General features: G+C 53.3%; 54 protein-coding genes and 1 tRNA gene (2 of these 55 running past the window's edge). 27 read left to right on the plus strand and 28 right to left on the minus strand.

The genetic code is table 11. The annotated features are described in order from the left end of the window. The 9 genes from BLR09_RS23395 to BLR09_RS23435 form a co-directional block, all read left to right on the plus strand. Positions 1-271, plus strand: the 3' end of a protein-coding gene (locus tag BLR09_RS23395) for a thioredoxin family protein (RefSeq protein WP_093208408.1). It extends 341 nt beyond the left edge of the window; 271 of the gene's 612 nt are visible here — the last part of the coding sequence; its start codon lies beyond the left edge, outside the window; its stop codon occupies positions 269-271. Positions 272-448: 177 nt separating this feature from the next. Next, the gene (locus BLR09_RS23400; RefSeq protein ID WP_143011204.1) at positions 449-1,261 is read left to right on the plus strand and encodes a hypothetical protein; all 813 of its coding nucleotides are present in this window, start codon (positions 449-451) and stop codon (positions 1,259-1,261) included. A 57-nt stretch (positions 1,262-1,318) separates the two neighbouring features. Beyond that, entirely contained in the window at positions 1,319-2,194 is an 876-nt protein-coding gene (locus BLR09_RS23405; RefSeq protein WP_093208413.1) for an NAD kinase, read from the plus strand. A gap of 100 nt (positions 2,195-2,294) precedes the next feature. Next, positions 2,295-3,308 carry a hypothetical protein gene (locus BLR09_RS23410; protein ID WP_245690007.1) on the plus strand — a complete coding sequence of 338 codons (1,014 nt, stop codon included), beginning with the start codon at positions 2,295-2,297 and terminating at the stop codon, positions 3,306-3,308. A gap of 91 nt (positions 3,309-3,399) precedes the next feature. Further along, the gene (gene porG / locus BLR09_RS23415) at positions 3,400-4,050 is read left to right on the plus strand and encodes a type IX secretion system protein PorG (protein WP_245690008.1); all 651 of its coding nucleotides are present in this window, start codon (positions 3,400-3,402) and stop codon (positions 4,048-4,050) included. A 104-nt stretch (positions 4,051-4,154) separates the two neighbouring features. Beyond that, the gene (locus BLR09_RS23420) at positions 4,155-4,895 is read left to right on the plus strand and encodes an isoprenyl transferase (RefSeq protein WP_093208423.1); all 741 of its coding nucleotides are present in this window, start codon (positions 4,155-4,157) and stop codon (positions 4,893-4,895) included. Between the two features lie 76 nt (positions 4,896-4,971). Next, positions 4,972-7,584, plus strand: coding sequence for an outer membrane protein assembly factor BamA (gene bamA, locus BLR09_RS23425; protein WP_093208426.1), 2,613 nt, complete (start codon positions 4,972-4,974; stop codon positions 7,582-7,584). Between the two features lie 56 nt (positions 7,585-7,640). Then, a complete protein-coding gene (locus BLR09_RS23430; RefSeq protein WP_093208428.1) occupies positions 7,641-8,225 on the plus strand; it encodes an OmpH/Skp family outer membrane protein in 585 nt (194 codons plus the stop codon). A 4-nt stretch (positions 8,226-8,229) separates the two neighbouring features. Then, positions 8,230-8,847 carry an OmpH/Skp family outer membrane protein gene (locus tag BLR09_RS23435; RefSeq protein ID WP_093208431.1) on the plus strand — a complete coding sequence of 206 codons (618 nt, stop codon included), beginning with the start codon at positions 8,230-8,232 and terminating at the stop codon, positions 8,845-8,847. 373 nt (positions 8,848-9,220) lie between these two features. Here BLR09_RS23435 and BLR09_RS23440 read toward each other — a convergent pair whose 3' ends face one another. Continuing rightward, complete coding sequence (locus BLR09_RS23440; protein ID WP_093208433.1) at positions 9,221-9,886, minus strand: lipoprotein signal peptidase; 666 nt, start codon at positions 9,884-9,886, stop codon at positions 9,221-9,223. Positions 9,887-10,019: 133 nt separating this feature from the next. Further along, entirely contained in the window at positions 10,020-11,267 is a 1,248-nt protein-coding gene (locus BLR09_RS23445; protein ID WP_176785651.1) for a proline dehydrogenase family protein, read from the minus strand. 373 nt (positions 11,268-11,640) lie between these two features. Between BLR09_RS23445 and BLR09_RS23450 the strand changes: the two genes are divergently transcribed. Together BLR09_RS23450 and BLR09_RS23455 are read left to right on the plus strand one after the other, a co-directional pair. Then, positions 11,641-12,741: a chorismate mutase gene (locus tag BLR09_RS23450; RefSeq protein ID WP_093208435.1), complete on the plus strand. Its 1,101-nt coding sequence runs from the start codon at positions 11,641-11,643 to the stop codon at positions 12,739-12,741. 147 nt (positions 12,742-12,888) lie between these two features. Beyond that, entirely contained in the window at positions 12,889-14,130 is a 1,242-nt protein-coding gene (locus BLR09_RS23455) for an MFS transporter (RefSeq protein WP_093208438.1), read from the plus strand. 33 nt (positions 14,131-14,163) lie between these two features. Here BLR09_RS23455 and BLR09_RS25615 read toward each other — a convergent pair whose 3' ends face one another. The 10 genes from BLR09_RS25615 to BLR09_RS23500 all read right to left on the minus strand — a co-directional run bounded on the left by BLR09_RS25615 (position 14,164) and on the right by BLR09_RS23500 (position 24,059). Then, positions 14,164-14,301, minus strand: coding sequence for a hypothetical protein (locus BLR09_RS25615; RefSeq protein WP_176785652.1), 138 nt, complete (start codon positions 14,299-14,301; stop codon positions 14,164-14,166). A 67-nt stretch (positions 14,302-14,368) separates the two neighbouring features. Continuing rightward, positions 14,369-15,832 carry a hypothetical protein gene (locus BLR09_RS23460; RefSeq protein ID WP_093208440.1) on the minus strand — a complete coding sequence of 488 codons (1,464 nt, stop codon included), beginning with the start codon at positions 15,830-15,832 and terminating at the stop codon, positions 14,369-14,371. Beyond that, positions 15,829-16,911, minus strand: coding sequence for a M20 family metallo-hydrolase (locus tag BLR09_RS23465; RefSeq protein WP_093208443.1), 1,083 nt, complete (start codon positions 16,909-16,911; stop codon positions 15,829-15,831). Before BLR09_RS23465 ends, BLR09_RS23460 begins: the two co-directional genes overlap by 4 nt. A gap of 6 nt (positions 16,912-16,917) precedes the next feature. Beyond that, positions 16,918-17,898, minus strand: coding sequence for an ADP-ribosylglycohydrolase family protein (locus BLR09_RS23470; protein WP_093208445.1), 981 nt, complete (start codon positions 17,896-17,898; stop codon positions 16,918-16,920). Between the two features lie 44 nt (positions 17,899-17,942). After that, entirely contained in the window at positions 17,943-18,725 is a 783-nt protein-coding gene (gene argB, locus BLR09_RS23475) for an acetylglutamate kinase (RefSeq protein ID WP_093208448.1), read from the minus strand. An 89-nt stretch (positions 18,726-18,814) separates the two neighbouring features. Next, positions 18,815-19,765, minus strand: a complete 951-nt coding sequence (locus tag BLR09_RS23480; RefSeq protein ID WP_093208663.1) for an N-acetylornithine carbamoyltransferase — start codon at positions 19,763-19,765, stop codon at positions 18,815-18,817. A 103-nt stretch (positions 19,766-19,868) separates the two neighbouring features. After that, positions 19,869-20,999: an aspartate aminotransferase family protein gene (locus BLR09_RS23485; protein WP_394331417.1), complete on the minus strand. Its 1,131-nt coding sequence runs from the start codon at positions 20,997-20,999 to the stop codon at positions 19,869-19,871. Between the two features lie 12 nt (positions 21,000-21,011). Then, positions 21,012-21,968, minus strand: a complete 957-nt coding sequence (argC, locus tag BLR09_RS23490) for an N-acetyl-gamma-glutamyl-phosphate reductase (RefSeq protein WP_093208454.1) — start codon at positions 21,966-21,968, stop codon at positions 21,012-21,014. Between the two features lie 55 nt (positions 21,969-22,023). Next, positions 22,024-23,223: an argininosuccinate synthase gene (gene argG, locus BLR09_RS23495; RefSeq protein ID WP_093208456.1), complete on the minus strand. Its 1,200-nt coding sequence runs from the start codon at positions 23,221-23,223 to the stop codon at positions 22,024-22,026. 167 nt (positions 23,224-23,390) lie between these two features. Further along, positions 23,391-24,059 (minus strand): GNAT family N-acetyltransferase, encoded by a 669-nt coding sequence (locus BLR09_RS23500; RefSeq protein WP_093208459.1) that lies wholly within the window; start codon positions 24,057-24,059, stop codon positions 23,391-23,393. Positions 24,060-24,443: 384 nt separating this feature from the next. Between BLR09_RS23500 and aat the strand changes: the two genes are divergently transcribed. Further along, complete coding sequence (gene aat / locus BLR09_RS23505; protein ID WP_093208666.1) at positions 24,444-25,073, plus strand: leucyl/phenylalanyl-tRNA--protein transferase; 630 nt, start codon at positions 24,444-24,446, stop codon at positions 25,071-25,073. An 85-nt stretch (positions 25,074-25,158) separates the two neighbouring features. Here the strand turns inward: aat and BLR09_RS23510 are convergent, their stop codons facing one another. From BLR09_RS23510 to BLR09_RS23520, 3 genes are all read right to left on the minus strand, one after another. Continuing rightward, positions 25,159-25,848 (minus strand): head GIN domain-containing protein, encoded by a 690-nt coding sequence (locus BLR09_RS23510; protein ID WP_093208461.1) that lies wholly within the window; start codon positions 25,846-25,848, stop codon positions 25,159-25,161. Further along, the gene (locus BLR09_RS23515) at positions 25,848-28,001 is read right to left on the minus strand and encodes a M48 family metallopeptidase (protein ID WP_176785653.1); all 2,154 of its coding nucleotides are present in this window, start codon (positions 27,999-28,001) and stop codon (positions 25,848-25,850) included. Before BLR09_RS23515 ends, BLR09_RS23510 begins: the two co-directional genes overlap by 1 nt. Positions 28,002-28,105: 104 nt before the next feature. Further along, positions 28,106-28,738 carry an NAD(P)H-binding protein gene (locus BLR09_RS23520; RefSeq protein ID WP_093208466.1) on the minus strand — a complete coding sequence of 211 codons (633 nt, stop codon included), beginning with the start codon at positions 28,736-28,738 and terminating at the stop codon, positions 28,106-28,108. Between the two features lie 58 nt (positions 28,739-28,796). Here BLR09_RS23520 and BLR09_RS23525 point away from each other — a divergent pair, with 58 nt between their 5' ends. Next, positions 28,797-29,183, plus strand: a complete 387-nt coding sequence (locus BLR09_RS23525; protein ID WP_218126707.1) for a winged helix-turn-helix transcriptional regulator — start codon at positions 28,797-28,799, stop codon at positions 29,181-29,183. 46 nt (positions 29,184-29,229) lie between these two features. On the opposite strand, the gene BLR09_RS23530 is transcribed toward BLR09_RS23525, so the two are convergent. From BLR09_RS23530 to BLR09_RS23540, 3 genes are all read right to left on the minus strand, one after another. Next, a complete protein-coding gene (locus BLR09_RS23530) occupies positions 29,230-30,177 on the minus strand; it encodes a Hint domain-containing protein (RefSeq protein ID WP_093208471.1) in 948 nt (315 codons plus the stop codon). Positions 30,178-30,198: 21 nt separating this feature from the next. Continuing rightward, positions 30,199-31,752: a flavin monoamine oxidase family protein gene (locus tag BLR09_RS23535; RefSeq protein ID WP_093208474.1), complete on the minus strand. Its 1,554-nt coding sequence runs from the start codon at positions 31,750-31,752 to the stop codon at positions 30,199-30,201. A 93-nt stretch (positions 31,753-31,845) separates the two neighbouring features. Then, on the minus strand, positions 31,846-33,045 hold the full coding sequence (locus tag BLR09_RS23540; protein ID WP_093208478.1) for a pyridoxal phosphate-dependent aminotransferase: 1,200 nt from the start codon (positions 33,043-33,045) through the stop codon (positions 31,846-31,848). 342 nt (positions 33,046-33,387) lie between these two features. Between BLR09_RS23540 and proB the strand changes: the two genes are divergently transcribed. The 3 genes from proB (at position 33,388) to BLR09_RS23555 (ending at position 36,579) form a co-directional block, all read left to right on the plus strand. Beyond that, positions 33,388-34,419 (plus strand): glutamate 5-kinase, encoded by a 1,032-nt coding sequence (proB, locus tag BLR09_RS23545; protein WP_093208669.1) that lies wholly within the window; start codon positions 33,388-33,390, stop codon positions 34,417-34,419. A gap of 12 nt (positions 34,420-34,431) precedes the next feature. Further along, entirely contained in the window at positions 34,432-35,697 is a 1,266-nt protein-coding gene (locus BLR09_RS23550; RefSeq protein WP_093208481.1) for a glutamate-5-semialdehyde dehydrogenase, read from the plus strand. A 75-nt stretch (positions 35,698-35,772) separates the two neighbouring features. After that, entirely contained in the window at positions 35,773-36,579 is an 807-nt protein-coding gene (locus BLR09_RS23555; protein WP_093208483.1) for a ThuA domain-containing protein, read from the plus strand. A 1-nt stretch (position 36,580) separates the two neighbouring features. Here the strand turns inward: BLR09_RS23555 and BLR09_RS23560 are convergent, their stop codons facing one another. The 3 genes from BLR09_RS23560 to BLR09_RS23570 form a co-directional block, all read right to left on the minus strand. Beyond that, positions 36,581-37,033, minus strand: a complete 453-nt coding sequence (locus BLR09_RS23560) for a low affinity iron permease family protein (RefSeq protein WP_093208486.1) — start codon at positions 37,031-37,033, stop codon at positions 36,581-36,583. 78 nt (positions 37,034-37,111) lie between these two features. Further along, on the minus strand, positions 37,112-37,777 hold the full coding sequence (locus BLR09_RS23565) for a CBS domain-containing protein (RefSeq protein WP_093208488.1): 666 nt from the start codon (positions 37,775-37,777) through the stop codon (positions 37,112-37,114). A 79-nt stretch (positions 37,778-37,856) separates the two neighbouring features. Further along, positions 37,857-38,636 carry an alpha/beta fold hydrolase gene (locus tag BLR09_RS23570; protein ID WP_093208492.1) on the minus strand — a complete coding sequence of 260 codons (780 nt, stop codon included), beginning with the start codon at positions 38,634-38,636 and terminating at the stop codon, positions 37,857-37,859. A 179-nt stretch (positions 38,637-38,815) separates the two neighbouring features. Here BLR09_RS23570 and BLR09_RS23575 point away from each other — a divergent pair, with 179 nt between their 5' ends. The 8 genes from BLR09_RS23575 to BLR09_RS23610 all read left to right on the plus strand — a co-directional run bounded on the left by BLR09_RS23575 (position 38,816) and on the right by BLR09_RS23610 (position 45,148). Continuing rightward, positions 38,816-40,162 carry a methyltransferase RsmF C-terminal domain-like protein gene (locus BLR09_RS23575; RefSeq protein WP_093208495.1) on the plus strand — a complete coding sequence of 449 codons (1,347 nt, stop codon included), beginning with the start codon at positions 38,816-38,818 and terminating at the stop codon, positions 40,160-40,162. A gap of 108 nt (positions 40,163-40,270) precedes the next feature. Further along, positions 40,271-40,343: transfer RNA gene (locus tag BLR09_RS23580), tRNA-Gly, on the plus strand. 170 nt (positions 40,344-40,513) lie between these two features. Further along, positions 40,514-41,368 (plus strand): TraB/GumN family protein, encoded by an 855-nt coding sequence (locus BLR09_RS23585; RefSeq protein ID WP_093208497.1) that lies wholly within the window; start codon positions 40,514-40,516, stop codon positions 41,366-41,368. 12 nt (positions 41,369-41,380) lie between these two features. Beyond that, entirely contained in the window at positions 41,381-41,887 is a 507-nt protein-coding gene (locus tag BLR09_RS23590; RefSeq protein WP_093208500.1) for an RNA polymerase sigma factor, read from the plus strand. After that, complete coding sequence (locus tag BLR09_RS23595) at positions 41,874-42,506, plus strand: hypothetical protein (protein ID WP_093208503.1); 633 nt, start codon at positions 41,874-41,876, stop codon at positions 42,504-42,506. The genes BLR09_RS23590 and BLR09_RS23595 overlap by 14 nt, the downstream gene beginning before the upstream one ends. A 182-nt stretch (positions 42,507-42,688) precedes the next feature. Beyond that, on the plus strand, positions 42,689-43,756 hold the full coding sequence (locus BLR09_RS23600) for a caspase family protein (protein WP_093208506.1): 1,068 nt from the start codon (positions 42,689-42,691) through the stop codon (positions 43,754-43,756). 12 nt (positions 43,757-43,768) lie between these two features. Then, positions 43,769-44,626: a DUF4831 family protein gene (locus BLR09_RS23605; protein WP_093208508.1), complete on the plus strand. Its 858-nt coding sequence runs from the start codon at positions 43,769-43,771 to the stop codon at positions 44,624-44,626. A 24-nt stretch (positions 44,627-44,650) separates the two neighbouring features. Then, a complete protein-coding gene (locus BLR09_RS23610) occupies positions 44,651-45,148 on the plus strand; it encodes a DUF4831 family protein (protein ID WP_143011207.1) in 498 nt (165 codons plus the stop codon). A gap of 80 nt (positions 45,149-45,228) precedes the next feature. On the opposite strand, the gene BLR09_RS23615 is transcribed toward BLR09_RS23610, so the two are convergent. Together BLR09_RS23615 and queG are read right to left on the minus strand one after the other, a co-directional pair. After that, positions 45,229-45,876 carry a porin family protein gene (locus tag BLR09_RS23615; protein WP_093208673.1) on the minus strand — a complete coding sequence of 216 codons (648 nt, stop codon included), beginning with the start codon at positions 45,874-45,876 and terminating at the stop codon, positions 45,229-45,231. Between the two features lie 78 nt (positions 45,877-45,954). Beyond that, entirely contained in the window at positions 45,955-46,911 is a 957-nt protein-coding gene (gene queG, locus BLR09_RS23620; RefSeq protein WP_093208513.1) for a tRNA epoxyqueuosine(34) reductase QueG, read from the minus strand. A 104-nt stretch (positions 46,912-47,015) separates the two neighbouring features. Here queG and BLR09_RS23625 point away from each other — a divergent pair, with 104 nt between their 5' ends. Beyond that, positions 47,016-47,579 carry a nucleotide exchange factor GrpE gene (locus tag BLR09_RS23625; RefSeq protein ID WP_093208516.1) on the plus strand — a complete coding sequence of 188 codons (564 nt, stop codon included), beginning with the start codon at positions 47,016-47,018 and terminating at the stop codon, positions 47,577-47,579. Positions 47,580-47,647: 68 nt separating this feature from the next. Then, positions 47,648-48,793: a molecular chaperone DnaJ gene (gene dnaJ, locus BLR09_RS23630; RefSeq protein WP_093208519.1), complete on the plus strand. Its 1,146-nt coding sequence runs from the start codon at positions 47,648-47,650 to the stop codon at positions 48,791-48,793. 227 nt (positions 48,794-49,020) lie between these two features. Here the strand turns inward: dnaJ and BLR09_RS23635 are convergent, their stop codons facing one another. The 4 genes from BLR09_RS23635 to secA all read right to left on the minus strand — a co-directional run bounded on the left by BLR09_RS23635 (position 49,021) and on the right by secA (position 56,317). After that, positions 49,021-51,225, minus strand: a complete 2,205-nt coding sequence (locus BLR09_RS23635; RefSeq protein WP_093208522.1) for an alpha-galactosidase — start codon at positions 51,223-51,225, stop codon at positions 49,021-49,023. 75 nt (positions 51,226-51,300) lie between these two features. Further along, positions 51,301-51,747, minus strand: a complete 447-nt coding sequence (locus tag BLR09_RS23640) for a YciI family protein (protein ID WP_093208526.1) — start codon at positions 51,745-51,747, stop codon at positions 51,301-51,303. 15 nt (positions 51,748-51,762) lie between these two features. Next, positions 51,763-52,464 (minus strand): hypothetical protein, encoded by a 702-nt coding sequence (locus BLR09_RS23645; RefSeq protein ID WP_093208529.1) that lies wholly within the window; start codon positions 52,462-52,464, stop codon positions 51,763-51,765. 475 nt (positions 52,465-52,939) lie between these two features. Next, positions 52,940-56,317, minus strand: a complete 3,378-nt coding sequence (gene secA, locus BLR09_RS23650) for a preprotein translocase subunit SecA (protein ID WP_093208532.1) — start codon at positions 56,315-56,317, stop codon at positions 52,940-52,942. A gap of 355 nt (positions 56,318-56,672) precedes the next feature. Between secA and BLR09_RS23660 the strand changes: the two genes are divergently transcribed. Beyond that, a complete protein-coding gene (locus BLR09_RS23660) occupies positions 56,673-57,152 on the plus strand; it encodes a hypothetical protein (RefSeq protein WP_093208537.1) in 480 nt (159 codons plus the stop codon). Positions 57,153-57,231: 79 nt separating this feature from the next. Here the strand turns inward: BLR09_RS23660 and BLR09_RS23665 are convergent, their stop codons facing one another. After that, positions 57,232-57,671, minus strand: partial view of a 3-oxoacyl-ACP synthase III family protein gene (locus BLR09_RS23665; RefSeq protein WP_093208540.1) — the final stretch only. Its footprint extends 505 nt past the window's final position; the window shows 440 of its 945 coding nt (coding positions 506-945); the start codon falls outside the window, past its right edge; the stop codon is at positions 57,232-57,234.

Genomic DNA, 57,671 nt, shown 5'->3' on the forward strand with positions numbered 1-57,671 from the left:
TTTGCGGGACGAACACCCGGAATTCATGGACGCCCACTTGACAAAAGGCGGCCGGGCCATTCCGAAGCTGGTTGTTGCCGATGCCGAAACCTTACAGGAAGCGGCGGAATGGGGCCCCCGACCGGAACCCGCACAGGAGCTCTACTGGTCGCTGAAAGACGGGCAGGTTCCTTTCGACGAACTCACGACCCGGCTTCATACCTGGTATGCAAAGGATAAAACCCTGACGACGCAGGCGGAATTACTGGCATTGTTGCACCAGCTTCAATAACCTTCCAGCCCTCGCAAAACCATAGGCTTATAAGACACTGACTAACAGGCGTTCAGGTCGATTTTGCACTCCGGATGGGCGTGGACAATTCCCCTTTTCCTTATTGCTTATTGGCCTGAACTGCCTATTTTTGACGAAAACACGAGCCTGGCTGAATGGTTAGGTGCAGGGTCAGCTATGATACGTTGGAGTGGTAAGCGACTGATTGTCAATATATTTCTTCTTGGGATTTTTCTTCTCGTGGCTTACTACCTCTGGTTTCCTCCTATCTGGGCGTGCCAGACTGTGCGTTTTCGCGGTTATACCGAAATTGAGAATTCGGTTTATGTGAGTAACCATACCAGCCAGCCCCGCCGGGATTCGCTCGTCAACCTGATCGGTCAGGCGCGGGCACGCATCCGGAACTTCTGGGGCGACCAGCGGGGAAATGCAACCATCATTTTTTGTTCCAATCCGGAAGAATACCTTACTTTTTGCCTGCTGTATGAAGGCGCCGGCTGTAGTCTCGGTACGCCGACCGGTTCCTGGATTATATTGAACCCCGACGGACTCAACGTAGATGTCATCGCGCATGAAATGTGTCATGACGAACTGTTTGCACGCCTCGGCTGGATGAAGGCCAAGTCGGCCCTGCCGCAGTGGTTCGACGAAGGGTTGGCGCTGATGACCGACTACCGCTATTCCGACCCGGATACTGCCCGCCGTTATTCCGGATATGTGCAGGAATGGGACGTGCTGACGCGGCACGGCAAGCTGAGTCCGCGGTTACAGGAACTCGAAACGATAAGCGGCTTTTTCGGCGCACAGCGCGGGAAAGCCGATCCGTCGCGCACCGCCCGGTCGTATGTTACGGCAGGTATGGAAGTGGCCAGATGGACGGGTCTCGTTGGAAAACCCGGCCTCGAACGGCTCCTGCAGCAGGTCCGGGACGGATATGAGTTCAATGTGGCTTACAAGGAAATCGAACAATACCATCGCCCCAAATTATAGCGTTCAACAAACCCTGCGGAAGCGCTTTCAGAGCGTTTCTGTCTCCTGTCTGATTCTATGAAAATCGCGCTGAACGGCCGCCCGCTCACCGACCAGACCAAAGCTGCCATCCAGGCTCTCCTGGGTGAGCTGGCCCGACGAGGGGCCGAGGTCCAGATCAACGATGCTTACGGGCAAACGCTCCAGGAATGGGGCGTCATGCACCCGTTCACTTCTTTGTATACTTCCCGTGCGGATCTTTTCGATGCAGACTTCGTTTTCAGCATCGGAGGAGATGGTACGCTGCTTGAAACCGTAACCCACGTAGGGGAGCGCCGGCTTCCGATTGTCGGTGTTAATACCGGACGTCTTGGATTTTTGGCTACAATCAAGCCCGAAGAAATTGCACAGACACTCGACTGGCTGGAAAACGGCAACTATTCCCTGGATGAACGGGTACTGCTGCACGTCGAAAATGACCGGGATGTATTCGAAGGGACAAACTTTGGCCTGAATGATTTCGTAGTTACGAAAACAGATCGATCCTCCATGATCGTGGTTCATACCTGGCTGGACGGAGAATTCCTGAATTCGTACTGGGCAGACGGCCTGGTCATTTCCACCCCCACCGGTTCAACCGGCTATTGTCTCAGCGTGGGCGGCCCGGTGGTTCTGCCCCGAACCAATAACTTTATTATCGCTCCGATCAGCCCGCACAACCTGAATGTCAGGCCGATCGTCGTCAACGACAGCAGCAGAATCGAGGTACGTGTGGAAAGCCGGAGCAAAAACTGCCTGATTTCATTGGACTCCCGTTCGAAAGTCGTCGACGACTCCATCCGGTTTACCGTGCGAAAAGAGAAATTCGGCGCCCAACTGGTCAAGGTAAAGGGCGATACATTCCTGGAAACGTTGCGAAGCAAACTGAACTGGGGACTGGACATACGGAATTAGCCCGACAGAATTTAGGTCTTTGTTCATATACCAAAGCAAAGGAGGTTCGCGTTAACCGGTTACCTTTGAAGCGTTCAGGAGGATCTGAAACCTAGGCAACATGCGAAAAAGTATTTTACTGATTAGTAGTTTTTGCGTACTGGGCATCGGCGCAGCTCATGCTCAGTTGCGCCTCAGCAAAAATTCCGGAAAAGGAGGCTATAAGCCAAAGTTCGAGCCATACTCCAGCGTGGCGTTTGGCGTCGGGACGTCGAGCTACTACGGGGAACTGGCCCCTCTGAGCGATCCGATTCGGTCAACGTTTCAGTTGATGCGGTGGAATATCTCGGCCAATTATACCCGGCATTTTACCCCGCAGCTAAGCGGCCGCGTCGCACTGACGCTTGCCCGACTGACTGGAGACGACTATAAATTTGCGAATGGACAGCCTAAGTACGATTATAATTTCGTCCGGAACCTTCACTTCAGAAATGACGTCAAAGAACTCGCATTCACCGGTCATTATCAGTTTGTTCCTGAAGGAAGGGACTTTACACACCGGTCGCTTATTACGCCCTACGTTTTCCTGGGTATTGCCGTCATAGCACACAATCCCAAAGCACGAACTCCGGAGGATATGGGGAATAACTGGGTAAGCCTGCAACCCCTCGGAACCGAAGGCCAGGGACGCCCCGGCTATGCCAAACCCTACTCACGGATCACTGCCGCTATTCCGTTCGGATTTGGCCTCCGGTATAAAATTAACCGGCGCTGGGATATTTCGGCTGAGGCCGGATTTCGGTACACTTTTTCTGATTACATCGACGATGTAGGCGGTGTGTACGCAAATCCCGGAGATATGCTGGATAATCCGACAGCCATTGCAATGAGTAACCGAAGCCTGGAGCGGACTGCTGCCCGTAAAGGCGGTGACCGCACGGCTGGTGCCCGTCGATATATGGTTGAGAAGCTCGGTTATCCCGACAATACCAATTTTGACCCTTTTGCACAGCCAATCACCGGCTTTACCCAGGGGTTTGATCGTGGAGGCGGCCGCCCGGATATGTACCTATTGACCAATATTCACGTCAACTACATCCTGGCTCCCAAGGTAAAGTGCCCGCCGTTGCGGTAGTACCCTGTTTCCACACGATCTGACGAGAAGAAACCGGCTGGTTTCTGTGATACACCTGATTTTTCGAATGCACGTCCGGATATTATTCCTTTTGATCATTGCCTCAGGTCTCGCGCCGGCTGTCCGCGCCCAGAAGATCGAATTCGGCGGCGGCTTCGGCGGGATGAATTACAAAGGAGACATTTCTCCTGTATTTCAACCGAAATTCATGAAACCCGGCGGCCATCTCTTCTTCCGTTATAATGCCACGAAAGCGGTCTCCGGTCGATTTTCTCTGACCGGCGGCCGCATTTACGGGAGTGACATCAAAAGTTCAGATCCGTTCCAACAGAAAAGAGGCGTTATTTTTGGAACAAGGATCATCGAAGCCAGCGCAGACGTGCAATTCAATTTCCTGGATTTCAACTATGCGCGTCGCCGGCCGCGAAACTGGTCGCCTTACGTTTTCGCCGGTCTGGGTTTGTTTACGTTCAAACCCGATCAGGAAAAAGTGGAGCCGTATAAGACAACCGGTCTCGCGATTCCGTTTGGCGCAGGTATCAAGTGGCAGGTAAAGGGGCCTTGGAGTATCGGCGTGGAATTTGGCACGCGGAAGACCTTTACCGACTACCTGGATAACTACAATGCGCATGGCGCCGGTATCCCCAAAAATTACCAATCTGATCCCACCCGGAAGGATATGTACTATTATTCTTCCATCTCTGTCAGCTATACCATCCTGAAAATTGCGTGTCCGGATTAAGCGGATGGCCGACCAGGCTGAAAACTGCTGCGAAATCCTTACTTTTGCGCCATAGTTTCAGAACCTGTGAGGTTTGAGGCCTTACAGGTTTTTCGTATCAGAGGATGAAGGAAAGCATCGATCCTAACAATCTCCCCCGCCATGTCGCCGTTATCATGGACGGAAACGGGCGCTGGGCCAAACAAAAAGGCATGGTCAGCCGGATATTCGGCCACCGCCATGCGATTAAAGCGGTTGAAGAAGTCGTGGAAGGATGTGCCGAACTGGGCATCGGATTCCTGACCTTGTATACGTTTTCGACGGAAAACTGGGACCGTCCCCAGGAAGAAGTCGAGGCCCTGATGGAACTGCTCGTTCAGGCGATTGCGGATCAAACGCCCAAGCTCCTGAAAAATAACATTCGTCTGCTCACCATCGGCGACACCGAAAGTCTGCCGAGACGTTGCCGGGCAGATCTGAAAACCGCGATGGACAAGACCCGGAATAACACCGGCCTTTCCCTCATTCTGGCACTCAGTTACAGTGGAAAATGGGATATCGTGCAGGGGATTAAAAAGATTGCCAGAGCCGTTCAGCAAGGTGAACTTTCACCGGAAGCCCTTTCCGAACGTGATCTGGACGGGGCATTGGCGACTGCAGGTATCCCCGACGTGGATCTGATGATCCGCACCGGAGGAGATCGCCGGATCAGCAATTTTCTGCTGTGGCAACTTGCGTATGCGGAACTCCATTTTACCGACGTATTCTGGCCTGATTTCCGGCGGGAGCACCTGGATCAGGCCCTGCGCGATTTTCAGGGAAGAGAACGTCGGTTCGGAAAAACGAGTGAACAACTTAAAGCCTAATAATACACGTAATTTCCACCCGGTTGGAGAACCCGCCGGTAAGCGCACAGGCACCTGGAAATTGAACTATTAACCCATGAGAAAGGTTTTCCCCCTCATCCTATTTTTTTTACCGTTCCTTTCTTTCAGCCAGGCCCGTGTCGGACTGGGTGGACAGCCAGCTACGCCTCAGGCTCAGGCTCAACAGGGTGGTCTGGAATATACTCAGCCGAAAGAATATACCATCAAAGGACTGACCACCAGCGGAACCAAGTTTTATGACGCGGCTTCTCTGGTGTCTATTTCCGGGCTGCGTGTGGGCGACAAGGTTATGATTCCGGGGATCGCCATCTCCGGAGCCATCAAAAAACTGATGGATCAGGGTATCCTCGAGGACGTCGAAATCACGGCTACCAAAATCGAGGGGGAGAATATCTGGCTGGATATTTTCATGCGTGAACGTTCGCGTCTCTACAAAATCACGTTCAGCGGTATCCGGAAAGGACAGCAGGACGCGCTCAATGACAAGGTCAAGCTCATCAAGGGTAAGATCATCAACGAAGCGCTGATCAAGAATACCCAGGCCACCATTAAGAAGCACTTTGTAGAAAAAGGCTTCCTCAATGCGTCTGTCAAAGTAAAGCAGGCCGCTTCGGACTCTTCGCTGGGTAATAACGCCGCGCTGCTGGTGACGGTCGACAAAGGTCCCAAGATCAAAATCAACAACATTGCTTTTGAAGGCCGTGAGGAGATCAGCGAGGCGACGGTCCGCAACAAACTGAAAGGCACGAAACAAATGCGTTTCGGACGGGTTTTCACGCCATCGAAGTTTATTCCCAAGAAATTTGAGGAAGACAAAGGCAAACTCATCGAGTTCTACAACAAGAAAGGATTCCGTGACGCGCGGATCAACTACGATTCGGTCTACGCGCACAACCGGAAGACGGTCAATGTATTACTGAACCTGGAAGAAGGCAAAAAATACCACTACCGAAATATCTCCTGGGAAGGCAACTACCTCCACTCGGATTCAGTCCTGACGGAGATTCTCGGCGTCAAGAAAGGCGATGTGTACAACCCGGAAGACCTGCAGAAACGCCTGCAGGGAAGTCCCGGCTACGACGTTTCCTCGTTGTATATGGATGCGGGGTACCTGTATTTCCGGGCCGATCCGGAAGAGACTGCTATCGACGGCGATTCGATCGACATCAACTTCAACATTTTCGAAGGAAAGCAGTTTACGATCAACAAGATTATTCTGAACGGAAACACCAAGACGTCCGACCACGTCGTACTGCGGGAAATCCTGACCCTCCCTGGTCAGAAGTTTTCGAAGACGGCCGTTGTCAGTACGCAGCAGGAACTGGCCCGTCTGGGTTATTTCGATGCGGAAAAAATCGGCATCAACCCGATTCCCCGTAACGACTATACGGTAGATATTGAGTACACGGTTGAAGAAAAGGCATCGGATCAGATCGAGCTTTCCGGTGGCTGGGGCGGTTACATCGGCTTCGTCGGTACGCTCGGGGTTGTTTTCAATAACTTCTCGGCCCGTAACATCACGAATCCCCGCGCCTGGCGTCCGCTTCCGGCCGGTGACGGACAGAAGCTCTCCGTTCGTTTTCAGGCAAACGGTAAGCAGTTTCAGAACTATTCGTTCTCCTTCACTGAGCCCTGGCTTGGTGGAAAGAAGCCGAACTCGTTCTCCATCAGCGTAAACCGTCAGATCTACCGGATTTTCAGCGGTTCTTATGGCTACGGCGGATATGGTTACGGCGGCGGCTATGGTGGCGGGTATGGCGGGTATCCGACTTCGCTCGGAACCGAACAGGGTCACTTTAATACCACTGGTATTTCCATCAGCCTTGGGAAACGTCTCCGCCGTCCGGATAACCGCTTTGGCCTGAACGTAGCGCTCTCGTACATGCGCTACGATTTCAAGAACTACGGTATCCTGATCCGCGAATTCTCAACCGGAAACGCGAACAACATTTCCCTGATCACGACGCTGACACGTTACGATCTGGATAACCCGCAGTATACCCGGAAGGGATCGTCGCTGTCGCTTTCTGCTACGCTGACGCCGCCCTACTCCCTGTTCCGCAACCCGAACTGGAACCCGACGGACCTTCAGCGCAAATATGAGTTCCTCGAATACCACAAGTGGATGCTCGATATGGCCTGGTATGTACCGCTGACGGGTAAGCTGGTCTTCCACACCCGGGCGCACATGGGCTTCCTGGGTAACTATTCGAAGCGTCTCGGTATTATCCCGATGGAACGTTTTGTTCTCGGTGGATCGGGGCTTTCCGGTCAGGGCCAGTTTGCGATTGCCCAGGACATTATCGGTCTCCGCGGGTATGATGACCGCAACGTCCGGACCGACCCGACCCGTACCTATCAGGGGAACGGCGGGGTCGTCTACAACAAGTACGTAGCCGAGCTCCGGTATCCGATTTCGCTTAACCCGTCTGCAACAGTCTTCGTACTCGGGTTCCTTGAAGCGGGTAACAACTGGGACAGCTACAAGTACTTCAACCCCTTCGACCTGAAGCGTTCAGCCGGTATCGGCGCGCGGATTTTCATGCCGGCATTCGGGATGATCGGGATCGACTACGGGTATGGTTTCGACCGCAACGTCGGCCCGAACGGTATCCAGGCAGCAGGAAAAGGACAGTTCCACTTTACCATCGGGCAACAGATCCGGTAGTAGCGGCTTAAAATTTTCTAATTCCAACACCACCTGTTCATAACAACCTTTAACACGTGAGAACCAGTGTATTTTTTCTATTTTTGGCGTTCCTTTCCCAGGCAGGGCCTGCGATGGCGCAACGATTCGGGTATATCGACTCCGAATACATCGTCAGCCGCATGCCCGAGTTTCAGAAAGTGAACAGTGAAATGGAGCGCTGGACACAGGCCCGGACCAAAGAGATTGCCGACAAGTATGCGGAAATCGAACGACTGGAACGGGCTTTTAAAGCGGAAGAACCCCTGCTGACCGAGGCGATGAAACAGCAGCGCCGGCAGGAGATCGACCGGAAAATTGCGGAGAACAACGACCTGAACAACAAAATATTCGGCTTCAACGGCCAGTATAACCAGCGGAAGAAAGACGTTCTGAAGCCTGTGATGGACGAGCTTTACCGGGCGACTGAAAAAGTAGCCCGCCAGAAGCAGCTCCGGATGATTCTCGACAAGTCGACAGACGGCCTCGTGATGATTTACACAGACCCGCGGGACGACTACTCCGATTACGTACTGGAAGAACTGGGAATCGATCCGAAAGCAAACCCAACTCAAACAAACCCGACAAACGCACCAACGCAAAAAACAAAGACTAAGCAGTAAACAAATGAAAAAACAACTTTTTGCCGTTCTAGCCGTAGTTGCCCTGGCAATCCTGGGCGTAGATGCAAACGCCCAAACGGCATTGAAGGTCGGTTACACGGATATCGACGTGTTGCTGGCAGGTCACCCGAAAACGAAAACCGTAGAAGCGGAACTCAACACCCGCCGTACCCAATACCAGAACCAGATCCAAACGCTCCAGAAGGAAATTCAGGACAAGATCGGTGCTTATCAGAAGGCGGAAAACACGATGTCAGACGTTATCAAGGCTGACAAACAAAAGGAACTCCAGGGCCTCCAGGAGCGCTACCAGACGCTCGGACAAAGCGCTGAAACGGAACTCGCCCAAAAGCAACAGCAGCTCCTTCAGCCCATCCTGACGGAGATCGACAATGCCATCAAGGCCGTTGCGAAGGAAAATCAATACACGTTCATCCTTTCCAGCTCTATCAGCATGCAACTGAACCCTGTTGTTCTCTATGCTGACCCTGCTACGGAAGTGACGGACCTGGTCTTTAAGAAAATGGGCATCGATCCCGAAGCACTGAAGAAGGCTGCACAACAACCGGCTGCTACCACTCCGGCGACGAACCCAAAACCTGCAGCTCCGAAAAAGAACTAATCCCTTCTTTTCAGGAGACAAAAAAGAACGGCCGATATCGGTCGTTCTTTTTTTGTTGGGGCGGTAGGTGGTAAGCTATAGGCAGTAAGCTATAGGCAATAGGCAGTAGGCTGCTGTGTTTCGTCGGTTGCTTCTAATCATCTGCTTCCGTTAAAGCCGGGATCTGTTCTCATTTATGTCTTGCACCTACCCTGCAAAACAGCATCTCTGTACGGCCTTACAGGCTATAGCCTATAGCTTAGCGCCTACTGCCTATAGCTCACCGCCGGGTATATATTCTCCCCATCAAAAAGAGCGACCCGCCTTGCGAATCGCTCTTGTATCAGCTTACTGCCTGTTACCGAAGGCTTACTGCCTATCGCCACCTACCCTCTTAGGCTCCCTGCTCTCTCTCCTCTCCCTTTTCATCCGGGCTGACCGGTTCGTCGGAAAGCGGCTCCGTCGGAAGTTCCGGCGTGGTATCCGTCGGTTTCTCGTTGAAGAAACGGGACTGAAACAGCAGAATAAAAACAACCCCGAGGAAGATGGAAGAATCCGCCACGTTGAAAACCGGGTTGGCGTAATATTGCCCGCCCCAAACGGGCAGCCAGTCCGGAAAATACCCCTCCCACGGGTTGATCAGGATCATGTCTATCACCTGACCGTGGAACCAGGGAGACGGCGCGTCCGGCGGTGCATTGTCCAGCAAAACACCGTAGAAAGTCGAATCAATAACATTACCGATGGCTCCGGCGAGAATCGCAGCGATGCACCAGAGCAGGCCATCGGGCGCGCCCTTTTTCGCAAGACGAATCAGGTATACGGCAATCACTACCATGGCTACCAGGCGGAAGGTCGTCAGGATCAGCTTTCCATACTGGTGATCGAGCTGCATCCCAAACGCCATCCCGGGATTCAGGACATAATGGATACTGAGCCAATCGCCCAGCAGGGGGATATTCTCGCCGATATACATGTTCCGGTACACCAGCAGCTTCACCGTCTGATCCAGCAGAATGATAAACAGCGTAAGCAAAAAGAACTTAATGGGATTCTTCATCAACAAGTCTGAAACTATCCGGCCGGAAGGCCTCGTGATTTTCTCCGGACTACCCTTCCGGGCAACGGGCTTCCTGCAAAGGTAAGCAGCCAAACGCAAAAAGCCCCGCTCTTTACCGGAGCGGGGCCAGGAATCAGGCTGCCTTTTTCGGCGTACTCCGCCGCAGCGCGCGTTTGCGTCGCCGCATTTCTTTTTTGATGAGCATATACTCCCGGCTGGCCTGTCCGGCAACTGAAGTATTTTCCTCTGCGCGGCGGAAGAGATACGGCATGACGGCCTCGACCGGTCCGTAAGGCACGTATTTCGCAACATTATAACCGGCTTTGGCGAGGTTATAACTGATGTTGTCACTCATGCCGTACAACTGTGCAAACCAGAAGTGCGGATCTTTGTGGTCAATGCCCAGCTCGTGCATCTTTTCAGCGAGGAGCAGGCAGGAATATTCGTTGTGCGTACCGAGGCAAATCGAAAGGATATCCCGGTTTTCGAGACAATAGCCAATGGCTTTATTGTAATCGTGATCGGTCTCTTCCTTCGTAGCGTGAATCGGATCACAGTATTCCATTTCGTGGGACCGCTGGCGCTCTTTTTCGATGTAGGCGCCGCGGACAAGTTTGACACCCAGCGTATAGCCCTTTTCACGTGCCGTTTCGGTTGCCTGAACGAGGTTATCGTAACTTTCCAAACGATACATCTGATACGTATTCCAGACAATGCAGGCAGTCCGGTTATACTTCTCCATCATATCGTAAGTGAGGGCGTCGATGGTATCCTGAATCCAGGTTTCCTCGGCGTCGACAAAAATCCGGACGTTTCGATCGGCAGCAGCGCGGCAAAGGGTATCCAGACGCTCTTCTACCTTGTCAAATGCCTGTTGCTCTTCTTCGGAAAGCTCCTGCCCGGCCTGTACTTTTTCCAGCAATTCGGTGCTGGCTATGCCGGTGATTTTGAAGACGGAGAACGGAATGGACGTCATTTCTGCCGCCTTCTCGATGGTCAGCAGAATCTCGTGAACGGTGTCGTCGAAACTTTTTTCGCTGTCCTCTCCTTCTACCGAATAATCGAGAATCGTACCGATGCGGGACTTCTCCAGGTGGCGGATGGTGCTCTCACATCCGGCGATGGTTTCTCCTCCGCAGAAATGCTCAAAGATGGTGTCCCGAATGGCCCATTTAATTGGAAATTTGAGCATTAGGAACAATTTGATAAAAAACGTACCTATCTTTACAAGCCAATTTCGATTCATCGAAGCGAAAATGAAATAGGTCTTCTTGAGTTGCCAGTCGGATTGATGAGCGAAAGCTACCGAGGTGTCATCGAAGGAAATACTGATTTCGTGATGTTGTCGTTTCGGAGCTTTCAGAATATCCAGTTTGGACATGGGAAGTGAACCGTTAGTGGGAACAATGAAAGTTGCTGAAAAGCAGGCTCGTTGATTCGTTGGTGAATGTGTCGTTCGGCTGACCTCATCCTTTCCGTCGGCCCGGGTGATCCCGGAAGAAAAAAAGCGGCGGCGGGTTCCGGTCTTCTCGAAAAGTGGCAACAAAGTTAAGGGCAATCCCTTCTCAAATTTGCAAGCCGGGTGGTTTTTTTTTCCGGTTTTATGCTTTTCGCCTGAACCTAAGTTCCTGAACAGTAGTCATTTACGTTTTTTTGAAACATATAAGATTTGGTTTTACAGGTTCGCTTCATCATAAAAAACTGCTCCCCGGCTTTTTGAACAAATAAACGCTTACTAATTAACGATTTACAACATGAGTGCGACGCTGGATATTGTGCCTTTGCAGGATTGGATCAACACCAACGGCAAGCCTTTGATGATTGCGGGTCCCTGTAGTGCAGAAACAGAAGAACAGGTTTGGGAAACGGTGACCCAAATCGCCAAAGAAGGATATGCTCACGTGATCCGCGCGGGCGTATGGAAGCCCCGTACCCGCCCCGGAAGCTTTGAAGGCATGGGCGAAGCGGCTCTTCCGTGGCTGCAGGCGGTCAAGAAAGAAACCGGTCTTCCGGTGGCCGTCGAAGTAGCTACCCCCGAGCACATCGAACTGGCTCTCAAATACGGCGTCGACATTCTCTGGATCGGTGCCCGGACGACGGTAAACCCCTTTAACGTTCAGGAAATCGCTGACGCCCTCAAAGGGGTGGACGTGCCGGTTCTGGTGAAAAACCCGGTGAACCCCGACGTCGCGCTCTGGATCGGTGCATTTGAGCGTCTCCAGAACGCAGGTCTGAAGAAGCTGGCGGCTATCCACCGCGGGTTTTCCAACATGCAGGAAACCAAGTACCGGAACTCTCCGATGTGGCAGATTGCCCTCGAACTGAAGCGTCAGGTACCCAACCTGCCCCTCATCGGTGACCCCAGCCACATGGCCGGCAAGCGCGCCTACCTGGCTGAGCTGACCCAGCGATTCCTCGACCTCGATTACGACGGTCTCATCATCGAAACCCACCGCGACCCGGATAAGGCATGGTCAGATGCTTCCCAGCAGCTGACGCCGGCAGCCCTCGGCGAAATGCTTCGCCAGCTGCAGGTCCGCGAACCGGATTCCGCAGATACCCTTTACCACAGCCACATGGACGAGCTCCGCGCGAAGATCGATAACATCGACCGCGAACTCCTCGAAGTACTGGCTGCCCGGATGGCGATCGTGGAAAAAATGGGTGAATACAAGCGCGACAACAGCGTGACGATCTTCCAGATCGACCGCTGGAAGCAGGTTCACGCTTCCCGCGCCGAAATGGCGAAGAAACTCGGTCTCTACTCCGATCTCGTAGAAGACCTGTACCGCCTGATCCACGAGGCATCGATCCGGAAGCAAACGGAAGTGATGAACTCGGTTTCCCAGGCATAATCCGGTACCCCCGATCAATGAGGTCGTTCAGCAGAACGGCCTCATTTTTTATATCCCTGGTTTCGTCGTTGTTTTCCGGCGCCCGGTCGGGACAAACGCGCAGGTACCTCCCCTATTTGCTTCCTTTGCGTTCTCATTCTTCCGGTCATGTCTCAACACGATCCCTTTGCAGCCCTCCGCTACCGCGAATTCACTTTTTTCGGCCTTGGCAGCTTTCTGCTGACAACCGCGCTCCTCATCCAGGAAGTAGTTCTGGGTTATGAGATCTACCGGATCACGCATGACCCGCTGGCGCTGGGCCTCGTAGGCCTTGCAGAAGCGATTCCGTACATGTCGCTGGCGCTGTTTGGCGGGCACTATGCCGACCGGTACGATAAAAAACGGATCATGCAGATCAGCCTCGTCGTGATTCTGGCCGGATCGGGGGTACTGCTTTGGGCGACGCTGCCGGAAACGCGCCGGATCCACGACGATCGTTTCCTGCTTGGGATTATCTATTCCGTCGTCGCGCTCATCGGGTTTGCCCGGGGCTTTTTCAGCCCGGCTTCTTCTTCGATGAAGGCCTTTCTGACACCCAGGGAAGTATATGCCAATGCCGCAACCTGGTACAGTTCATTCTGGCAGGCCGGGGCGATTCTCGGACCCGGCCTCGCCGGTTTTCTTTATGCCTGGATGGGGATGTCGGGTACGCTCTGGCTGGTAATTGCGCTGATGGTATGCGTCCTGCTGCTGATCTCCCTGATCGCACGAAAACCGATTCCGATGGCCAGTCACGAAACGGGAAGTGTCTGGGCCAGTATCCGCGAGGGTATCGGGTTCGTTTTCGGAAATAAATTGCTGCTGTATTCGATTTCACTGGATCTCGTAGCAGTACTCTTCGGCGGAGTGGTCGCCATACTGCCGGTATTTGCGCAGGATGTACTGCACGTAGGGGCAGAAGGCCTCGGAGTACTCCGCGCTGCACCGTCTATCGGCGCCGTACTGACATTACTGGGTACCGCGGTGTGGTCTCCCGTGCGGAAGGCGTGGCTCAATATGTTGATCGCAGTAGCTGGTTTCGGCCTTGCAACGCTGGTTTTCGCGGTATCTACGCACTTCTGGCTATCGGTGGCGATGCTGTTTCTGACGGGGGCGTTTGACAGTATCAGCGTCGTCATCCGGCAGGCTATCCTGCAATTGGTACCACCCGATGAGATCCGGGGACGGGTTATCTCGGTCAACAGTATCTTCGTCAGCGCCTCCAACGAAATCGGGGCGTTTGAATCGGGACTGCTGGCGAAAGTATTCGGAGCGGTACCGTCGGTACTGCTTGGCGGTGGACTGACGCTGCTGATCGTCGGTTTTGTCTGGGTGCGCTCCCGGGAGCTTATTCATGTCAGACTGATCTGATAAAGAAGAAGGCGCCCTCTGGCGCCTTCTTCTTTATTCAAAAATCTTAAAGCCGAAGTAGCCTACGGCCAGCCAGATCAATCCTTTTATCAGGAAAAAGAAAAAGCCGGCCCAACCCAACCGCTTGATCCATGCCTTCCATTTCGGCACGCCGGGTTCCTGCGTTTCCATGTTTGTGTCGTTCTACTTAGTCTAATTCCAATTGAATTTCAAAAAAAGGAATCCTTCGGGAAAGAACCTACTTTTTTATGTCCGGAGGCAGCAGATACCGGGCAAAAAAGCTCTCCGAACGCCCCATGTATTGATTGGCCAGGACGCGGTCGCCTGTGGCATTATACCGGGCGAGGTCCGGCCAGCGGCTTCCGATTTCGGATAAGCGGGAAGAAGGAAGTACACTTACCCGCTGGTATTGCCCTCCCGGGACCAGCAGCAGGATCTTGGCTGCGTATTGCGTGGAAAGTAGCAATACTATCCACATCACGGTTCTTCCCTTCTTTCCGAAGAAAGCAAACTCCCAACTCCCCAGCCAGACGACCCAAAGCGTCGCCAACGCAAACCGATTGCCAAAATCATTGACATTGCTGATGTATATACTGCCACCGGTAATCAGGCAAAGTGCCGTCCATCCGGCGAACGGAAAGGTATAGAAGGTAAGCATTGTCTGCTTTCGAACGAAAACATAATAAATACCCCAGGTCAGCAGCAGAAAGATCAGCGCCTTTTCAGCGGATACCCCGGCGTAAAAGAAGCCGGACTGATTCAGCGGCATATGGCCCTGAAAATACGCGCCGAGAATCAGCAATGCCGGTAAACAGGCCAGTGCTGTGATCGTTTCGGTCTTCTGTACTTTCGGATTTTTCAGGAAAAGGAACAGCAGCCAGGGCAGAAAACCGATACTTGCGACGGTCGACCAGAACGGCAATGCCAGTCCGGCCGGTATTACCCATTTCCGGGAAATCTGACCCGTCCATGCCGCTCCCCAGATCCCCATCGCCACCCAGATACCCAGTTGGTGCTGGGGAATCCAGAGCAGTCCTGCCGCTGCCGAATCGAAGGTCAGCGGAACCGAACCGGCAGGTACCAGCGCATTCAGGAAATGGCCGTTGCCTCGCCAGGCATTCGCCAGTCCCTGACCGTTGAATAATGCCAGCAGTCCCTGCGGCGCCTTAACCAGCCAAAGCAGGTTTCCGGAAAGCATAAAACACACCGGCAGCCAGGCATTTCTCCGACCCAGTATGTACAACCAGGCAAAACTCAGCCACAAGCCGAGGGTTGTCCAGCCGAAACACACAAGCAATGCCGCGCGGATACCGGCCAGTTTTCCCGCCAGCGCAGGCACCAGATAAAATGCGATGTAGTAGCAGAGATAGAATCCGTCGCCTTCTGCGTAGCGAACCGGCCAGGGGCGTACAATCAGATCGTGGAGTACGAGGTTATGCTTTTCCCAGTCGCCGACCTGTAACACCCACTCTCCCGCGCCGGATAGTGCCGCCCAGCCGACTGCCGGAATAAGCAGCCACCACAGCGGCGCCGGCGGCAATTGGCCTTCGGGCTGCAACCGGCGATAACCCATTGCAACAGAAGCGATTGTCGACAAAAGTGCTGCAAAGGACACTGCCGGCTGCAACCATCCACCGAAAAACAACCCCAGGGGAAGCAGCAGGTATAACAGGCTCAGAGCCAGCAGCGTCCGGATTTTCAAGGCAGGATTACGCGTTTGAGCATTTCCGTATACAGACGGATGCCCTCTTCGATTTCATGAAGGTAAATGAACTCGTCGGCCTGGTGCGAGCGCGCCGAATCGCCGGGTCCCATTTTCAGCGACGCACAGCCAATGACGGCCTGGTCGGACGTCGTCGGCGAACCATACGTATTCCGACCCATCGCCACGCCGGCCTGTACGATGGGATGCTCCATCGGGATGCTCGACGGGCGCAGCCGTACGGAACGGGCCTGCACCTCCGACTTCATATTGGCCTGGATGATTTCACAGGCTTCTTCGAGGGTATACTGATCGGTCACACGGACGTCGATCGTGAACTGGCAACTGGCCGGTACGACATTGTGCTGCCGGTTTTCGGTGCTGATGACCGTCGCCGACATTTTCATTTTCCCGAGCGTCGGCGAAACTTTCGGAAATTCGTAGGAACGGATCCAGGCAATATCGTCAAGAGCCTTGTACAAGGCATTTTCCCCTTCTTCGCGCGCGGCATGGCCGGCTTTGCCCTGGGCCAGGCAATCGAGTACCAGCAGGCCTTTTTCGGCTACGGCAAGGTGCATCTGGGTCGGCTCGCCAACAATAGCGAACTCAATTTCTCCCAGCTCTCCGGAACTCCAGAGTAGCTCCATACCGTCTTTGCCCGATACTTCCTCTTCAGAAGAGGCAGCGAATACTACGTTGTATGTCAGGTCAGTACGGCCGTAAAAGTAGCAGAACGCAGCCAGAAGGGATACCAGGCATCCGCCGGCGTCATTGGAACCGAGTCCGTATAATTTTCCGTCTTCGACGAGCGCCTTGAACGGGTCCATCGTCCACTTCGGATTGGGCTTGACGGTATCATGGTGGGAATTCAGAAGCACCGTCGGCAGAGCCGGATTAAAATGCTGGTTCCGTGCCCACAGGTTATTCTTCAACCGGCGGAAGGGCATTGCCCTTTCGCGGAAAAATTCTTCAATCAGGTAAGCCGTATTTTCTTCTTCCCGACTGAAGGAAGGGGTCTCTATCAGGCGTTTAAGCAGGGTGATGGCATCCGCGGTGAGCGCGTCAAGCAATTGCGTCATGGCAAATCAGTTAAAAGGAGCCCCATTGGCGGGGGGAAGGAGGCTGGCGGTAAACCGGTCGGACAGCTGTCGAATATCTTCCTTACGGGCCAGGGGAGCCAGCCATTCGGCAGGGATTCCGTCTGTTCCGTAATACAGGCCGGCCAGGCCGCCCGTTACAGAACCGGTGGTATCGGCATCTCCAGCCAGGTTAACTCCGCGCAGCAGCGCCTCCTGAAAAGATGAAGTAGTCAAAAGACTCCACAAACTCGCTTCGAGGGAATGGAGAACATATCCCGAAGAGTAAATATCGCTCTCCGGAAACGATGCCAGGTCTTCGGCCAGAATGCGGTGAAAAAGCTCCAGTTCGTCGGCCGGAGCCTGGGTTTCCAGAAAAGCAGGTAACCCGGACTGAATACCGGCAAAGGCAGCTTCTTTGGAAAGACCGTCGAGCAACAGACCCGCAAATTCGACAAGAATGAAACAGGCAATAGCAGAGCGGATATGCCCGTGTGTAATCGAGGATACATTCCGGACAAGCTGGAAACGTTCGGCTTGTGAGAAGCCGGCGCCGTGAACGCTGCGGAAGAAAAAGGCCAGGGGCAGAATCCGCATGAGCGAGCCGTTTCCGTTGCACAACTCGTGGGTTTCGCCGGCAAGAATGGGTTCTACTCCCTGTTCAAGCCTGTCCAGCGCGTTCCGGGTGGCAATTCCGACATCGAAAACGGTGCCGTTGGCCGTCCAGTGGGCATACAGGTACCAATTGAGAAATCGCTGAGCGAGTCCGGCATAATCGATTTGACCGCCAATCAGGCTTTCTGTCGTCTGGTAGGTCAAGGCACTGTCGTCCGACCAGGTACCCGGCGGCTGGTGATGCGTGCCGTAGCCCCGCATACCGGACACAGGCTTCTCCTTTAGAAACTTGCGGGTCGTGAACTCAACGGGAACCCCCATTGCGTCTCCGACCGCAGTACCCAGTAAAAAACCCTGTATCTGAGTTGGAGTCATACGGTGTTGCAAATTTTGGACGTCTGCAAATTACGAAAACTTCGTCACAGGCGTATACGCGTACCGGCCGTTCCGGTCGCGACCGCGCCGCGGATATCTTCGGCATGACAGATCGTGACCTGGCGGACGCCGTCCGACAACGCCTTGAAGGCATTGTCCAGCTTCGGAATCATCCCGGCCGAAATCACGCCGGAGACTTTGTGCTCAGCGAAGAGCGAAGGCGTCAGTTCCGGGATTACCGTCGAATCGTCGTCCGGATCCACGAGTACGCCTTTTTTCTCGAAGCAATACACCAGGTTTATGTCAAACAGCTGGCTAAGCGCAACGGCAATAGCCTGTGCCTGGGTATCCGCGTTGGTATTGAGCATCGACGCGAGGGTCGCATCGAACGTCAGCGGGGCAAAAACCGGCACAAAACCGGCCTCCAGCAAGCGGGCAATCTGCCCGGCATCTACTGCTTCAATGTCTCCGACAAAACCATAGTCGACCGACCAGCCCGTCCGTTTCTTCGAGCGGATGACTGCGCCGTCGGCACCCGTCAGCCCGAACGCATTGCAGCCGTTTGCCTGCAGCCAGGCGACGAGCTGTTTGTTAACCAGACCGCCATAAACCATGGTCACGACGTCAAGCATGGCGGCGTCCGTTACCCGGCGACCTTCCACCATCACAGTCTCAACTCCCAGTTTTACCGCTACCTGCGTGGCAATCTTGCCGCCGCCGTGAACGAGAATCTTCGGTCCTTCCAACGCCGCGAAGTCCTGCAGAAACTGCTGCCGCAACCCGGGGTTATCGACGACGTTTCCGCCTATTTTGATGACTGATAACATGTGAAATCGTTTTCGGTTTTCGGTTTTCTGTTTTCAGTCATCCGTGTCAGGCAACAGAAAACTGAAAACAGAAAACCGAAAACGATTAATCAACGGATAGCCGTCAACATTTGCTTGATCACCGCCTGCGCCGCCCAAACCCGGTTACCGGCTTCGTGGATGACAATGGAGTTGGGAGAATCGAGGACGGCGTCGTCGACGACCACATTGCGGCGCACCGGCAGGCAGTGCATGAATTTGGCGTCGTTTGTCAGCGCCATTTTCTCCGTTGTCACGCGCCATGCCGGATCGCTGTTGATGATTTTTCCATATTCCCGGTAGGAAGACCAGTTTTTGGCGTAGATGAAATCGGCGCCTTCAAAGGCTTCGTTCTGATTATAGGTCACTTTTGCATTACCGGAAAACTGGGGGGCCAGTTCGTAACCTTCGGGGTGGGTAATGACAAAGTCCACGTCCGCCACGTTCATCCACTCCGCAAAGGAGTTGGGCACTGCCTGCGGAAGGGCCTTCACGTGCGGCGCCCAAGTCAGGACTACTTTCGGACGGGGTTTTGTTTTGTATTCTTCGATGGTGACGAGGTCGGTCAGCGATTGCAGCGGGTGTCGGGTAGACGATTCCAGGCTGAGAATCGGCCGGCCGGCGTACTTCACAAACTGGTTGACAACTTCTTCGCTATAGTCTTTTTCGCGGTCGTTCAATGTCGGGAAGCTGCGTACACCGATAATGTCACAATACTGCCCGATGACGGCGGCGGCTTCCTTCACATGCTCCGCCTTGTTCCCGTTCATAATGGCGCCGTCTTCGAACTCCAGTCCCCAGGAATCTGCGGTGACGTTCATCACCATGACCTTCATGCCCAGGTTTTCGGCTGCTTTCTGCGTACTCAGCCGTGTCCGCAGACTGGAATTAAAAAACAGGAGGCCAATGGTTTTATGGTGGCCCAGGTGCTCGTCCCCAAACGGGTTCTGCTTCTGACGGAGCGCTTCCTGAACCAATCCCGAGAGGTCCGGGACATCATGAACGGAAAGAAATTGTTTCATCGAGGATATCAGTTGGGGGTTTTCAGTTTTCGGTTTACCGTTTTCAGTTGACATACTCCCCACCGAAAACCGTAAACCGAAAACCGAAAACTGAAAATTTTACTTATACACTCACCGCCAGCACCTGCTCCAGCGCTTCGAGGAACTGATCGCTTTCGGCCTGGCCGATGGCCAGACTCGGCAGCAGACGCAGGGTATGTTTGCCGGCGTATCCGCAGAAGATTTTGTGTTCAAACAGGAGGCTGTCGCGGATTTTATCGACAGGCTGTTCGAATTCAATACCAATCATCAGTCCGCGGCCGCGCAGTTCCTTGATACCGTTGATACCCTTCAGCTGCTCCATCAGGTACGCGCCCTGCTTTTCTGCGTTGGCGATGAGGCTCTCGTTTTTCATGATATCGAGTACCGCAACCGCCGCCGCACAAGCCAGGTGGTTACCGCCGAAAGTCGTTCCGAGCATGCCGAATTTGGCCTGGAACTTCGGGGAGATCAGTACGCCGCCGATCGGAAATCCGTTGCCCATACCTTTGGCAGTCGTGATCACATCCGGATCAATACCTGCAAACTGGTGGGAGAAGAACTTACCGGTACGTCCATAGCCGCACTGAACCGAATCGAGAATCAGCACGGAGCCGAACTGGTCACAGAGGCGACGGGCTTCCTGCAAAAATTCGGTGGAGGTTACCTGAATCCCGCCTACTCCCTGGATCCCTTCCACAATCACTGCACAAATCTCTTCGCTCATCTCCGCCTTCAAAGCTTCGATGTCGTTGAAGGGGATAAATGTCACGTGAGAACGGTCATTGATCGGAGCCGCAATGGCGGGGTTGTCGGTAACCGCTACTGCGCCGGCCGTCCGGCCGTGAAACGAGTTTTTGAACGCGATGACTTTCTTGCGGCCGTTGTAAAACGATGCCAGTTTCAACGCGTTTTCATTCGCCTCTGCGCCGGAGTTCACCAGAAACAACGAATAGTCAGGGTAGCCGGACAATTCGCCAAGCTTCTGCCCCAATTCCTTCTGAATCGGAATCTGCACCGAGTTGGAGTAGAATCCGATCTGGGAAAGCTGCCGGGTCAATGCCTCGACGTAATACGGGTGGGTATGGCCGACAGAAATGACGGCGTGACCGCCGTAAAGGTCCAGGTAGCGGTCCCCGTTCTTATCCCAGAGGTAGCTTCCCTGCGCCTTTACCGGCTCGATGTCGTATAGCGGATATACATTGAATGGCTGCATGATCTTCAGAAATTAGAACCCGACAGATTTCAGCTTCAGCCCGGTGGTTTCGTCCAGGCCGAAAAGCAAATTCATGTTTTGGACAGCTTGCCCGGAAGCACCTTTGGTAAGGTTATCGATGATACTGGTAATCAATAATTTACCTTCGTGTACTTCGAGGTGGAGCAGTCCTTTATTGGTATTGACGACCTGCTTGAGGTCAATGCCCGCTTCGCTGACATGCGTAAACGGATGCGCGGTGTAGTAATCGGAGTACAGACGTTTAGCGTCTTCCTGAGTACCATCAAAAGCCGTGTAGACGTTTGCCATGATTCCCCGGGTGAAATTGCCCCGGTAAGGAATGAAGTTAACCTCCCGGGTAAAGTCCGGCTGCCCTTTCCGTAGTACCATGCCGATTTCCGTCAGGTGCTGGTGGGAAAATGCCTTGTAGATACTCAGGTTGTTGTTCCGCCAGCTGAAATGACTGGTAGCGCTGAGAGATTGCCCGGCGCCGGTGCTTCCGGTCACGGCCGAAACATGTACCTCATCACGCAGCAGACCTGCCTGCGCCAGGGGAAGCAGCGCCAGCTCAATACTGGTCGCAAAACAACCGGGGTTCGCAATTTTCTGCGCGCCGCGGATCGTATCCCGCTGCAGTTCCGGCAAACCGTACACGAAGCCATTGGATTCGTCCCGGAAATCCGTGCTCAGGTCAATGATTCGTACCTGTTCGAATTCCGGCTGCGCGGCCAGAAATTTCTTTGATTCACCGTGTCCGGAGCAGAGGAAAACCACGTCGACGTCGGTATGGAATTCTTCCGAAAAACGAAGATCCGTATCGCCGAAGAGATCGGTATGCGTCGAAGCCACCGGCTTACCGGCCTGGCTTTTCGAATGTGCATACGCGATGGTAGCCTCCGGGTGATGTATGAGAATGCGGAGCAATTCACCGCCGGTATAGCCGGCCGCTCCGATGATGCCTACTTTCATAACATGTGGCGTGGGGCATGGGGCACAGGGGATAAGCTCCTTTGCTCCAGGCTGCCTACGCGTTGAGTTCCGTAATCTTGCGGTGAATCATCGTCTGGTTGGACGCTACTTTAGAGAACCCGCGGACGTCGTCTCCGGTCCAGGCGTTGTTCATTTCTCCGTAGCTGCCGAAGACGTTGCTCATCAGGTCGTAAGGTGATTCGATACCCGTCACCACGAAGCGGTACGGCTGTAGTAACACGTTGACTTTTCCGGTCACATGTTCCTGAGTACTTTGAAGGAATGTCTCTACGTCACGCATAGCCGGTTCGAGGAACTGGCCTTTGTGCAGCAGCGTACCGTAGTTTCCGGAGAGCAGTTCCTTGAAATAAATCTGCTGTTCGGTGAGGACGTGCTTTTCAAGTGCGTGGTGCGACTTGATGATGATCAGGGGAGCCGCCGCTTCGAAACCGACCCGGCCTTTGATGCCGATAATCGTGTCACCGACGTGAATGTCACGACCTACGGCAAAAGGCGCTGCGATAGACTGAAGCTTGCGGATCGCGTCTACCGGGTTTTCGAAGGTTTCGCCGTTAACGCCCTTGAGTTCGCCTTGTACAAATTCGAGGGTTACTTTTTCCGTATCCTGGCGTTCGAGTTGCGTCGGCCAGGCTTCTTCCGGCAGGTAGCCATCGGAAGTCAGGGTTTCTTTTCCGCCGACAGACGTCCCCCAGAGTCCTTTGTTGATCGAGTAAGCCGACTTGGTCCAGTCGCGCTGTACACCTTTTTCCGTGAGGTATTCGATTTCCGCTTCGCGGCTGAGGCGCAGGTCACGGATCGGAGTGATGATTTCCACGTCGGGAACGACGATCCGGAATACCATATCGAAACGAACCTGGTCGTTGCCTGCGCCGGTACTGCCGTGCGCAACAGCCTTCGCACCGATCTGCTTGGCGTATTCTGCCACAGCCAATGCCTGGAATACCCGTTCCGCACTGACGGAAAGAGGATAGGTATTGTTTTTCAGGACGTTTCCGAATACCAGGTACTTCAGACAGTTGTCGTAATAATCGTTGACGACATCGAGGGTCGCGTGGCTGGCTACGCCCAGTTCGTAGGCGTTCCGTTCAACAGTCTGGAGTTCGGCCAGCGTAAAGCCGCCGGTATCTACCAGGACGGAGTGTACTTCGTAGCCCCGGTCTTCTGCCAGGTACTTGACACAGAAAGAGGTATCGAGACCGCCACTATACGCCAGCACAACTTTCGGTTTACTCATTGATCTAGGGATTTTAGGGATGCCGGGCTTGAAAGCCGGTGCAAAAGTACGTCCGGACGAGCCTGAAAACGAATCTGCGGACGGCGGTTATACAAAAAAACGGGCGGGGGACATCCCCTACCCGTCTGGATTCAACACGATACAGGTCAGCCATACCGGCCGACACATCAAAGGACGGGTTCTTCGATTTCCTCGTTTTCGTCATGCCTGAGCAGCAGGCGTTGCTTGATCCTGTTCCAGCGTTCGTAAATCTTCGCATTCTTGAGGAAGTTCCAGGAAGGTTTACGCTCCTTTTCCTTTTCCCACGAAGGATCAAACATCATACCGGTGCAGAGGCAGTGCTTCCGCCCCGTCCGGGTCAGGACGTCAAAGTTTACGCAGGACGAGCAGCCTTTCCAGAAGGCTTCGTCTACGGGAAGTTCGCTGAAGGTAGTCGGCTTATATCCCAGGTCCGAGTTGATCTTCATCACGGCGAGGCTGGTCGTGATGCCAATAATACGGGCATTCGGGTATTTCGTCCGGGAAAGCTGAAATGCTTTCTCCTTGATCATTTTCGCGATACCGCTCTTGCGGTGATCGGGGTGGACGATCAGGCCCGAGTTGGCCACAAACTTGCCGTGGTCCCAGGTTTCGATGTAACAAAAGCCTACCCATTGCCCGCTGACGGTCATGGCTACAATGGCCTTCCCTTCCTCCATCTTGCGACGGATGTACTCGGGCGAACGTTTGGCAATACCGGTCCCGCGTTGCTTGGCACTTTCTTCCATGTGCCAGCAAATCTCCTCGGCAAGGTACAGATGCTCTTTCGAGGCTATCTGGACTTTATATTCGTTCATTGTATTACTAACGGAAAAAAAACGGCGTTGAATGAAAGGTTACAGTTGACTGCTTGTCAGACAGCCTTGCTTAACGACCCATTACAACCAGAAAAGGAAGAGAAAAGTGTGCCGGACGGCGAAAAAATCACAGACGTACCGGCCTCCGTCGCTCAGGCCTGAAGAAAGGCTGCCTCGGAAGCTTGGTATTGAAGAAAGGCTCGATGATGCCCCGTGATTTCATTTTTCCTTTGAGAAAGATGTTGTTCCTTAAAACGACGCAAAGTTTAAAAAAATCGCGTTACTTCACACAAGCAACCCAAGATTTTTTTGTCTATCTTAGACTGACGGTTGGATGACAGGACGGCCGGCAGGTTTAATGGACCGCCGCATCCCGGGACGATTATGACGAATAAACTCACTTCGGAAGACCTTATCTACGGCTATATGAACGGAATTTTTCCGATGGCCGATTCGGACGGCACGTTGTACTGGTATTCTCCCGATCCCCGCGCTGTTATCCCCATTGAAACATACAAACCGGCCAAATCGCTCCGGCCGGTTCTCAATCGCAAAACATTTGATATACGTGTCAACACCGATTTCGAAGGTGTCATGCGGGGCTGCGCCCGTACCCGCTCCGACGGCGAAGGCACCTGGATTTCGGAAGAAATCATCGAGGCCTATACCGACCTCCACCGCTACGGTTTCGCCCATTCGGTGGAAGCGTACCTCGACGATGAGCTCGTCGGCGGTCTGTACGGCGTAGCCATCGGCGGGGCCTTTTTCGGAGAATCGATGTTCTATTCTGTCCCCAACGCTTCCAAAGTAGCTTTTCACCACCTCATCGAACGCCTGAAAGACCGGCATTACTCCCTGCTGGATACCCAGTTTATCAACGACAATGTCCGCCGCTACGGCGCTGTCGAAATCGCCCGGGCCGAATACATGTTCCGCCTCCGTATCGCCCTCGACCTCCGCTGCCAGTTTGCGGACGGGGTGCCGGAGTATGCGATTGTGTTTCAGGAAAAATGAGCAGGTTTTCGGTTTTTGGTTTTCAGTTGGCTGGGCTGAGATTTCCGCTCACCCCAACTGAAAACCAAAAACTATAAACTGAAAACTAATTTCTCTTATGCACATCACTCCCCCCCGACTTATGCACCTGCACGTTGCGGGCTTTGCCGGAGTAATAGACGTCGCTGCCGCCGGAGGCGTCAATAATGGCTTCTTCGTTGGCGTGGATGTAGGCGTCTGAACCGCCGGAGGCGTCCACCGCGACGCGGTCCGCTTCGAGGTCACTGGCCTTCAGGTCGGAGCCGCCGCTGCATTTCGCGTCAAACCGGGCTACTTTTCCGGAAAGAATCAGATCGGAACCGCCGGTAGCGGAGGCAGTAAGCCGGTCTGCTGTCAGGGCGAGTTTGGCGTCAGAACCACCACCCAGATCCAGTACCAGTTCTTTGAAGTTCAGCGTACCTTCGGAGAAAACGTCTGAACCGCCGCCGGCACGAAGCTTGTTGAAGCTCTTGAATGTCAGATAGGCTTTGACGGAGTTATTCCGCTTCCAGCCGACGCCGTCACGGTCAATACGCAGAATCAGGGTGCCGTCTTTCACTTCCGAAATCACTTCCTTTTCCTCCAGTCCTTTTACCTCGAACGTGAGCGATTCCGTGTTTCCCTGTTTCAGGTAAATATCAATTCCATGGCTGACCTGAATACCGGAAAAACCGGATACGGACCGTGATTTTTTCCATTCCTGGGCGTGCGCCTGCGCGGCGACCAGCATAGCGGTAAGGGCGAGTAGTTTTTTCATCAGGGATGTTGGTTTTGGGAAAGAGATGCGGAAGATGGGGGAAACGTTGCAGCCGTTCCGAAAGAAACCAGTGCGGCCTGCCTTTCAAGTGATGTTTTCTGGGCCTTTCCTTCAAGAAAGCGCAGGCGTTGGTAGACATCAAACCGCAGCTTGACGATTTCCGAAACGGTGCGAAAGTCGACATGCCATTGGTCATCAAGGTACTTCGGAGCAGTCTCCACATAAGCACGGACCTGCCCGATCAATTCTCCGTCCGTGTCGTTTTCCCTCTCTTTTTGAAGCAATGGAAGAATCTCGCCAAAAGCACACCTGACATCGTTTTCCTTTTCTTCCAACGCCTGAATCTCCCGAATCCATTGGTTTTGCGTGGCCGATTCCGGTTCCTCCACCATTGCGTTGAGACGGGTACCTATTTCTTCCGTTTCAGTTACAAAACGCTGGCGGGCAGCTGTACAAGCAAACAGTTCGCGGTAGGCGTTTGTCAGTTCCTGATTTGGCCCGTCCTTACTTTTGGCAAACAGGTAAATCGCCCGGTCTGCTTCTTTCCGGGTTGTTTTAAGCTCCTCAATTTCCTTTTCCAGTTCCCGTTGAAGGGTGAAAGCACCTTCCGCTCTATAGCGTCTGCCATCAAAATCAAACGTCCGGATTTCCTTTGCGTTGGTTTGAATAAAGCCAAGTAGGTTGTAATCCTCTTCATCACTGCTGATCCAGTCTGAAAGTCCCTGTACCTCATCGGAAAAAACGGATACCCAGTCTTCCCCGGCTATCCCCCCCTCCAGGTCGAACGACTCGATCACGCGGTTGTTGTAATACGTTCCAAACAGCCTGGGGAAACCGTATTTCTCTTCGTCTTCTTCAACCAGTTTTACGTAGCCGGCATGATCCAGGACTACAGGCGTTTCTTCAAATTTTACAGGGGCGTAGAGAAGATCGGTCATTGCGTGCTGAAACTTCTCCGGTTGTGTGAACAAAACCCATGCCGGTTCGGTATAACTCTCTGAAGGAATACTGAGTTTTCTCAGGTATTTTTCCCGCTCTTCACGTGCGGGGTGAGAGGCCCATTGATTCTTGAAATTAACCCGACCGGTAATAAGTCGGGCAAGGTCTTCGTCTTCCACCCGAACCATCCCGTTCGCAAAGGCAATTCCTTTTTCACGGGCAATATTCTCCATTACCCAGCTTTGGTTCCGGTAGGCATTAGCTGACCTGTATTTCAGTCCGATGAGGGCGTTTAACTGCTGGATCATCGCATCATAAGCAGCGGATGCTACCTCTATTTTCCGCAGCGCCTGAATCTGCTGTTCGCTCCCGGCCACGCTTGCTCCTACTGCATCGGCATCGAATTCCATTTCACGGGAAAGGCCCATGTTCGTTTTTGCAAGCAGGTTATGAACGGACCGGAGAACGCGAATGCACTGGGTAACAAACCAGCGGGTCAAACCTGCGAAAATGGCGAAAACAGAATGCCACTCACCCCAGGTATGAAGCAGATTCAACCAGCCGTCGTTTTCATACAGAAGGTTATAAATGATCTTGTTCGTTTGGTATACATAAGAGCCCAGGCGCGTGCTCTTTTGCGAAAAATGCCCGAATTCATGCCCGACAACTGCCTTCAATTCACTGATTGTCAAAGCATTTACCAGACCAAGGCCGATAATCAGGTTTTTTCGGACGGGAAGAAACATACTCCAGAAAGTGGAGTCATAAAACACCGCAGCATTGACTTCCGGAGAAAGGAATATCTTCCTGGGCAGCGGCGCATGCGCTTCCCGGGCAGTTCGGTATACAAACTCAAACAGGAGCGGCTCGTCGGCTTCCCGAATCTCAATCATACCTGACACGTCGGTTTTTTGCCAGGTAAACAGAAATTTAATCAGGAAAAACAGGGTCATTCCACCGAACCCGAGCAATCCCACCCAGGCGAATAGAAGAAGACTGATACGGGAATTCTCGGTGAGAAATACAAGCAGCCACCAAAGCGCAGCGAATAGCACAATTGCAGCCACAAGCACCAGAAAGTACGTCAGTATAAAAAGTAGAATCCCGCCAATAACCTTTCTGACGTGCTTCTTGTACTCAGGAGACGGTTGATTTAAGTCGGCAGGAATAGAAGAGGGCGCAGGCGGATAAAGTCCGTTGAGTTGATCAGGCATACGATGGGTTAATTTTCCGCAAAAAACGAAAGGCTCCGGATATTTCCGAAGCCCGTTCATTTTCCTTTTTTAAATTATTTCTACGGGTATACCTGCGCCGTCGCCTACTTCCCCGACAACGCCGGATACCGGTATAATGCCGTCGGTTTTTCCGCCTGCCGGATCAAAAAATCCGCCACATCCGCCCGGCTGACCGCGCCAATACCCATGCCTTTGTATAGCTCCGTTTCAACGCGGTAGTGGCCGGTAAAGGGGCCGTCTGTCAGTCGCCCGGGACGGACAATTACCCACTTCATCGCCGAGTTGGCGACGACGGATTCCATCCGGGTCTTGTCTGCATATACGTCGCCAAGTATTAGCCGGAACAGCAACCGCATCGGCAGGGAATTGAAGGCAGCACTATCCCCCGCTCCGAATCCGGTCAGTACCACCACCGGTATCTGAAAATTCAATTCATTCTTCACTTCGATGAGCAGACAGGCGAAATCGGAATACAGCGTCGTAGCCCCGGTATTGCGGCCTGTGCCGAGGGTAACAATTACCGCGTCGGCGCCGGCTATTACATCCATAAGATCGATTTTCTCAAGCGCGCTGCCTTTCCGGTCAGTGAGGTCCGGATGGGCAGGCAGTCCCGTTCCGGAGCGCGACAGGGCCGTTACCCGGTGTCCCCGGTCCAACGCCTGCCTGACCGTTTCCTGCCCCACGCCGGCAGACGCCCCGATGATGGTCAGATTCATATTATTCCCGTTTTTTCTTTTCCCAAAGCTAAAACGGGGCGTCCGGCGACTGTTAATTTTGGCGGCAGAAACAACTACCTTTCAGGATACCACCGTCGTGAAAAACAAACACAAGCAGGGACAGCTCCGGGACGTGCAGGACGTCATTGACATCATCGGCGGGCGCTGGCGGGGCGCCATTCTCGCCAGTCTGTGCGACCGCGAAAAACGCTTCAACGACCTTCGGCGCGACGTTGGCGAGATTACCCCGCGTATCCTTATCAAGGAGCTGAAGTACCTCGAACTGAACAAACTCATCGGCCGGAACGAAGAAGCGCCGACGAAAGTCTCCTACTACATGACGCCGCACGGGAAATCCCTCGAACCGCTGATCGGCGCGATTGTGGCCTGGGGACGAAAACACCGCGAGGTTATTCTCTCTGAACCGCTCGAAGTTACCCCATAAAAAAAGTCCCGGAGGTATCCCCGGGACCTGCCTGTTTGCGTTCAGGTTACTTGGTCATGACTACTGTTCCGTTGACGACATAGGTACCCTTGTCTGTCACCAGGTTGTATACGGTTTCTGTCGACCGGCTATGGCTCTGTGTCAGAAATACTTCATAGTTTTTCAGGGTACCGTTTTCGGCTACATACAGGGTATCCCCTACCCGTACCTCTTCCATACGCATCGCGCCGCGGGCAGTCAGTACCGGGTGATTGGCCGTAGCTTCCAGGCGGGTAGTCGCCCAGCCGGTCGCAGCAGATGCCGTTACCCGCGCCGCGGGATCGATCAGCGTCAACTGTGTCAGGGAGAAAGACCGGCCGGTATGTACGTCTGTTCCGAGAACCGTCGCGGTTTCAGACAGCTTCGTCTGCGCATGGATACTCAGGATTTTTTCACCTTTCTGAATTGTTGAAATTGCCTGCTGCGAGCCATCTGCCAGCGTTACCAGCGCGTCAGCAGGGAAGCAGTACTCGATCTTTTCGCCTTCCTTCGCGGCTGCCGGTGTGCCGCCTGCGCCCGACTTCGTCAACGCGAAGGCGATGCAGGACGCCATGCCTTTCATCGCTTCTTCACCATACTTGAGGTCGTCGATGTACTTGCCCCATACCTCGCCCGGCGCATCCGGACTCGGCATCGGGAAGGCGCGGAACTTGCCGTCTTTGGGCGTCGTATAGATCACGTACATGCCCAGTTCGGCCATTTTCTCCGTTTCGAAGAGCTTGAAGAGGTATACACGGCGTTCGGTCCCGTCGGAAAACTTGAACACGAAGGGATCGCCGCTGCGGTCGAGGATAAAGCTTCCGGCCTTGACGTAGGTATCCTTTTCCAGGTTTTTGACCGTGATCTTTTTCGCGGCTTCGTATTCAGCTGCCGTGATGGGGCGCTTTTCACCGTCCTGGGCAACAGCCTGCAGCATCAGTGAGCAGGCAAGAAGAGTAAAGAATGTTTTTTTCATAACGAGATAAGAAAGAGTGATTTATCCGGCAGAAACGCGCTTGTGAAGCATGTCAACGGCATAGCGGGCCGATTCGAAGGCCCCTGCCATCCACGCCGGGAGGTTGCTGGCGTGCTCGCCGGCAAAGTAGATTTCATCGTCGTTGCGGGTCATGACCGGGTACAGACGCTGCCGGGCCGAATCGGAGTATACGCCCCAGCCGCCCTTCGAATACGGGATTTTGTGCCACGCCAGGGAAAAGGCATTTTCAAACTCCTGCGCGTATTGCGGGTGAATTCTGGCCCCTTGCTCCAGCGCGAGCTTCTGCCGTTCGGCGAGGGAGAGCGCGCCGACTTTCTTCGCCGTTCCGTGGAAATTGTACATACCCTTCAGGACCCCTTTCGGGCCGAGCATGCCGTGTACGGGGTAGAAGATCTGGGTAATGTCCATGTTGGTTTTGGAGATTCCCCCGAAAATACCGTCGTCTTCTTCCCAGAAACGCCGCTTGAACTGAATACCAATTTTGCAGGTCTCCATGTACGGCACGAAATCGGCCGCGCGCTGTACTTCACCGGATAGGTCGGAAGCGATGCCCTTCAGCATGGGTAGCGGCAGGGTGCAGATGCAGTAGTCTCCTTTCATTTCCTGCTTCTGCCCGGTTTTTTTGTCGAGATAGACGATCCGGACGCCCGGTTGTGTCTTCCGGATTTCGAGGATTTCACAGGAAAGCCGGATTTTGTCCCCAAGCAGTTTCGTAAACGCCCGGGGGATCATGTCCATCCCGCCGACCGGCTGGAGGAGTATCGGCTGCTGATTGAAGGTATACTCCCCGACGTTTGCAAAGGCCGGATGTGTCAGCCCCGATTCCACAATGTCCTTCAGCGCATACGGCTCGGCGATTTTACCGGCCTGAAGGCCCGCTGCCGCCGGTGTCGCGTAGCCGTGGCGTTCGGAGCCTTTGTATTTTTTGTTGAGATCGAGATCGCCTTCTTCCCGGAGCCAGGCGACGTACCGTTCAACGTCCTCGGCGCTCATCGGCAGGTCGAGCGCTTTCTGATCTACCGCCTTGGCAACCAGTTCAGTGAGGTAGCCGCGCATGTCGGCGTGTACTTCCCGGGCGCGAACGCGCTTGTTAGCCAGTGCTCCCCGGGTACTTTCGGAGAAATAATAGCCGGCTTCGTTGAGGTTGCCGAATATTTCGACCGGCACCTTGAGCTCGCGGCAATACTGAACCGTCAGGTGGTGGTGATGCGGAATCCGGGCGGCGCCGGCGTTGAGGTAGTACCCTTCGTCGAACTGACAGACTTGTTTTTCGCCGCCGATTTCGGTTTCGGAAGTACCCTTCCGGACAGTCCAGATACGTCCGCCGGTGCGGTCGCGGGCTTCGAGAAGCGTGCAATCGTATCCCAGCTTGCCGAGTTCATATGCGGCTGACATGCCTGCCAGACCGGCGCCGAGGATGACGATTTTCTTGCCGTTGGGTTTTTCGTTTCGGGGGAGATGAAAAGGCTTTGCGGGTGCTTCCGGAAGAAAACCCAACGCCGCCATCGCCAGGTAGCTGTTACCCGACTTTTCGATAAATTCTCTTCTCGTCATAATGGGAAAGGAAAGGACGAAGACCGCCCGGCTGCCGAGCCGGGAAACCACAGACCAGTGCGACTCCCGCCGGGCAGTCTTCGTTCGGAAAAATCAGGAAGCGACTTTGGTGAACGCCTCCGTAAAGGCCTTCATTTCATCCATGGTACCGATCGAAACCCGGCACCAGTGCTGGCCGTCGAAAAACCAGTTCCGGACCATGACGCCTTCGTTCATCAGCTTGGCATTCAGTTCGGAACCTTTCATATTGACCGGAAACAGCATGAAATTGGCATACGACGGTATGACCTTGTACCCCGCTTTGGTGAGGAAGTCCATGGCATATTTCTTGGACTCGGCGGTCTTTGTCAATACCATCTTCTGGTTGTCGGCATCGGCAAAGGCGGCGATTGCGCCGCGGATCGTCGGGAGGGACAGCCCGAAGCCGTTCATCGTGTATTTGGAAATATCCTGGAGCAGCTCGGGCTTGCCGAGGGCATAGCCCAGGCGCATGCCCGCGAAGGCATACAGCTTGGAAAGCGTGCGAAGTACGATAACATTCTTGCCTTCCTTCACCTTGTCGACCATGCAATCCGTTTTCGGGTCCGTGGCGTAGTCGATGTAGGCTTCGTCAACCAGCACGGGTACCTTCGGCGATACCTCGTCGATAAACTTCCGCAGCTTATCGGGCGGAAGCATATTACCGGTCGGGTTATTCGGATTGCAGATATAGATGAGGCTGTGTTTGGCCGGATCGGCTTTAGCCGCCATCGCGTCGAGGTCGTACTGGTAATCGGCAGTCAGTTTGACTTTGTCGATCGGGAATTTCTCGTCGTTACCCGAGATGTAGCACGGATCGCCGACCATGATCGTCCCTTTCGTAGCAAAGTGCATCAGGCTGGCGTTGAGCAGTTCGGTCGAACCGCAGCCAAGCTTGATGAAGCTTTTCGACGGGCCGCCCCATCCGCCGGCAGCTGCCTGGGGCATGGGAACGCCGTCTTTTTCGGAGATGGCCTTGTAGAGATCCATCGTAGCCCGCATGGCGTAGCGGTTCGCTTCCAGGAGCGAGTCGCCGACGGCCTGCTTCGTTTTGGCGGAAAGTCCCCACGGATTTTCATTCGCCCCAAGCCGGGCCTTTACGGCCGCCGGAGGCAGTGCGTCGGCTGCCAGGGCCGCGCGGAACTCATGAGAAAGGTCCAGGTACAACTCCTGTCTTGCCACAGGATCCGCATAGGCCTTTTGCAGCAACGAAGGCAGCGCGGTTGCACCTACAGTCAAAGCAGCTGAATTCTTAAGCCATAGACGACGGTTCATCTTTTGTAAAGGTTTTGATAGTGAAGTGTGCGTGCGGCCTAAATGGGACTATGAGAAGACGGAGTAGAAAATTTTCTAAAATATACCAAATTCTGAAAATTTATTTCCCGTTCTGAGGTTAAAAATAGGGTTTCATTTGGGAGATTCCAAGCAACCCCAAACACTCATTTTTCTAATTTTTACAATTTATGTCTCCATTTGTCGTCATTTCGTAACTTAAAAAATGATCATTCGACAAAATTTTCATCCAAATCGTCTTTTTTAAAACCTATTTTCAGACAATCCGACAAAAGTGCCTTGCAGACCGGTTTTCGGGTCCGGATTCCTACCTTTGCCGGGCGTATGAAACCCATTCTCGTCATCAAGTTCGGCACGGCGAGCCTGACCAGATCAAACGGCGAAATTGACGAAGCCGTCATCCTGGAAATAGCCCGCCAGGTCGCCCGTTTGCACCAGCACTACCACGTCGTCATCGTGTCATCCGGAGCCGTCGGCGCCGGAAAAGCATACCTCCGCGATTACCGCGGAGAACTGTCCCAACGGAAAGCCGCAGCCGCAATCGGAAACCCGCTGTTGCTCGGTCTCTACGCCAAGTACTTCGGAGCGTTTGGTATTCCGGTGGCACAAAGCCTTTGCGAACGCGGGCATTTTGCCAACCGGCCGCAGTTTCTCCAGTTGAAACAGACCTATGAAACGCTTTGGGAAAGCGGCGTCATTCCGATCGCGAACGAAAACGACGTAGTCTCCGATCTGGAGCTCAAGTTTTCGGATAACGATGAACTGGCTACATTGCTCGCCGCCGGCCTCGGCGCCGATACGCTGCTGTTCAGTACGTCTGTCGGCGGACTGCTCGACAAACAGGGCCAAATCGTTCCCCGCGTCGAAAAAATTGATGAAAACATCCTCGGCATGGCCGATACCTCGAAAACGGCCGTCGGCCTCGGCGGTATGGTCTCCAAGCTGAGCTTTGCCAAGCGGGCCGTCCGCATGGGTATCCGGGCTGTTATTTTCGGCATACACACGCCGGAAGGCATCCTGAAAGCCCTGGAGGAAACAACCGGAACCGTTTTCGTCCCTGAAAACGTTACGATGAACGCCCGGCAAAAGTGGCTTGGCACCGGCGGTTTAGTGGCCGGGCAGGTGGCGGTGGACGACGGAGCTGTGAAGGCGCTGCTCTCCCGACGGAGCCTTCTGGCCGTCGGTATCACGCAGGTTCATTCCGATTTTGACAAAGGCGAAGTCATTGAAATTACCGACCCGGCGGGGCAGATTATTGCGGTGGCGAAAGCCCGCGAGTCGTCGTCGACGGTCATTTCCAACCTGAAAACCCAGAATTTTGAAGTAGCTCACGCAGACGATATCGTACTGCTTTAACCGAAAGGCCCCATGACCTCTCAGGAAACCGAAACCATCCTTCCTCTGCTCGAAGCCACCCATGCTGCCGCTCCTGCCGTTCGCCGGCTGAGCGGTGAGCAAAAAGCCGCGATTTTGCTCCGGCTGGCTGATGTCATCCTCGAAAATACGTCCGCTATCATGGCCGAAAACCGGCTGGACCTCGACCGGATGCCGCAGACGGACCCAAAATGGGACCGGCTTCTCCTGAATGAAAAGCGTATTGAGGGTCTGGCACAAAGCCTCCGCGACGTGGCCGCGCTCCCCGACCCTACCGGCCAGGTATTGCTCGAACGTACCCTGCCCAACGGCCTTCGCCTCAGCAAGATCGCGGTATCGCTGGGTGTTGTCGGCGTAATCTATGAATCCCGGCCGAACGTAACCGTCGATGTAACAGCACTATGCCTGCGCTCCGGGAATGCCGTAGTACTGCGCGGCGGTTCGGATGCCTGGCACTCGAATGTGTACCTGGTCAGCCTGGTACATCAGGTTCTCCGGGAGTTCAACGTACCCCAAGCAGCGATCACGCTCCTGCCCACCGACCGGGAACTGATGAAAGAGCTACTCACTGCCACGCGGTATGTAGATATCATCATTCCCCGGGGGTCAGACAAGCTCATTCAATATGTGCGGCAGCATTCCCTGGTACCGACGATCGAAACGGGCGCCGGCGTCGTCCATACCTATGTGCACGAAGAAGCCGATCTCGCAAAAGCGAAGGATATCGTCGTGAATGCCCGGGTTTCCCGGCCATCGGTTTGTAATTCATTGGACTCCCTGCTGGTCGACCAAGCCATAGCCGAAGCGTTCTTACCCCGGCTGACAGAAGATTTCCTGAAATGGAATGTTGAAGTATATGCCGATGAAGCCGCTTACCGCGTGCTCCACCAGGCCGGATACCCCCTGCTTTTCCATGCGCAACCGGAAGATTTCGGCAAGGAATGGCTGGACTACAAGATCAGTATCAAGACGGTCAACGATGCCGATGAGGCGCTGGAACATATCCGGGTCAACTCATCCCGCCACTCAGAGGCCATTTTGACAGAGAATAAGGAAGTAGGTCGTCGTTTTCTGGAAGAAGTAGATGCCGCGGCGGTTTACGTCAACGCTTCTACCCGCTTTACCGACGGCGGAGAGTTCGGTCTCGGCGCCGAAATCGGCATCAGTACCCAGAAACTTCACGCCCGCGGGCCGTTTGCCCTCGAAAAACTCGTCACCGAAAAATGGGTGATCGAAGGCGACGGACAGGTACGCTGGTAGTTCCGGGACCTTACCCACCACAAAAAGCTGCTCCAACGGGCGGCTTTTTGTATTTTCAGGGAATCTTCTGAACCGATGCGAAAAACGTTTCTTTTTCTTCTTTTGCTGGTCATTGCCGGGAAGAGCTATGCCCAGCATTTCCGGGTACTCGCTTTTTTTACCGGAAAAAATGACCGGGCGCATGTCAGTTTTGTGCAGGAAGCGAACCGGTGGTTTCCGGAAATGGGCCGGAAATACGGGTTTTCGTATGACACGACGAGCGACTGGTCCCGCATGACCACCGAAACCCTTTCCCGGTACCAGGTAATCCTTTTTCTGGATACCCGGCCGGAACTACCTGTCCAACGCGCTGCTTTTGAGACGTATATGAAGAACGGAGGCGCCTGGATGGGCTTTCACTTCGCAGCGTTCGCGCTGACGCCGTCCAAATACCCGCAAGATTGGGATTGGTACCATACTACCTTCCTCGGTTCGGGGGAATACAAGGGGAATACGTGGCGGCCGACGTCTGCCCGGCTAAAAATCGAGAATCACAACCATCCTGCTACTCAGGGCCTTCCCGGCATCGTCGTCACGACGCCCAACGAATGGTATAGCTGGAAAAACAACCTCCGGCAAAACCCGAATATCGACGTATTGCTGTCGGTCGACCCGTCGAGCTTTCCGCTCGGAACCGGCCCCAAACCGCATGAAATCTGGCATGAGGGCGACTACCCCGTCGTCTGGACGAACCGCAAATTCCGCATGCTGTACCTCAACATGGGGCATAACGACATTGACTACGAGCACGGAACGAATAAGGAGCTTTCGTTTACGTTCGCATCAGAAGACCAGAATAAACTGATAATCAATGGCCTACTGTGGCTGGGACGAACGAAATGAATCAGCTTGCCTCCCGCTTCAGTTTTGCCTCGGTATCCTTATATGCCTCTTCGATTGAGTGCGATTTCCGTAAGTCACTTGCTTTCCGGGTCAGCTCGGCGAGGGTTTCGTAGTGTTTGCTGAGAATATCCAGTTCTTCTTCGTTGAGCGATTCAACGGCGACGAGGCGGTTGCTCGCGCCGTTGGTAGCGGCGATGAGTTCATTGAGTTTCAGCTGGATAGATATCGAGTCCCGGTTCTGGGCTTTCTGAATCACAAAGACCATGAGGAATGTGACGATCGTCGTACCGGTATTGATAACCAGCTGCCAGGTTTCGGAATAGTCAAAAAGCGGACCCGTAACGGCCCAGGCAAGCACCGTAGCCAGCGCGGTGAAGAAAGCCGCCGGACTGCCCGTAGCCCGGGTAATGATCGAAGAAAAGCGTTCAAAAAACGAGAGGTGATTTTTTTTCATGACGGAGAAGATTTGATTTCCTTCAGAAAAAAGTAATTCCACCCCAATAAAAAACCCGCCGTACAGGGCGGGTTTCGATCAGATATTCAGGTATTTGAGAAGCATTTCCAATCGCTCGCGATCGGTATTGTCGAGTGGCTCGGTGGTAAAGACCGAGTCTATGTTGTAGCTGTACCGTTCAAAGGTAGCGACGACGGTCCGGATATCCCGACGGTTGAGCTTAAGGGTCAGTTTACCCGGCTCACCGGAGTCATAATCACCGGATTTGAAGTAGCTGCTGATAATCTTGACATCATTGGATTCGACGAGGCGGCTTACTTCCGCCATCGAATAATCCCGGTCTTCCATTTTCAGGACGATCACGGCGCCCTCCTCCTGTGTTCCCATGTCTTCCGAGAACTTCCGGAGCAGATCGTTGACCGAGATACTACCCGAAAAATGTTGTTCTTCGTCGACAACCGGCAGTACTTCGAGCTGGTATACCTGCGACGTCCGCAGCAGGTCAAACAAATGCTGATAGGGCTGGACAGATACTTCGGCGTGTTCGGGCTGTATTTCCGACAACGCTACATCCTCGTCGGCATTCATCAGGCGTTCCTCGGATAAGAGTCCTGCATAATGCTCGCCGTCCGCCAGTACCAGCTGGGGAATACGGAATTCCTGCATCCAGTCAAGCGCCTTGCCGACGGTGTCAGTCGGGCGAAGCGTAGGCAACAGGGGGTCTATTAAGTCTTCAGCGAGCATGATGAATCATTCTTTCTAAATAACCGATCAGGATTTGCGGGTTAGACGGGTTTACAGGCCAAACGATTTATCCGGACGATCAGTTCTCGACGAGGGCGACGTCTTTCGTCCGCTGAAGGAATCCGGCCAGTATCTGGTTGAATTCCACGGGGTGTTCCATCATCGGGGCATGGCAGCATTTGTCGATAAAATGCAGCTCCGAGTTCGGAATCAGGCGGTTGAATTCGTGCGCCACGGTCGGCGGCGTGATCGTGTCGTTCAGGCCCCAGATCAGCAGCGTCGGTACCTGAATGCCCGGCAGGTCTTTGCCGACATTGTTTCGTTGGGCCGACTTGGCAATCTGAACGATACTCATACATTTCGGAATGCTGTTCGTGATTTCGAAGCATTCTTCGATGAGCTCCGGCGTGGCGACGTTCGGATCGTAAAAGGTATAGGAGACGCGCTCCTTGATGTACTCGTAGCTTCCACGTTTCGGGTAGCTGCCGCCCATGGCGTTTTCGAACAGACCGGAACTGCCCGTCAGCACAAGGCGCTTGACGTTTTCCGGGTTCTTGATCGTGTACAGCAGGGCGATGTGACCGCCGAGCGAATTTCCGACCAGGGTCAGTTCACTCAGGTGGCGATCGGTGACAAATTTTTCGATAAAGGCGGTCAGGCCTTCCACGCCGGCTTCGCGCGGGGGCATTTCATAAACCGGCATCAGCGGGATAATCACCCGATACTGATCCCGAAATGTATTGATGACCGCATCCCAGTTGGACAGCGCGCCGAAAAGGCCATGAAGCATCATGACGATCTCGCCCTGTCCTTCGTCGATAAACTGGTATCCGTCTTCGTGCTTGATTGAATAGTTCATTTCCCGGTTTAAGACAATCGTTGAGGCAAAATAAAGCAAATTTTCTTTGAAAGATTCAAAACGGGAGGGGTGGTTTTTTTTTGAACTGAAACTAAAATAGGCGTTTCACCGGAGAAAGTCAATGCGGAAGCGTCGTAGCTTTGTTCGTTCCGGCAGGTATCCATCGCCGCCCCAGTGTCATGCAACTTCCTGATTCCCTGTTACAATCCCTGGCTGAAGAAGCCGGTTTCGACCGAAAAAGTTTCCTGGAGGCCCATGCGCTTCCGGCGCCGGTTTCGATCCGGTTAAATTCTCTTAAAAAGACAGAACCGCCGGCCGCAGCGACGCCGGTTCCCTGGACAGCTACCGGTTTTTACCTGCCGGAGCGCCCCGTGTTTACACTGGATCCGCTTTTTCATGCCGGCGCATACTACGTGCAGGAAGCAAGTTCCATGTTTCTGGAGCGCCTGCTGACCGCTTTTCTGCCGGACGAAGGGCTGCGGGTACTCGACCTCTGCGCTGCGCCCGGCGGTAAGAGTACGTTGATCGCCAACGTGTTGCCCGAAGAATCGCTTCTTGTTGCGAATGAAGTCATCCGGCCGCGGTCGGGTGTACTGGCCGATAACCTGACCAAATGGGGACGAACGGATACGTTTGTCACCAATAATGATCCACGGGATTTTCAGCGGTTACCGGGATTTTTCGATGCCGTCGTCGTGGATGCTCCCTGCTCCGGTTCCGGGCTTTTCCGGAAAGATCCGGCGGCAATCAGCGAGTGGTCAGACGACAACGTAGCCCTCTGTGCCCAACGGCAGCAGCGGATTCTCGCGGATATCTGGCCGGCGCTGCGGGAAGACGGCCTGCTCATCTATTCCACCTGCTCCTATTCCCGCGCCGAAAACGAAGCGATTCTGGACTGGCTGAGCAGTCATTTCTCCGTGGAACCGCTGGCCCTGGATCAGCTGCCGACGGGTGTAGTCGAAACCCATACCGCCCGTGGCAATACCGGCTACCGTTTCTGGCCGGATAAAGTACAGGGCGAAGGATTCTTTATCGCAGCCTTCCGGAAAACGGCACAGGAAGCCGAATTACGCCTCCGGAATCTTCCGAAAAACAAGCGAAAGGAGGAGAGCCTTTTTTCTCCCTGGATAGCGGATGTCTCCGATTATACGTGGGTCGAAAAAAACGGTGATTACTTCCTGCTCCAACCCGAACATACAGCAGCTTTTGACGCGCTGAGCCAGCACCTGTACCTGCGAAAGGCCGGCGTCCGCCTCGGAAAACTGGCCGGGAAAGAGCTCCTTCCCGACCACGAACTGGCGCTGAGTGTTGCAGTAAATACGTCGGTGCCGACACTACCGGTTGACCGCGACGCCGCCCTCCGCTACCTCAAACGTGAAGAATTTGACTACGACGCAACCGGCCGCGGCTGGCAACTGGTGACCTTCGACGGGCTGGGCCTGGGCTGGGTCAAGGTACTCCCCAACCGCCTCAACAACTACCTGCCGAAGGATTGGCGGATTTTGATGGATATCAGAGAAAATTAGCAGGGGGCATGGGGCAAAGGGCATGGGGTAATCAATGCCCTTTGCCCCATGCTTTTTTCCCCCAGCCGTACCATTTCGCCCCAAACCGTATTATACTTGCAGTCCCAAGCGGGAGTAGCTCAGTTGGTAGAGCGGCAGCTTCCCAAGCTGCAGGCCGCGGGTTCGAGACCCGTTTCCCGCTCAGGTTCGAAACTACCTTTCATCCGGAAGGTAGTTTTTTTTTATTTTTTCTTCCTCAGCATCAGGCTATTCCCTCCTTATTCCGGACTTTTTTCAAAAAAAGTCTTCGGGATGCTGTAACGAATCGGCGGCTGCGCGTACTAACTGTTCAGAATCTCAATCAATAGAACAATGAAAAACGCCATCGCCTTCTTTACGATCTGTATCTGCCTCATCGCCGGAAACGGAAATGCCAAAGAAAAACCGCAATCACTTCTCTGGAAAATAACGGGAAAAGGACTTACTACTCCGTCCTATCTCTTCGGCACCATTCACATGATTTGCGAGGATAATTACCTCTTCCGGGAAAAGGTAACCCGCGCCTTTGATGAGAGTGAAAAGCTTTATTTTGAAATCAATTATGACGACCCGGCGGAAATAGCGGAAATGCAGAAAGGAATGACATCCACCGGATCATGGACAAATAACCTCAGTCCCGAAAAAAAAGCCAGACTGGAAGACGCGTTGAAGAAATACTACGGCATGACCATCCAACAGGCCGACAAACTTTCTCCCTCGATGATGATCAGCTATCTTTCGTATAAATCCGTCGGTTGCACCAAATTCCGCTCCTACGAAATGGAGCTTTCCAAGCTGGCCAAATCCAGAAACAAACCGATGGGCGGGCTGGAAAAAGTAGCCGCGCAAATGGATGCTATCCGGCAAAGTTATACTCCGGATGACCTGGTATCCCAGCTATCCCTGACGCCGGAATACACGAGTCTGATCGCCGAGGCACAAAAAGCCTACAAGGCAGAAGAGCTCGACAAAGTTGGGGAATTGCTGAACGATTCCCGTTTCATGAACCCGGAAATCCGGAAAGTATCGCTCGACGGACGCAATCAAAACTGGGCAGACCGTATTCCCGCTCTCATGCAGCAAAATACCTCCTTTTTTGCAGTAGGCGCAGCGCATCTTTCCGGAAAAAAAGGCCTCATTCAACTCCTCCGAAAAAAAGGATACACCGTGACCCCCGTGCTGGAATAACCGCAACCGCCTGTGAATAACCGCGAAAAGGAGTTTTTAGCTCACATCGACAAACACAAGGGCATTATCCATAAAGTAGCGCGGATGTATATGGATCATCCCGAAGACCGGGAAGATCTGTTCCAGGAAATCATCCTTCAATTATGGAAATCCTATGATCATTTTCAGGGCGAAAGCCTGTTTTCCTCCTGGATGTACAAAGTTTCGCTCAACACCGCACTCACCTATTTCAAAAAAGAAAAACGGAAGCCCGACCGCCACGGATTATCTCCCGAAATGGAAGTCGCCGAAGACAAATCCGACAGTGAAAAAGAAACACAGCTGGATTACTTCTACCGCGCCGTACAGGAATTATCTCCGGTTGAAAAAGCACTCATTTTTCTCTTTCTCGAAGGACAATCACATAAAGATATCGCAGTCAATCTGGGTATTACGGAAGGAAATGCCCGCGTCAAACTTACCCGGACCAAAGAGCGACTTCAGGAAATCATTAAACGCCAAGGCTATGAATTTAGATGATCTTCAAAAACAGTGGCAGCAGCAGCCCGACGAACATATTCAACTCCCTGTTCAACTCGATTCACTCAAAAAAGCCCGTAATCCCGTGGAAAAGATTCGCCAAAACATGAAAAATGAATTCTGGTTTCAACTCATTGGTTTGCTGGTGATCAGCCTGGCACCGGCGCTGATGAAATCGTCCAGAGAATTCCTAGTCATCTATTACTCGTTTCTGCCTGTGGTGCTCGCGATTTCCGGCTATTACCTCACCCGGTTCTTTCGGTTTTACCGGGATACCATCCGGATGGACATGGATACGCGAAAGAACCTGTACCGGTTTTACTTCGAAATGAAGCTGAATATTGAAGCATACAAAGCCTTCAATTATTGTATTGGTATTTTCCTGATTCCGCTGGGATTACTGTTTGCTCTTCAGGACAAATTTCCCGATCCCTTCCTCTCCATTCACCGGTATATGAGTACCCACACAATCGGAACAGAGCAGGTTATTATCGTCGCCGTAGTATTACTGACAGCCGTCGTTGTGATTGACCTTATCGCCCGGGTATGGGTGGAGAAATACTACGCACCCTATGTCCGCCAGATCGAAGCCGTACTGAACGAACTGGAAGCGGAATAAATAGCTATCAGCACAGATTCCATTGAAAGTTGCGACTATTCCCGAACAGCGGTCTTCGGAGAATAGTCGCTTTTTTTATCGACAAACAGGTTTCGGGAAAAATACGGTGAAAAACTCCGTAAAAAGCCCATTGTCAACCACAATCAGGCCACCTAGTTTTGACAATGTCAATATGATCCGGAATGAAAAAATCGATCCGATTAACATCTGCTTTGCTCTTGATTTTGAGTATCGGCAAGGCTCAAATTCCCAGGCCATCCGCCGGATTCGCCTTACTTGTTGGTGTAAAGAAAACAACCGCGCCTGCACGGCCGGGAAGCTCCTATCCTGACGACGCAACCAAAGGTTCTGCGTTCGACGCCCAGTGCTTCGCCGCGGCACTCAAAGAACGAGGTTTCAAGCCGGAAAATATTACAGTACTGACCACGCCGGAAGAAACGAAGGCGGATTCTATACTTAGTACTCTCCGGCTTTTGGTACAAAAGGCATCTCAAACGCGAGATTTCGTTTTTTTCTATTTTTCGGGACATGGAGATCAGGTACCGGATCAGCCTCCATACGACGAGATAGATGGTGCGGACGAGGTTTTGATCGCATCCGACAAAGCGATTCGCGACGATGACCTTCGGTCTGCCTGGACCCAATTCGCACCCGGCGTCAAACTAATAATGCTTGTCGATGCCTGCCACTCCGGTACAACGTTTGGTATAATGGACTTTGCACATAAACCAACACCGGCCGGCTTTCATGGTATTTGGGCTAATGAAACGCGGCTCAGAAAAATTGTAGAAGCGGAGGAAGAATGGCGTACCCGAATGCGTACCACCAATACTCCAATTACACACCCGGAACCCCCTTTTATCCGTATCAACGGGTCGCAGAGAGGTTCTGAACTTAGACCCGACTCCGTGCGCTTCTTCGCCGAATACGGCTTCGACAAGTCTGCACATTCCGAAGATAATTGCATCAGTATTTTCCGCCAACCGACCGAACCATATCAAATGGTGTACATCGGCGCTTGTTATGACAAGGGTACTATTCCTGGAGGGGATGAAAAGGGCAGTCCATTTACTCAAAAATTGCTGTTCTTCCTTTCGCCAAATTCGCCGGCAAGGGGAACTGTGAGCTCCTATAGGGAATGGTGCCGGTACGTTGCCGACAATTGCCCCGCCAGTATTAGCTACGCTGAATTGGGTCCCGTCAGCCGGGAATTTATAACAAATCCTCCATTCTATTTCGATACTAAATAACCCCATCGTCCTATGAGCAGTACTACACGCTTTGGCCTTTCGCTTTTCCTCCTGATTGCAACAATCGGATGCGGGAAAATAGTTGTCTCACCTGTTAGAGATACAGACACGTTTGAAAGCTTCGGTGGCGGCGTTTTTTATGCACTTCCAATGACAATGATCACACTCGAAATTCCCGTCACGAAAATTGAAAGGAAAGTAGTCCATTTTCCGGATTCAACATTATTGGCGTCCAGTCCATTAGGTCACAACAACCCAGACGCACTCATAACTACTTATGATTTGGGAGACATTGCTATCTCCAGCCGGCCAGTACCTGACGCTGAAAAAATTTTCAACGTAGCCATTAAAGGCAATTGGAAAAAAACGCAGGCTCTTCAATTATCTATGAATGATTTAGGCATATTATCAAAAGCCGAAGCGGAAGTCGAAGACCATACGTTTGACATTGTCATCCAGGCTGCGCAGAGTATCGCTGGCATCACGCAGGCTTTAGTCTCTTTCAAAGGCTCAGATCCAGCAAAAATGACAAAAGATTCCTGCCAAATCAGCAAATACAAAGCGGAATTAAGGCAGATACGAGAAGCTCGTTTTTCTCTTTTAAAATCTGACGGGAATCTGGGATACGGGCATATGCCGGAAGGAGCACTTCGCCTTCGGTTGGATGAGCTGAAACGTCAAGAAGAAAACCTGATATCTTTAATGACATATGCTGAAACAAAGACAAAACTCCTCATCCGTAAGGACATTTTGATCAGGAACCCTGAAGATATTGCCAATCTTTCAGAAAATCCGGTTTTCTGGTTCGATAAATCCTCCGGGTTGATGTTACCTGAGGACGAAAAACCGCCTGTCGGCTCAAACCTCTGAATTTATAAGAGTTTCCGTAAAAAAATGGGAGACACACGTTCCAGCAACGGATATTACCTGCATGTGCTGGCATCCCCAAGAAATTCCATCGAAAGCGCCTTCAGCCATTTCACCATGGCGGATCTCCGCAACCGAAAAACCCGCACCGGGCTGGTATACAATCTTCCCTCATGGTTTGCAATCAAGCTTACTGAGGGTAAAGCTACTGACTCTGCAGCAGTTGCAGGTGCCAATTTACCGATGCCACAGCTCGGAAAGATTGCGTTCCTCAGTCCCAAAGTTTCGACGAATTCCATCGAACTGGATCCCGCGACCGGAGCTCTGAGGTCGGTCAGTATGAAGACGTCCGGAATCACAGGAGATCAGGTAAAAAATGCCGGTGCTGCCCTCTCGTCAGGAGCAGCCCTGTTAAAACCACAGACCCCACTGGAGAAACTTCAGAACAGCAGGGCTCTGCTGGAAGAACAGGAGAAAATTCTGAAACTGAGATTATCCCTCGACAGTCTCGATCGGCAACGATAGGATTTTCACCACTCTCCCGGGCGGAAAAACAAGAAGTCCTGCAGGAGTCATCTGCAGGACTTTATTGTTTAAAATTGAAATCAGCGTCGGCTCGGAGTAAACTTACCGCTACTCGGCGTGTACTTGCCAAGCGGGAAGCTGACACCTACATTGACGCCCCAGTTCTTGTTGTAAACTGACACATTCGGATTCTTTACGACATCCACCAGCCCCAGGCCATAGCGCACATCGGCATTAAGCCACATGTGGTTATTGAGGCGATAGTTCAGCCCACCGCCGAGGGTCAAGCCTGCGTCCATTCCGGTAAACTGCTTGTTGTTGGAATCGGCGTTGAGGTTGTCACCGTTCTGGTTGCGGGCAGCGACGAGGAAGCCTACGTGCGGTCCGACGAACAGTTTCGGCCGGAGGGCATTCCCGCGCCCGTTGAGGTAGAACGTCGCCAGAATCGGCACCTGGATGTAATTCAGGCGGGTTTCTGCGTCACTGTTTTTCACCTTCGCACCCAATTGGGTATAGAGCAGTTGCCCGCCGAGACCAAACCGGTCAACAATCGAGTAGTTGATAAACAAGCCACCCGTGAATCCGGTTTTCCAGGCGGTATTCGAAACATCGCCCCGGAAATTGGAGACAGAAACGCCGGCCATCGGGCCCCAGGAAAGGTTGTCTTGTGCAAAGGAGGCCGTTGAAAGGGCAGAAAGGAGGAAAGTAATCAGCAGATACTTTTTCATGTGAAAGTGTGTTTTCATCGCTCGTTGTAAAAAGAAGCGTACGAAAACACATACGGCTGAAAACGCGTAGAAAGTTTTCTACACTGATGAATTTTCTTCCGACACGAAGCGCAGGTTTCGGACAAATCCTTCCCATTTCGCGCGTTTCAGCGGGGATTTTTGAAAAATCCGGCGAAAGGTTTCCTCCGTCATTTCCTGCCAGTCACGCCGTCCGAATGACTTCAGCTCTTCCGGCAGCAGAAAGGCCGTTTCCCGGTGCGGGCGGGAGAAGCGGTTCCAGGGACATACGTCCTGGCAAATATCACAGCCAAAGATCCAGTTGTCTGTTTTTCCCTGAAAATCACCAGGAATAGCTTCTTTCAATTCGATGGTCAGGTAGCTGATGCAGCGGCTGCCGTCGACTGAATAAGGCTCGGAAAGGGCATCCGTCGGGCAGGCGTCAATGCACCGGGTACAGGTGCCACAGTAGTCGGTAATAGGACCATCCGGCTCCAGATCGAGATCGATGATGAGTTCTGCCAGGAAGAAGAAACTGCCGATTTCCCGGGTGATGAGATTGCTGTTTTTTCCGACCCAGCCGAGCCCTGCTTTTTTTGCCCAGGCTTTTTCCATCACCGGCGCGGAGTCAACAAAACAGCGGCCGTCTACCTCCCCGATTTCGACGCGTATCCGATCCAGAAAAGCCTTCAGTTTATCCCGGATGACGAAGTGGTAGTCGGTCCCGTACGCATACTTGGCCAGTTTGAAATCTTCCTCTCCTTCCGGCAGGCGTTCGGGCGGGTAGTAGTTGTAAAGCAGGGAAACGACTGACTTTGCCCCTTCGACGAGCAGCGTGGGGTCCAGGCGCTTGTCGAAATGGTTTTCCATGTACAACATTTTCCCGTGGCGGCCGCGGCGAAGCCAGTTTTCGAGGCGCGGCGCTTCCTCTTCCAGAAATCCGGCCGCGGAAATTCCGCAGAAATCGAACCCGAGGTCCCGGGCGATTTCCTTCACGGAAGCGGTATGCCGTTGCCGGACAAGGTCTGAAACAGTCATGCAGGACGGGAGAATCCTCCCCGGAAAAATGTCAATCTGTCAGCGAAACGGCCTGTGGCAAAGTAATTTTGCCTGCCGTTTAACAGCATAAAGGTACGAACGACATGACGAATCCGGAATTCACGCAACCCGAAGAGACTGAACAATCACAGGCTACTGACAACGTTTCCGACGCACAGGAAGCATCCGCAGGTGCAATCGCCGCAGAAACCGAAGTCAGCCCGGACGAGAAGTTTCAGGCCGAACTGACGGAGCTGAAAGATAAATACATCCGGCTGGCCGCCGAATTTGACAATTTCCGCAAGCGGACGCTGAAGGAAAAAACCGAGCTGGTCAAAACAGCCTCGGAAGACGTAATCAAGGCTATTCTTCCCATCCTGGACGACATCGACCGCGCCCAGGCCATTTTTGCCGCTTCGGAAGACGGCAAGGTCGAAAAAGAAGGTATTGAACTGATTTTCAATAAACTGGCCAAGACCATCTCTTCCAAAGGCCTCAAGCCGATGGAAGCCAAAGGCCAGGTATTCAACCCGGATCTTCACGAGAGCATTACGCAGTTCCCGGCTCCGTCCGAAGACCTCAAAGGCAAAGTCATTGACGAAGTGGAAAAGGGTTACTACCTCGGCGACAAGGTTATCCGGTTCGCCAAGGTGGTGGTTGGAGCATGACGTAATTGCGGATGATAGGATGAATCATTCCTGTCATTTTTTCATTCTATCATTCCCCTGTTAAGAAGATGGCACAAAAAAGAGACTATTACGAAGTACTGGGCGTGTCGAAGTCGGCCTCGGATGACGAGATCAAAAAGGCCTACCGCAAGCTCGCCATCAAGTACCACCCCGATAAGAACCCCGATAATCCGGAAGCCGAAGAAAAGTTCAAGGAAGCCGCCGAGGCGTACGAAGTACTGTCTGACGGCAACAAACGCGCCCGCTACGACCAATACGGCCATGCGGGTATGGGCGGTAGCGCCGGGCCCCAGAACATGGACGATATCTTCTCCCAATTCGGAGATATTTTCGGGGAAGGAAGTCCGTTCGGTAGCTTCTTCGGAGGCGGATTTGGCGGAGGCGGACGGCAACAACGCGTCCGGAAAGGCTCCGACCTTCGGATCAAGCTCAAGCTCGACCTGCAGGAAATCGCCAACGGTGTCGAAAAGAAGATCAAAGTCAAGCGCCACGTGACCTGTCAGGCCTGCGGCGGCAACGGTTCCAAACACGGTACTTCGCTCCGCACCTGTCCTACCTGTAACGGGAACGGCCAGGTACGCCGCGTGCAGCAGACGATGCTCGGCCAGATGGTCACGTCTTCTACCTGCCCGACCTGTAACGGCGAAGGCAAGATTGTCGACGCGAAGTGCGACGTCTGCGTAGGCGAAGGACGTACCCTGGCAGAAGAGGTTATCTCCATCAAAATTCCGGCCGGTGTAGCCGACGGCATGCAACTGTCAATGGGCGGCAAAGGAAACGTTCCGCCACGCGGCGGCGTTGCCGGCGATCTGCTCATCGTCGTCGAAGAAGAAGAACACCCGGACCTGAAGCGGGATGGCAACAACGTTGTGTACGAACTGTATGTGAATTTTGTTGACGCCGCGCTGGGTACCTCGATGGAAGTTCCGACAATCGACGGACGCGCCAAGATCACCCTCGAACCCGGCACACAATCCGGCAAGATCCTCCGCATGAAAGGCAAGGGTATCCCTCACCTCAACAGCTACGGAAAAGGCGATCAACTTATTTATGTGAACGTCTGGACGCCGCGGGTACTTTCTTCGGAAGAGAAAGGTATTCTTGAAAAACTGCGCAGCTCGCCTAATTTCCAACCCCGTCCGACGAAGAACGATAAGTCGTTTTTTGAGAAGATGAAGGATTTTTTTAATTGAGCGATAGGCTGTAAGCTTTAGGCTATAAGCAAAAGAGCGCGTCCCGAAGATGGGACGCGCTCTTTTGCTTATATGCTTTCTGTGTATTCTGTGTTTTCTGTGAGAAATAAAAAATCAAGTTCTCACAGAAAACACAGAATACACAGAAACTATTTAGATCGGGTTGTTACGGCTTCCCGCTGCGGGTACCTGCTTAAAGCCTATTGCCTACAGCCCAAAGTCCACAACTATTTCACCTCGTTCAATTCCAGAATAACGCTGGTACGGCCATTGTTGACAACGGGATTGAACCCGGCTGTCATCAGAAAATCACCGGTAAATACCGATTCCGATGCAATGGCTGAACGTTTGCCCGGATACAGGTTGATTTCCTTCACGCTGTATTTCCTGGCCGGATCCAGTCCGCCGAATTTCACCGGAATTTTGGAACCCGCGCCGTAACGGTTGCTCACGAGGTAGTTGAATACCACCGAGCGGGTCTTCTGCTTATTCACAAACATCAGCGACGCAAAGTCGTTTTCCCGGGGATTGACGAGCCGGTACAGGTCGCCATGCCAGACCACATCGCTGATCGACTTATACGTTTCAACAGACTGCTGACTGAATTTGAGGTCGTCCGGACTCAGGTGACTGACCACAATATCATAGCCCATTTTACCCATCATCGCTACGTCGGTCCGGAATTTGAGCGGTTGTTTGCCCCAGTCCGTAACGTGATCGCAGTGGGTAATCGCCGGGAAGAAGTACGAGTATTCCCATTGCAGAAATACACGTTCGAGGGGATCGGTATTGTCGCTCGGCCAGAATTCCGTGAAGTACTTCAGGGCTTCGTAGTCCACCCGGCCGCCGCCGCCCGAGCACAGCATCATCGGTACTTTCGGGTACTTGGCACGCAGGCGGTCGAGGACTTTATACAAACCAAAAACATAGTCTACATACAGTTTCGACTCCGCCTGCTTGGTCTTTTTCAGGTATTCTGACTGCGCATTGTAGATAACTGCGTTGCAGTCCCACTTGATAAATGCCAGATCGGGATTTTTGGTAAAAAGGTCATCCAGAATACCAAAAACAAAATCCTGCACCTGGGGATTTGACAGGTCCAGTACCAGCTGATTCCGGAAGTAATGTTCGGGGCGCTCCGGCTGGCGGATAACCCAATCCGGATGCTTTTCATACAGCTCGCTCTTCGGGTTGACCATCTCCGGTTCCACCCAGATGCCAAATTTAACCCCGGCTTTCTGGGCTTCCTTCACGAGATAGCCGATGCCATGCGGGAGTTTTTTGGCGTTTTCTTTCCAGTCGCCGAGCCCTGCATTGTCGCCGTTGCGGGGGTACTTATTGCCAAACCAGCCATCGTCGAGCAAAAACAGGTCTACGCCGAGCTTTTTGCCATCAGCGAAGAGACCCGTCAATTTCGTCTCATCAAAATCAAAATAGGTAGCCTCCCAGTTATTGAGGAGGGTCAGGCGGGAGCCTTCGCCCTCGAGCACACGGTACTTGCGTGCCCAGTCGTGCAGGTTGCGGGAAGCTTCGCCTTTTCCTTTGTCGGAATAGGTAAAGAGGAAAGAGGGCGTTTTGAACTCCTTACCCGGCTCCAACGGATACTCCGACGCATGCGGGTTGATACCGGCGATCAGGCGGAGGTTATCGTACGAATCGACTTCGAAGTCAATCTTGAAATTACCCGACCAGCCGAGGGTACCGAGGAGTACTTCGCCTTCGTCTTCCGTCGCCGGCTTGTTGAACGAAAGCTGAAAGGTCGGCGGCTGAAACAGGTTCGCACGCGTACCGAGCTTGGAATCGAGGGAGAGAATCCCGGCCTTGAGCTGCGTCGTTTCCGGGTTCATTTCCCGCGCCCAGCCGCCGTGGTAATGGGTGAGGTGGTACTGTCCGGCAGCAAAGTACAGGTTGGCCGACGCATACTTGTGCATGACGATCGGCGCCTTTTCCTGGTGGCGGATGGTACTCCACTGCTCCACCACGTTTTCTTTCCGGTAAACCTTGTAGAACAACGTCACCTCAACCGGATACACGGGATCTTTGAGCCGGATGATTGTTTGCGTTACATTATCATTCAGCTGCTGTACTTCGTGGCTTTGGTAAAGTAGTTCGAGGGAGGTATTCCCGTCGGCGTGGGTTACCCGGATAGCCGGCTCCGAAAGGCTGACGGTTCCGCTGGGCGTATACGGAGACGCATAGATACCGGCATTGCCATCATCCTGGCGGTACTGACCGGGGACGGAGGCGTATTCACCGGGCTGCGTCAGTTTCCGTCCAAAATAGACAATATTGAGGCGATTGTTTTTATCCGTTTGCAGCACCAGGGCATTGCGGCCGGTCTCGATCGGGATAGTGACTTTTTGCTGGGCAAAGAGGCTGGTTGCGGCAAGAGATAAGAGCAATGCCGAAAAAAAGCGGTTCAGAGATTTCATCAGGCAGGAATATAGGAATCCCAAAAATACACGGTAAGGTGTATTCCCTGCCCTGTTTCCGATACAAATCGCGGATTAGTCGGCGACGTTTTTCTTTTGAAGCGTTTTGTGGAGGCGGGGCGTTTCGATCAGTGCGGCCGAACCGTACCAGGGATGCAGCTCCAGCGCGAAGATGCCGGCTTTGACGCCGGGATCGGATTCGGCCAGTTTCTGGGCTTCTTCCATGCTCTCGACGTTGAAGATCAGGATACCCTTGTTTTCCTTTCCGTCAAGAAACGGCCCGGCTACGATCAGCTTGCCTTCTTCGGCGAGGCGGTTCATGTTGCGGAGGTGTTCCTTCTGGACTTTCATCCGCTCGTTTTTGTCTTCGATTTTGACAGAACCGGTTTTGAGGAAGGCCAGTACGTATTTTTTCATTCCGTACTCGTCGGCGCCGAGTTTTCGGGCCAGCGGCTCGTCATAGGTCGTTTGCGCCGAAGCGCCGGTGGCGCACAGCAGGAGCAGAAGCAGTACTTTTTTCATTGTATCAGGTAGTTTTCAGTCGAATTCCATGGATAACTGGTTCTGCTCCCGTTTGGGATGGACGTACTTCTTCCGCTTTTTGAGGGTCTCGTCGAGGATCAGTACCTCCGTTACCTTCTCCAGTACGCTCCGCTGGGTGAGCACTCCTTTCAGCGCCATGCCGCTGACGAACTCTATTTCACGCTTCCGGATGGTTTCGCGGAAGGCGTTGTCTTTTAGATTGAATTCGATGACTTCTCCCTGATACAGACCCTTCCAGGCAAATTTCCCGCCTTTTAGTACGGGGGCAATCAGGTCGATCACCGCTTCAGGGTCACTGACGACCGGATCAGGCGTCAGCCACCGGGCAAACTCCTTGCGCACGATGGTCTGCTCTTCTCCTTCTTCCGGCTCGGCGCCATACCAGCGGAAGATCACACCTGTCACTTTCGGGTAGTACTTCAGGCGGCGGTAGAAATTCCGGCGGGCTTCACGAAGCGGTACCGGGAGATCTTCGGTCGTCGTCCAGGCCCTGAATACCTGACGTACAATACCCTCCGAGCCTTCTTCCGCACTGATTCTCCATGTGTTCGGCGTCTCTGTACTTTCGAGCTCCGCGTGTCTCTCTCCGATCAGCCCCGTCAGCAGCAGCAGGATATCCCGCTCCCCTTCGTTCCGGACGAGCGCGTCCATCACCGGGGAAGCATCTGTCAATACATACTGAAGCTGAAAAAACATAGGGTACGGGTGAATGGGATGGTGGAGAGCTTTAGGCAATACGTTGTAGGCTTTAGGCTGTATGCTTTAGGCTATAGGCTTTAGGCCGCTGGCAACGTGTTTCAGCCCTCTCTTGCTTATAGCTTACAGCATAAAGCTTATCGCTTACGGTATGGGCTTTATGCCACATGCAACGTGTTTCAGCCTCTTGCTTATAGCTTACAGCATAAAGCTTATCGCTTACGGTATGGGCTTTATGCCACATGCAACGTGTTTCAGCCTCCTGCTTATAGCTTAAAGCATAGAGCTTATCGCTTGCGGTATAGGCTTTATGCCGTAGGCAATGTGTTTCAGCCTCTTGCTTATAGCTTACAGCCTAAAGCTTATCGCCCAAAAACTACAGCTTATCGCCCAAAACCTGCCGCTCCCCCTCCCCGAAAGATACAAAAAAGCCGGATCAGCCTGCACCGATCCGGCTTCAAAACCAGGGGAAAGCTTAGTCGATGACCACGCAGAGACCGCGTTTTACATCTTCCTCTACTTTCTTGAATTTCACGTCGCGTTCGATACGGCCGTCCATATACTGTACCGAAACCCGCTGGTTGGGCTCGATCTTGTGGGAACGGATCGGCTGCTGACGCGGGCGGTCTTCGATAGCCGGACCGGCAAGGGCTTCAAGCTCCTCGGCGGTTGGCGCGCTGCCTCCGGTGATGCCGGCGACGTCGTCCTTGCTGGTTTGCAGCTTCTGCTGCGGCGGAGCCTGCCGGGGCGCCTGCGGAGCGGCCGGGGCTTCGTCTACCTGCAATTCCGGAACATCATAGCGCATCAGCAACTGTACGATATCGAAATTGACTTTATTGACAAACTGCTGGAAGAGTTCGATCGACTCGAATTTGTAAATCAGCAGCGGGTCTTTCTGTTCGAAAACGGCGTTTTGTACCGACTGCTTCAGGTCGTCCATGTCGCGGAGGTGTTCCTTCCACTCCTGGTCGATGACAGAAAGCGCGATTGACTTCTCGATTTCCCGCGTGACGTCGCGGCCTTCGCTGTGCAGCGCCTTCAGGAAGTTGACCTGGAAGCCCATGAGGTGCTCGCCGTCGGTAAAGGGCAGGCCAATGACCGACTGGTCGTTGACATTGCCGCGGTTGGCGTCAAACAACTGCTGGAAGAACGGCAGCATCCGGTGTGCGATATCGCGGCTCTTGGCATTGTAGTGGCCTTCTGCCGCGGCGTGGAGCTGCTGGGTACGCTGTTCGGGCCGCAGACGGGAGAATTCGTCTTTCGAGAACGGAACCTGGATGGACAACGACTCGATGACGCGCAGTTCGAACTCTTCGTAAGACGGGTTATTCTTCACCAGCTCCTCGCATACGTCAAACAGAATATTGGCGAGGTCAAGGGCCAGCCGGTCTCCGAAGAGCGCGTTCCGGCGGCGCTTGTAAATCGCCTCCCGCTGGTAGTTCATGACGTCGTCGTATTCCAGCAGGCGCTTCCGGATACCGAAGTTGTTTTCTTCGACTTTCTTCTGCGCCCGTTCGATCGACGAGGTAATCATCGAGTGCTGGATTACTTCTCCTTCTTCCATCCCCATCCGGTCCATCACCTTCGCGATCCGCTCGGAACCGAACAGACGCATCAGGTTATCTTCCAGCGAAACGAAAAACTGAGAAGAACCCGGGTCACCCTGGCGACCGGCACGACCACGCAGCTGGCGGTCTACCCGCCGGGATTCGTGGCGCTCGGTACCGATGATGGCAAGTCCGCCCGCCGCCTTGGACTCCGGCGTCAGCTTGATATCCGTACCCCGGCCCGCCATGTTGGTGGCGATGGTTACGTTACGGGGCTGACCGGCGCTGGCGACGATCTCCGCTTCGCGCTGGTGGTACTTGGCATTGAGGACCTGGTGCTGAATACCCCGCATGCGGAGCAGACGGCTCAGGATTTCGGAGTTTTCGACGGAGGTTGTACCGACGAGTACCGGGCGACCGGCTTTCACCAGTTCGTCGATCTCCTGAACAACCGCGTTGTATTTCTCCCGAACGGTCTTGTATACTTTATCTTCCTGGTCGGCGCGGACGATCTTGAGGTTCGTCGGAATCGCGACAACGTCCAGTTTGTAGATCTGCCAGAATTCGCCGGCTTCCGTTTCCGCTGTACCGGTCATACCGCCCAGCTTGTGATACATCCGGAAGTAGTTTTGCAGCGTTACCGTCGCATAGGTCTGGGTAGCGTCTTCGACTTTCACCTTTTCCTTTGCTTCGATGGCCTGGTGAAGCCCGTCCGAATACCGGCGGCCTTCCATGATCCGGCCCGTCTGCTCATCGACGATCTTGATCTTCCCGTCCATGATGACGTATTCCACGTCGCGCTCAAACAGGGTATGTGCCTTGAGGAGCTGGCTGACAGTGTGGATACGTTGTGTTTTGATGGAATAGTCGCGGATAATCTCGTCTTTCCGGTGGATTTTTTCCGTTTCGGGAAGATCGGATTTGTCTACGCGGTTGAGCTCGATCGACAGGTCAGGCAGGATGAAGAAGTTCGGATCTTCGTTTTTCGACGTCATGACATCGATTCCCTTTTCTGTCAGTTCGACCGAGTTGTTTTTCTCTTCAATGACGAAAAACAGCGGCGCATCGGCTTCCGGCATACGCTTGCCCTGCTCCTGGAGGTAGTCGTTTTCGGTCGCCCGCATGATCGCCTGATTCCCCTGTTCGCTGAGGAACTTGATGAGGGGCTTGTACTTCGGCAGACCGCGGTGCGCACGGAACAGCGCCAGACCACCTTCTTTCGTATTGCCGGCGGCAATGAGGCGGCGGGCGTCTGTCAGGAAGCCCTGAACGAGCTTCTGCTGCTCTTCGACCAGCTTGTGGATGCGGGGATTGAGTACCTCAAACTCCTGTACGTCGTCGTCTTTCACAATCGGACCGCTGATAATCAATGGGGTCCGGGCGTCATCGATGAGGACGGAGTCCACTTCATCGACCATCGCGAAGTGGTGCTTGCGCTGGACGAGCTCTTCCGGGCTCCGTGCCATGTTGTCACGGAGGTAGTCGAACCCGAATTCGTTATTGGTACCGTACGTAATGTCAGCCAGATAAGCGTTGCGGCGTGCCTGGGTATTCGGCTCATGGCGGTCGATGCAATCGACGGTCAGGCCGTGGAACTCAAACAGCGGCGCATTCCACTCGGAGTCACGCTTGGCGAGGTAGTCGTTGACCGTGACAATGTGTACCCCTTTGCCGCCGAGGGCATTCAGGAACGACGGCAGCGTCGAAACGAGCGTCTTACCTTCCCCCGTCGCCATTTCGGAAATCTTACCCTGGTGCAGTACCACGCCGCCGATGAGCTGTACGTCGTAATGGACCATGTTCCAGGTAATCGGCTGGCCGACTACGTCCCAGGTGTTTTTCCAGATGGCCTTGTCGCCGTCGATGACGACGTTCGATTTCTTCGAAGCAATAAAGCGGTCGTGAACCGTTGCGGTGACGGCAAGCTGCCCGTTTTCGGTATACCGGCGGGCGGTTTCCTTCACGAGCGCAAAAGCCCGGGGCAGAATCTCGAGCAATACCTCTTCGAGCTTCTGATCCGACTGTATTTCGAGGGCGTCGAGCTGCTTGAACAGGGAGTCCTTTTCGTTGATATCCAGGTCCGCTTCTACGTCAATGCGCTGACGGATGGCATCGGCCTGTTCCTGAATGGGAGCCAGACGTTCTTTGATAACTGCCTTCAAATCAGCGGATTGCTGGCGGATATCATCGTCAGATAAATCCTTTAACCTGGCAAATTCGGCATTAATCTTTCCGACGTAGGGATACAGTTCTTTCAGGTCCCGATCGGATTTCGTGCCGAAAATTTTGGTGATGAGTTTAAGCATAGCTCTGTGCTAAAGCACCGTTAATCGTGGTTAGTCAACCATGTGACACGCTGACTTTCAATACAAATCGGTTGTGACGGCTTCAAACAAAAAGCCCCCACCGGGGGTCGGACAACAGGCAGAAGACAAATTTACGCTATTCTCCGCACCCGAAAGCAAAAAAAAAGTTCCCAAACACCGCTTTGGACCCGAAAGCGGCCAAAAGGTTTTGCAGATCGGACAAATTGACAGAAAATCAGAAGCAGTCGGACAGGTCCGCCTTTTTTGACCAAAAAAACGGTCAGTGAACGGGTTTTCTTTTCTCACCCGCCCTATAACTACTATATTAGTTCGTTTTTTCAACGTCATCAGCGCTATGAGCGACCAACAGGAAGAGAATCCCTACTACCGCCGCGTTCACAAGGAGCGGCCCAAGATGAAAATACCCGGCCTGGGCAGTATCGGCGCGGGCAAAGGTCAGGGAGATATCTATACCCGCCTGCTTCCCCTTGTCATAATTGCGTTTATCGGTTACGCGGTGTACGATACGTTCGTGTCGATCAACCGAAAGAAAAAAGACGTAGTAGACGGCGCCGACGCCATCCGGGAAATGACCTGGAATCAGGAAAAGGTATTCAAGAAGTACGCGGATATGGGCAAGAAGGCCAAACACTTTTACCTCGTGATTGGAAAACCGGGCGCAACCAAAACCATCGACTTCGGCGAGGAAACGTCCGGCTTCTGGGATCAGGTCGACCCGTACAACCACCTGACCAAAGCACCGGGCAGTCTGAAAGTGACGGTAGACGCCTACGACAACAGCCGTGACCGTACCATTGAAATGAAATTTGAATAAGGGCTCATTTCCTACCTGACCCAAATAGAAAAAGGGATTTCCGGCCAGGAAATCCCTTTTTTATGCTTGTCTGTTTGAATCAGGCTTCCACCAGCATCGCCCCGAACGAGTAGCCGCCGCCGAAGGTCGTGACGACAATCTTGTCTCCTTTCTGGAAACGGTACTTGTTTTCATCCAGCCCGATGGCGCAGCCGGCACAGCCGGTATTGCCGAGGTACTGAATGTTGGAAAGCAGCTTGTCCATCGGCAGGCCGAGCTCTTCCATGACTTTTTTCGAAATCCGGAAGTTGGCCTGGTGCGGAAGTACCCAATCCACGTCGTCGAGGGTCATGCCGTTGCGACCGAGGATCTGCCGGCTCGCACGGGGCATATACACAACAGCGTTGATGAATACGTCGCGACCGTTGGGCATGACAAACCCGCCGTCTTTCGGCTTCAGGACGACGCCTTCCATAGCCTTACCGGCCGTGGCAGCTCCGCCTGTCAGAATGTCTACGATCTTGAAATCTCCTTCGGATA

The organism is Siphonobacter aquaeclarae (assembly GCF_900103285.1).
Taxonomy (GTDB): domain Bacteria; phylum Bacteroidota; class Bacteroidia; order Cytophagales; family Spirosomataceae; genus Siphonobacter; species Siphonobacter aquaeclarae.

Excerpts from the sequence above, each read along its gene's own strand:
- BLR09_RS23625 (WP_093208516.1), top strand. The coding sequence starts at position 47,016 with ATGACGAATCCGGAATTCACGCAACCCGAAGAGACTGAACAATCACAG.
- aat (WP_093208666.1), top strand. The coding sequence starts at position 24,444 with ATGACGAATAAACTCACTTCGGAAGACCTTATCTACGGCTATATGAAC.
- BLR09_RS23400 (WP_143011204.1), top strand. The coding sequence starts at position 449 with ATGATACGTTGGAGTGGTAAGCGACTGATTGTCAATATATTTCTTCTT.
- BLR09_RS23615 (WP_093208673.1), bottom strand. The coding sequence starts at position 45,876 with ATGAAAAAGTATCTGCTGATTACTTTCCTCCTTTCTGCCCTTTCAACG.
- BLR09_RS23450 (WP_093208435.1), top strand. The coding sequence starts at position 11,641 with ATGAGTGCGACGCTGGATATTGTGCCTTTGCAGGATTGGATCAACACC.
- BLR09_RS23540 (WP_093208478.1), bottom strand. The coding sequence starts at position 33,045 with ATGAACCGTCGTCTATGGCTTAAGAATTCAGCTGCTTTGACTGTAGGT.
- BLR09_RS25615 (WP_176785652.1), bottom strand. The coding sequence starts at position 14,301 with ATGGAAACGCAGGAACCCGGCGTGCCGAAATGGAAGGCATGGATCAAG.
- BLR09_RS23465 (WP_093208443.1), bottom strand. The coding sequence starts at position 16,911 with ATGACGCAATTGCTTGACGCGCTCACCGCGGATGCCATCACCCTGCTT.
- BLR09_RS23555 (WP_093208483.1), top strand. The coding sequence starts at position 35,773 with ATGCGAAAAACGTTTCTTTTTCTTCTTTTGCTGGTCATTGCCGGGAAG.
- BLR09_RS23645 (WP_093208529.1), bottom strand. The coding sequence starts at position 52,464 with ATGTTTTTTCAGCTTCAGTATGTATTGACAGATGCTTCCCCGGTGATG.
- queG (WP_093208513.1), bottom strand. The coding sequence starts at position 46,911 with ATGACTGTTTCAGACCTTGTCCGGCAACGGCATACCGCTTCCGTGAAG.
- BLR09_RS23635 (WP_093208522.1), bottom strand. The coding sequence starts at position 51,225 with ATGAAATCTCTGAACCGCTTTTTTTCGGCATTGCTCTTATCTCTTGCC.
- BLR09_RS23485 (WP_394331417.1), bottom strand. The coding sequence starts at position 20,999 with ATGCAGCCATTCAATGTATATCCGCTATACGACATCGAGCCGGTAAAG.
- BLR09_RS23480 (WP_093208663.1), bottom strand. The coding sequence starts at position 19,765 with ATGAAACAATTTCTTTCCGTTCATGATGTCCCGGACCTCTCGGGATTG.
- argC (WP_093208454.1), bottom strand. The coding sequence starts at position 21,968 with ATGAAAGTAGGCATCATCGGAGCGGCCGGCTATACCGGCGGTGAATTG.
- BLR09_RS23605 (WP_093208508.1), top strand. The coding sequence starts at position 43,769 with ATGAGCAGTACTACACGCTTTGGCCTTTCGCTTTTCCTCCTGATTGCA.
- BLR09_RS23445 (WP_176785651.1), bottom strand. The coding sequence starts at position 11,267 with ATGTCCAAACTGGATATTCTGAAAGCTCCGAAACGACAACATCACGAA.
- BLR09_RS23565 (WP_093208488.1), bottom strand. The coding sequence starts at position 37,777 with ATGCTCGCTGAAGACTTAATAGACCCCCTGTTGCCTACGCTTCGCCCG.
- BLR09_RS23570 (WP_093208492.1), bottom strand. The coding sequence starts at position 38,636 with ATGAACTATTCAATCAAGCACGAAGACGGATACCAGTTTATCGACGAA.
- BLR09_RS23640 (WP_093208526.1), bottom strand. The coding sequence starts at position 51,747 with ATGAAAAAAGTACTGCTTCTGCTCCTGCTGTGCGCCACCGGCGCTTCG.
- BLR09_RS23435 (WP_093208431.1), top strand. The coding sequence starts at position 8,230 with ATGAAAAAACAACTTTTTGCCGTTCTAGCCGTAGTTGCCCTGGCAATC.
- bamA (WP_093208426.1), top strand. The coding sequence starts at position 4,972 with ATGAGAAAGGTTTTCCCCCTCATCCTATTTTTTTTACCGTTCCTTTCT.
- secA (WP_093208532.1), bottom strand. The coding sequence starts at position 56,317 with ATGCTTAAACTCATCACCAAAATTTTCGGCACGAAATCCGATCGGGAC.
- BLR09_RS23420 (WP_093208423.1), top strand. The coding sequence starts at position 4,155 with ATGAAGGAAAGCATCGATCCTAACAATCTCCCCCGCCATGTCGCCGTT.
- BLR09_RS23595 (WP_093208503.1), top strand. The coding sequence starts at position 41,874 with ATGAATTTAGATGATCTTCAAAAACAGTGGCAGCAGCAGCCCGACGAA.
- BLR09_RS23550 (WP_093208481.1), top strand. The coding sequence starts at position 34,432 with ATGACCTCTCAGGAAACCGAAACCATCCTTCCTCTGCTCGAAGCCACC.
- BLR09_RS23610 (WP_143011207.1), top strand. The coding sequence starts at position 44,651 with ATGGGAGACACACGTTCCAGCAACGGATATTACCTGCATGTGCTGGCA.
- BLR09_RS23585 (WP_093208497.1), top strand. The coding sequence starts at position 40,514 with ATGAAAAACGCCATCGCCTTCTTTACGATCTGTATCTGCCTCATCGCC.
- BLR09_RS23440 (WP_093208433.1), bottom strand. The coding sequence starts at position 9,886 with ATGAAGAATCCCATTAAGTTCTTTTTGCTTACGCTGTTTATCATTCTG.
- BLR09_RS23410 (WP_245690007.1), top strand. The coding sequence starts at position 2,295 with ATGCGAAAAAGTATTTTACTGATTAGTAGTTTTTGCGTACTGGGCATC.
- BLR09_RS23520 (WP_093208466.1), bottom strand. The coding sequence starts at position 28,738 with ATGAATCTGACCATCATCGGGGCGTCTGCCGGCGTGGGGCAGGAAACG.
- BLR09_RS23575 (WP_093208495.1), top strand. The coding sequence starts at position 38,816 with ATGCAACTTCCTGATTCCCTGTTACAATCCCTGGCTGAAGAAGCCGGT.
- BLR09_RS23535 (WP_093208474.1), bottom strand. The coding sequence starts at position 31,752 with ATGACGAGAAGAGAATTTATCGAAAAGTCGGGTAACAGCTACCTGGCG.
- proB (WP_093208669.1), top strand. The coding sequence starts at position 33,388 with ATGAAACCCATTCTCGTCATCAAGTTCGGCACGGCGAGCCTGACCAGA.
- BLR09_RS23560 (WP_093208486.1), bottom strand. The coding sequence starts at position 37,033 with ATGAAAAAAAATCACCTCTCGTTTTTTGAACGCTTTTCTTCGATCATT.
- BLR09_RS23510 (WP_093208461.1), bottom strand. The coding sequence starts at position 25,848 with ATGAAAAAACTACTCGCCCTTACCGCTATGCTGGTCGCCGCGCAGGCG.
- BLR09_RS23530 (WP_093208471.1), bottom strand. The coding sequence starts at position 30,177 with ATGAAAAAAACATTCTTTACTCTTCTTGCCTGCTCACTGATGCTGCAG.
- BLR09_RS23515 (WP_176785653.1), bottom strand. The coding sequence starts at position 28,001 with ATGCCTGATCAACTCAACGGACTTTATCCGCCTGCGCCCTCTTCTATT.
- BLR09_RS23470 (WP_093208445.1), bottom strand. The coding sequence starts at position 17,898 with ATGACTCCAACTCAGATACAGGGTTTTTTACTGGGTACTGCGGTCGGA.
- BLR09_RS23455 (WP_093208438.1), top strand. The coding sequence starts at position 12,889 with ATGTCTCAACACGATCCCTTTGCAGCCCTCCGCTACCGCGAATTCACT.
- argB (WP_093208448.1), bottom strand. The coding sequence starts at position 18,725 with ATGTTATCAGTCATCAAAATAGGCGGAAACGTCGTCGATAACCCCGGG.
- BLR09_RS23660 (WP_093208537.1), top strand. The coding sequence starts at position 56,673 with ATGAGCGACCAACAGGAAGAGAATCCCTACTACCGCCGCGTTCACAAG.
- BLR09_RS23600 (WP_093208506.1), top strand. The coding sequence starts at position 42,689 with ATGAAAAAATCGATCCGATTAACATCTGCTTTGCTCTTGATTTTGAGT.
- BLR09_RS23500 (WP_093208459.1), bottom strand. The coding sequence starts at position 24,059 with ATGAACGAATATAAAGTCCAGATAGCCTCGAAAGAGCATCTGTACCTT.
- dnaJ (WP_093208519.1), top strand. The coding sequence starts at position 47,648 with ATGGCACAAAAAAGAGACTATTACGAAGTACTGGGCGTGTCGAAGTCG.
- argG (WP_093208456.1), bottom strand. The coding sequence starts at position 23,223 with ATGAGTAAACCGAAAGTTGTGCTGGCGTATAGTGGCGGTCTCGATACC.
- BLR09_RS23405 (WP_093208413.1), top strand. The coding sequence starts at position 1,319 with ATGAAAATCGCGCTGAACGGCCGCCCGCTCACCGACCAGACCAAAGCT.